General features: G+C 72.4%; 45 protein-coding genes, 1 other RNA gene and 5 pseudogenes (2 of these 51 cut by a window edge). 27 read left to right on the forward strand and 24 right to left on the reverse strand.

Annotated features, from left to right (window positions below; translation table 11 throughout):
- From ABZV42_RS15300 to ABZV42_RS15330, 7 genes are all read left to right on the forward strand, one after another.
- Positions 1-338 carry the final stretch of an ABC transporter substrate-binding protein gene (locus ABZV42_RS15300; protein WP_356052168.1) on the forward strand. The gene continues 685 nt to the left of window position 1, outside the view, so 338 of the gene's 1,023 nt are visible here — the last part of the coding sequence; its start codon lies off the left edge, out of view; its stop codon occupies positions 336-338.
- The gene (locus ABZV42_RS15305; RefSeq protein WP_355985142.1) at positions 335-1,495 is read left to right on the forward strand and encodes an iron ABC transporter permease; all 1,161 of its coding nucleotides are present in this window, start codon (positions 335-337) and stop codon (positions 1,493-1,495) included. The genes ABZV42_RS15300 and ABZV42_RS15305 overlap by 4 nt, the downstream gene beginning before the upstream one ends.
- On the forward strand, positions 1,492-2,478 hold the full coding sequence (locus ABZV42_RS15310; RefSeq protein WP_356052171.1) for a heme ABC transporter ATP-binding protein: 987 nt from the start codon (positions 1,492-1,494) through the stop codon (positions 2,476-2,478). The genes ABZV42_RS15305 and ABZV42_RS15310 overlap by 4 nt, the downstream gene beginning before the upstream one ends.
- 178 nt (positions 2,479-2,656) lie before the next feature.
- Positions 2,657-3,793: an iron uptake system protein EfeO gene (gene efeO, locus ABZV42_RS15315; RefSeq protein ID WP_355985139.1), complete on the forward strand. Its 1,137-nt coding sequence runs from the start codon at positions 2,657-2,659 to the stop codon at positions 3,791-3,793.
- Positions 3,794-3,842: 49 nt separating this feature from the next.
- Positions 3,843-5,141, forward strand: a complete 1,299-nt coding sequence (gene efeB, locus ABZV42_RS15320; RefSeq protein ID WP_355985233.1) for an iron uptake transporter deferrochelatase/peroxidase subunit — start codon at positions 3,843-3,845, stop codon at positions 5,139-5,141.
- A gap of 2 nt (positions 5,142-5,143) precedes the next feature.
- On the forward strand, positions 5,144-6,019 hold the full coding sequence (gene efeU, locus ABZV42_RS15325) for an iron uptake transporter permease EfeU (protein ID WP_355985137.1): 876 nt from the start codon (positions 5,144-5,146) through the stop codon (positions 6,017-6,019).
- Positions 5,976-6,989 (forward strand): hypothetical protein, encoded by a 1,014-nt coding sequence (locus ABZV42_RS15330; protein ID WP_356052173.1) that lies wholly within the window; start codon positions 5,976-5,978, stop codon positions 6,987-6,989. The genes efeU and ABZV42_RS15330 overlap by 44 nt, the downstream gene beginning before the upstream one ends.
- Before the next feature lie 64 nt (positions 6,990-7,053).
- Here ABZV42_RS15330 and ABZV42_RS15335 read toward each other — a convergent pair whose 3' ends face one another.
- Entirely contained in the window at positions 7,054-7,788 is a 735-nt protein-coding gene (locus ABZV42_RS15335) for a bifunctional DNA primase/polymerase (protein ID WP_355985133.1), read from the reverse strand.
- A gap of 375 nt (positions 7,789-8,163) precedes the next feature.
- Between ABZV42_RS15335 and ddaH the strand changes: the two genes are divergently transcribed.
- Positions 8,164-9,003 carry a dimethylargininase gene (ddaH, locus tag ABZV42_RS15340; protein WP_356052175.1) on the forward strand — a complete coding sequence of 280 codons (840 nt, stop codon included), beginning with the start codon at positions 8,164-8,166 and terminating at the stop codon, positions 9,001-9,003.
- A gap of 46 nt (positions 9,004-9,049) precedes the next feature.
- Here the strand turns inward: ddaH and ABZV42_RS15345 are convergent, their stop codons facing one another.
- Genes ABZV42_RS15345 through ABZV42_RS15355 form a run of 3 tightly spaced genes read right to left on the reverse strand, consistent with a single transcriptional unit; the run spans position 9,050 to position 12,594 of the window.
- Complete coding sequence (locus ABZV42_RS15345; protein WP_355985129.1) at positions 9,050-10,042, reverse strand: small ribosomal subunit Rsm22 family protein; 993 nt, start codon at positions 10,040-10,042, stop codon at positions 9,050-9,052.
- Between the two features lie 12 nt (positions 10,043-10,054).
- The gene (locus ABZV42_RS15350) at positions 10,055-11,236 is read right to left on the reverse strand and encodes a serine hydrolase domain-containing protein (RefSeq protein WP_355985127.1); all 1,182 of its coding nucleotides are present in this window, start codon (positions 11,234-11,236) and stop codon (positions 10,055-10,057) included.
- On the reverse strand, positions 11,182-12,594 hold the full coding sequence (locus ABZV42_RS15355; protein ID WP_355985126.1) for a multidrug effflux MFS transporter: 1,413 nt from the start codon (positions 12,592-12,594) through the stop codon (positions 11,182-11,184). The genes ABZV42_RS15350 and ABZV42_RS15355 overlap by 55 nt, the downstream gene beginning before the upstream one ends.
- Positions 12,595-12,674: 80 nt before the next feature.
- On the opposite strand from ABZV42_RS15355, the gene ABZV42_RS15360 reads away from it, so the two are divergent.
- Positions 12,675-13,685 carry a Gfo/Idh/MocA family oxidoreductase gene (locus ABZV42_RS15360; protein ID WP_355985124.1) on the forward strand — a complete coding sequence of 337 codons (1,011 nt, stop codon included), beginning with the start codon at positions 12,675-12,677 and terminating at the stop codon, positions 13,683-13,685.
- Between the two features lie 325 nt (positions 13,686-14,010).
- Here ABZV42_RS15360 and ABZV42_RS15365 read toward each other — a convergent pair whose 3' ends face one another.
- Complete coding sequence (locus tag ABZV42_RS15365; protein ID WP_355985122.1) at positions 14,011-15,204, reverse strand: serine hydrolase; 1,194 nt, start codon at positions 15,202-15,204, stop codon at positions 14,011-14,013.
- 356 nt (positions 15,205-15,560) lie between these two features.
- Here ABZV42_RS15365 and ABZV42_RS15370 point away from each other — a divergent pair, with 356 nt between their 5' ends.
- A complete protein-coding gene (locus ABZV42_RS15370) occupies positions 15,561-17,030 on the forward strand; it encodes an ABC transporter permease (protein WP_356052177.1) in 1,470 nt (489 codons plus the stop codon).
- Between the two features lie 91 nt (positions 17,031-17,121).
- Positions 17,122-17,793, forward strand: a pseudogene (locus tag ABZV42_RS15375) (ABC transporter ATP-binding protein); the annotation flags it as partial.
- A 325-nt stretch (positions 17,794-18,118) separates the two neighbouring features.
- On the opposite strand, the gene ABZV42_RS15380 reads toward ABZV42_RS15375, so the two are convergent.
- Positions 18,119-18,445 carry a nuclear transport factor 2 family protein gene (locus ABZV42_RS15380; protein WP_355985119.1) on the reverse strand — a complete coding sequence of 109 codons (327 nt, stop codon included), beginning with the start codon at positions 18,443-18,445 and terminating at the stop codon, positions 18,119-18,121.
- Positions 18,446-18,577: 132 nt separating this feature from the next.
- Here ABZV42_RS15380 and ABZV42_RS15385 point away from each other — a divergent pair, with 132 nt between their 5' ends.
- From ABZV42_RS15385 to ABZV42_RS15395, 3 genes and pseudogenes are all read left to right on the forward strand, one after another.
- Positions 18,578-19,123 (forward strand): DoxX family membrane protein, encoded by a 546-nt coding sequence (locus ABZV42_RS15385; protein WP_356052179.1) that lies wholly within the window; start codon positions 18,578-18,580, stop codon positions 19,121-19,123.
- 218 nt (positions 19,124-19,341) lie between these two features.
- A pseudogene (locus ABZV42_RS15390) lies at positions 19,342-19,644 on the forward strand (MazG-like family protein); the annotation flags it as partial.
- Between the two features lie 374 nt (positions 19,645-20,018).
- Positions 20,019-21,413 carry a hypothetical protein gene (locus ABZV42_RS15395; protein WP_356052181.1) on the forward strand — a complete coding sequence of 465 codons (1,395 nt, stop codon included), beginning with the start codon at positions 20,019-20,021 and terminating at the stop codon, positions 21,411-21,413.
- Positions 21,414-21,485: 72 nt separating this feature from the next.
- On the opposite strand, the gene rnpB is transcribed toward ABZV42_RS15395, so the two are convergent.
- The 4 genes and pseudogenes from rnpB to ABZV42_RS15415 all read right to left on the reverse strand — a co-directional run bounded on the left by rnpB (position 21,486) and on the right by ABZV42_RS15415 (position 25,222).
- Positions 21,486-21,899: RNase P RNA component class A (rnpB, locus tag ABZV42_RS15400), an RNA gene on the reverse strand.
- A gap of 70 nt (positions 21,900-21,969) precedes the next feature.
- Positions 21,970-22,797, reverse strand: a pseudogene (locus ABZV42_RS15405) (DMT family transporter); the annotation flags it as partial.
- A 14-nt stretch (positions 22,798-22,811) separates the two neighbouring features.
- The gene (locus ABZV42_RS15410) at positions 22,812-23,684 is read right to left on the reverse strand and encodes an AraC family transcriptional regulator (RefSeq protein WP_355985112.1); all 873 of its coding nucleotides are present in this window, start codon (positions 23,682-23,684) and stop codon (positions 22,812-22,814) included.
- A 104-nt stretch (positions 23,685-23,788) separates the two neighbouring features.
- Complete coding sequence (locus ABZV42_RS15415) at positions 23,789-25,222, reverse strand: RNB domain-containing ribonuclease (protein WP_355985110.1); 1,434 nt, start codon at positions 25,220-25,222, stop codon at positions 23,789-23,791.
- A 393-nt stretch (positions 25,223-25,615) separates the two neighbouring features.
- Between ABZV42_RS15415 and yaaA the strand changes: the two genes are divergently transcribed.
- Entirely contained in the window at positions 25,616-26,416 is an 801-nt protein-coding gene (yaaA, locus tag ABZV42_RS15420; RefSeq protein ID WP_355985108.1) for a peroxide stress protein YaaA, read from the forward strand.
- A gap of 359 nt (positions 26,417-26,775) precedes the next feature.
- On the forward strand, positions 26,776-27,420 hold the full coding sequence (gene eda / locus ABZV42_RS15425) for a bifunctional 4-hydroxy-2-oxoglutarate aldolase/2-dehydro-3-deoxy-phosphogluconate aldolase (protein ID WP_355985105.1): 645 nt from the start codon (positions 26,776-26,778) through the stop codon (positions 27,418-27,420).
- A 104-nt stretch (positions 27,421-27,524) separates the two neighbouring features.
- Here eda and ABZV42_RS15430 read toward each other — a convergent pair whose 3' ends face one another.
- Positions 27,525-28,541 carry an NAD(P)-dependent alcohol dehydrogenase gene (locus ABZV42_RS15430; RefSeq protein WP_355985102.1) on the reverse strand — a complete coding sequence of 339 codons (1,017 nt, stop codon included), beginning with the start codon at positions 28,539-28,541 and terminating at the stop codon, positions 27,525-27,527.
- 130 nt (positions 28,542-28,671) lie between these two features.
- On the opposite strand from ABZV42_RS15430, the pseudogene ABZV42_RS15435 reads away from it, so the two are divergent.
- Positions 28,672-29,472: pseudogene (locus ABZV42_RS15435) on the forward strand (helix-turn-helix transcriptional regulator).
- Positions 29,473-29,507: 35 nt separating this feature from the next.
- On the opposite strand, the gene ABZV42_RS15440 reads toward ABZV42_RS15435, so the two are convergent.
- The 3 genes from ABZV42_RS15440 to ABZV42_RS15450 are packed head-to-tail and all read right to left on the reverse strand — an operon-like array spanning position 29,508 to position 32,568.
- A complete protein-coding gene (locus tag ABZV42_RS15440) occupies positions 29,508-30,965 on the reverse strand; it encodes a bifunctional RNase H/acid phosphatase (protein WP_355985098.1) in 1,458 nt (485 codons plus the stop codon).
- Between the two features lie 11 nt (positions 30,966-30,976).
- Complete coding sequence (locus ABZV42_RS15445) at positions 30,977-31,720, reverse strand: C4-type zinc ribbon domain-containing protein (RefSeq protein ID WP_355985231.1); 744 nt, start codon at positions 31,718-31,720, stop codon at positions 30,977-30,979.
- Positions 31,717-32,568, reverse strand: a complete 852-nt coding sequence (locus ABZV42_RS15450) for a Nif3-like dinuclear metal center hexameric protein (protein ID WP_356052184.1) — start codon at positions 32,566-32,568, stop codon at positions 31,717-31,719. The genes ABZV42_RS15445 and ABZV42_RS15450 overlap by 4 nt, the downstream gene beginning before the upstream one ends.
- 301 nt (positions 32,569-32,869) lie before the next feature.
- Here ABZV42_RS15450 and ABZV42_RS15455 point away from each other — a divergent pair.
- Together ABZV42_RS15455 and ABZV42_RS15460 are read left to right on the forward strand one after the other, a co-directional pair.
- Positions 32,870-33,880, forward strand: a pseudogene (locus ABZV42_RS15455) (hypothetical protein); the annotation flags it as partial.
- Positions 33,881-35,341: 1,461 nt separating this feature from the next.
- Positions 35,342-35,512 carry a hypothetical protein gene (locus tag ABZV42_RS15460; RefSeq protein ID WP_355985094.1) on the forward strand — a complete coding sequence of 57 codons (171 nt, stop codon included), beginning with the start codon at positions 35,342-35,344 and terminating at the stop codon, positions 35,510-35,512.
- Positions 35,513-35,782: 270 nt separating this feature from the next.
- On the opposite strand, the gene ABZV42_RS15465 is transcribed toward ABZV42_RS15460, so the two are convergent.
- The 3 genes from ABZV42_RS15465 to ABZV42_RS15475 are packed head-to-tail and all read right to left on the reverse strand — an operon-like array spanning position 35,783 to position 38,751.
- Entirely contained in the window at positions 35,783-36,733 is a 951-nt protein-coding gene (locus ABZV42_RS15465) for a 3-oxoacyl-ACP reductase (protein WP_356052186.1), read from the reverse strand.
- Between the two features lie 49 nt (positions 36,734-36,782).
- On the reverse strand, positions 36,783-37,859 hold the full coding sequence (locus ABZV42_RS15470) for a Zn-dependent alcohol dehydrogenase (protein ID WP_356052188.1): 1,077 nt from the start codon (positions 37,857-37,859) through the stop codon (positions 36,783-36,785).
- Between the two features lie 34 nt (positions 37,860-37,893).
- The gene (locus ABZV42_RS15475) at positions 37,894-38,751 is read right to left on the reverse strand and encodes a MaoC/PaaZ C-terminal domain-containing protein (RefSeq protein ID WP_355985088.1); all 858 of its coding nucleotides are present in this window, start codon (positions 38,749-38,751) and stop codon (positions 37,894-37,896) included.
- Positions 38,752-39,126: 375 nt separating this feature from the next.
- On the opposite strand from ABZV42_RS15475, the gene ABZV42_RS15480 reads away from it, so the two are divergent.
- Genes ABZV42_RS15480 through ABZV42_RS15490 form a run of 3 tightly spaced genes read left to right on the forward strand, consistent with a single transcriptional unit; the run spans position 39,127 to position 41,992 of the window.
- Complete coding sequence (locus ABZV42_RS15480) at positions 39,127-40,008, forward strand: ABC transporter ATP-binding protein (protein WP_355985228.1); 882 nt, start codon at positions 39,127-39,129, stop codon at positions 40,006-40,008.
- Complete coding sequence (locus tag ABZV42_RS15485) at positions 40,008-40,727, forward strand: ABC transporter permease (RefSeq protein WP_355985086.1); 720 nt, start codon at positions 40,008-40,010, stop codon at positions 40,725-40,727. Before ABZV42_RS15480 ends, ABZV42_RS15485 begins: the two co-directional genes overlap by 1 nt.
- 14 nt (positions 40,728-40,741) lie before the next feature.
- Positions 40,742-41,992, forward strand: a complete 1,251-nt coding sequence (locus ABZV42_RS15490; RefSeq protein WP_356052190.1) for a sensor histidine kinase — start codon at positions 40,742-40,744, stop codon at positions 41,990-41,992.
- A gap of 10 nt (positions 41,993-42,002) precedes the next feature.
- On the opposite strand, the gene ABZV42_RS15495 is transcribed toward ABZV42_RS15490, so the two are convergent.
- Positions 42,003-42,800, reverse strand: coding sequence for a TetR/AcrR family transcriptional regulator (locus ABZV42_RS15495; RefSeq protein WP_356052192.1), 798 nt, complete (start codon positions 42,798-42,800; stop codon positions 42,003-42,005).
- Between the two features lie 142 nt (positions 42,801-42,942).
- Here ABZV42_RS15495 and ABZV42_RS15500 point away from each other — a divergent pair, with 142 nt between their 5' ends.
- Entirely contained in the window at positions 42,943-43,740 is a 798-nt protein-coding gene (locus tag ABZV42_RS15500) for an SDR family oxidoreductase (protein ID WP_356052194.1), read from the forward strand.
- 108 nt (positions 43,741-43,848) lie between these two features.
- Here the strand turns inward: ABZV42_RS15500 and ABZV42_RS15505 are convergent, their stop codons facing one another.
- A complete protein-coding gene (locus ABZV42_RS15505; protein ID WP_355985078.1) occupies positions 43,849-45,390 on the reverse strand; it encodes an alpha-L-arabinofuranosidase B in 1,542 nt (513 codons plus the stop codon).
- 308 nt (positions 45,391-45,698) lie between these two features.
- Between ABZV42_RS15505 and ABZV42_RS15510 the strand changes: the two genes are divergently transcribed.
- Positions 45,699-46,331 (forward strand): response regulator transcription factor, encoded by a 633-nt coding sequence (locus ABZV42_RS15510; RefSeq protein ID WP_356052241.1) that lies wholly within the window; start codon positions 45,699-45,701, stop codon positions 46,329-46,331.
- 80 nt (positions 46,332-46,411) lie between these two features.
- On the opposite strand, the gene ABZV42_RS15515 is transcribed toward ABZV42_RS15510, so the two are convergent.
- The 5 genes from ABZV42_RS15515 to ABZV42_RS15535 all read right to left on the reverse strand — a co-directional run bounded on the left by ABZV42_RS15515 (position 46,412) and on the right by ABZV42_RS15535 (position 53,292).
- Positions 46,412-47,251: a hypothetical protein gene (locus ABZV42_RS15515; protein ID WP_356052198.1), complete on the reverse strand. Its 840-nt coding sequence runs from the start codon at positions 47,249-47,251 to the stop codon at positions 46,412-46,414.
- On the reverse strand, positions 47,248-47,790 hold the full coding sequence (locus tag ABZV42_RS15520; protein WP_356052200.1) for a SigE family RNA polymerase sigma factor: 543 nt from the start codon (positions 47,788-47,790) through the stop codon (positions 47,248-47,250). The genes ABZV42_RS15515 and ABZV42_RS15520 overlap by 4 nt, the downstream gene beginning before the upstream one ends.
- Before the next feature lie 51 nt (positions 47,791-47,841).
- A complete protein-coding gene (locus ABZV42_RS15525) occupies positions 47,842-49,260 on the reverse strand; it encodes a DHA2 family efflux MFS transporter permease subunit (RefSeq protein WP_356052202.1) in 1,419 nt (472 codons plus the stop codon).
- A 402-nt stretch (positions 49,261-49,662) separates the two neighbouring features.
- Entirely contained in the window at positions 49,663-50,856 is a 1,194-nt protein-coding gene (locus tag ABZV42_RS15530; RefSeq protein ID WP_355985071.1) for a lipid-transfer protein, read from the reverse strand.
- A gap of 9 nt (positions 50,857-50,865) precedes the next feature.
- The gene (locus ABZV42_RS15535) at positions 50,866-53,292 is read right to left on the reverse strand and encodes an acyl-CoA dehydrogenase (RefSeq protein WP_356052204.1); all 2,427 of its coding nucleotides are present in this window, start codon (positions 53,290-53,292) and stop codon (positions 50,866-50,868) included.
- Between the two features lie 317 nt (positions 53,293-53,609).
- On the opposite strand from ABZV42_RS15535, the gene ABZV42_RS15540 reads away from it, so the two are divergent.
- The 3 genes from ABZV42_RS15540 to ABZV42_RS15550 form a co-directional block, all read left to right on the forward strand.
- Positions 53,610-55,355: an MFS transporter gene (locus tag ABZV42_RS15540; protein WP_355985066.1), complete on the forward strand. Its 1,746-nt coding sequence runs from the start codon at positions 53,610-53,612 to the stop codon at positions 55,353-55,355.
- 109 nt (positions 55,356-55,464) lie between these two features.
- Positions 55,465-56,115: a class I SAM-dependent methyltransferase gene (locus tag ABZV42_RS15545; RefSeq protein ID WP_355985064.1), complete on the forward strand. Its 651-nt coding sequence runs from the start codon at positions 55,465-55,467 to the stop codon at positions 56,113-56,115.
- Between the two features lie 22 nt (positions 56,116-56,137).
- On the forward strand, positions 56,138-56,642 hold the 5' portion of the coding sequence (locus ABZV42_RS15550; RefSeq protein WP_356052206.1) for an N-acetylmuramoyl-L-alanine amidase. It continues 482 nt past the right edge of the window; only the first 505 of its 987 coding nucleotides appear in the window; its start codon is at positions 56,138-56,140; the stop codon falls past the right edge of the window.

The following is a 56,642-nucleotide window of genomic DNA, read 5'->3' on the forward strand; positions in this document are numbered from 1 at the left end:
ATCTCATCGGCGGCCGCGGCTCGGACGCGACCTCGCTGCTGGAGGCGGCCGGGGCGGTCGACGCGGGCGCCGAGTCGGGTCTCGGCAAGGACTTCACCGCCATCACCACCGAGGCCCTCGTCCGGGCCGCGCCCGACGCGATCCTCGTGATGTCCAAGGGACTCGAGTCCGTCGGCGGAACGGACGGGCTCGTCGAAATCCCGGGGGTGGCGCAGACCCCGGCGGGCATGAAGCGCCGGGTGGTGTCCGTCGAGGACGGGGTGCTCCTCAGCTACGGGCCGCGCACGGACCAGGTACTGCGGTCGCTGGTGCGGCAGTTGTACGGCGCCGCCCGATGACCGCCCTCGACCGACCGGCGCCCGAAGCCACCCCGGGACCGACCGCCGAGGCGGCCTGCCGGCCGATCGCGGAAGGGGCCGCGGAACCGGTCGCCGACGAGAACTCTGTCCCCCTTTCCAGGAAGCGGACACGCGGTGCCCCCTGGCTTCTGACCGCCGGGCTGGTCGTCGCGCTGCTCGTCCTCGTCCCCGTGGCCGCCGGGCTCGGCGCGTACCCGATCCCCACCGGGGACGTACTCGCCTCCGTCGCGCACCGGGCCGGACTCGGCGGCACCGCGCTGGAGCGGATCCCGGAGTCGGTCCTGTGGGACGTGCGCTTCCCGCGGATCGTCCTCGCGCTGCTCATCGGAGCCTCGCTCGGCTGCGCGGGCGCCCTCATGCAGGGCGTGTTCGGCAATCCGCTGGCCGAACCCGGGGTCATCGGTGTCTCCTCCGGCGCGGCGGTCGGCGCGGTCGCCGCCATCGCGCTCGGTCTGGACTTCCTCGGCACCTTCACGGTCCCGGCCGTCGCCTTCGTCACGGGTCTGGCCACGGTCCTGCTCGTCTACGCGATGTCACGCTCGGGCGGCCGGACCGAGGTCGTCACGCTGATCCTCACCGGGATCGCGCTGAACGCCTTCACCGGCGCCCTGATCGGACTGTCCCTGTTCCTCGCGGACTCCGCCGCCGTCAGCCAGATCACCTTCTGGCAGCTCGGCTCGCTGGCCCAGGCGACCTGGCCGAAGGTCCTCGCGGTCCTGCCGTGCGCCGCGATCGGCCTGTCGCTCGCACCCCTGTACGCCCGCCGGCTCGACCTGCTGGCCCTCGGCGAACGGCCGGCCCGGCACCTGGGCGTCGACGTCGAACGGCTGCGGCTGATCCTCGTCCTGGTCATCGCCCTGCTCACGGCGGCGGCGGTCAGCGTCTCCGGGGTCATCGGCTTCATCGGACTCGTCGTACCGCATCTGCTGCGCATGGCGGCCGGGCCCGGACACCGCTTCCTGATCCCGGGCAGCGCGCTCGGCGGCGCCGCCGTGCTGCTCGCGGCCGACCTCGCCGCCCGGACGGTCGCACAGCCCGCCGAGCTCCCTCTCGGCGTCCTCACCGCCCTGCTGGGCAGCCCGTTCTTCCTCTGGCTGCTGCGCAGGACCCGCCGCAAGCAAGGAGGCTGGGCATGACATCCACCGGAGACGGCACCGGGCGCACGCCCCCGAACCCGCCGCGCACGGCCGCGGGCCCTCGGCTCGCGCGTACCGCCCGGGTGCCGGGACTTCCGCGCCTGGCCGGAGCGCTACGGCTCACGCGTACCGCCGGGGTGACGCGGCTCGCGCGCACGGCGCGGCCCGTACCGCCGTCCGCGCCCGCTCCCGGCGACGTACTCGCCGAGACCGAGGGCCTCCAAATCCGGCTCGGCGGCCGGGAGGTGCTGCGCGGTGTCGACCTCGCGGCCCGGGCGGGCAAGGTGCTCGCGCTGGTCGGGCCCAACGGCGCCGGAAAGTCGACCCTCCTGGCCGCGCTGGCGGCCGATCTGCATCCGTCCGAAGGAGTCGTACGTCTTCACGGGCGCCCCGCCCGTGACTGGTCCGCGGCCGAACTCGCCCTGCGCCGGGCCGTGCTCCCCCAGTCGGCGACGCTCTCCTTCCCGTTCACCGTGGAGGAGGTCGTGCGCATGGGGCGGGCGCCATGGGCCCACATCGAGCGGGACGACGACGCGGCGGTCGGCGCGGCCATGGCGGCCACCGAGGTGACCGCGTTCGCGGCCCGCCCGTTCGGGGCGCTGAGCGGCGGGGAGCGGGCGCGGGTGGCACTCGCCCGCGTGCTCGCGCAGCGTGCTCCGCTGCTGTTGCTCGACGAGCCGACGGCCGCACTCGACCTGAGACACCAGGAGTTGGTGCTGCGGGCGTGCCGGGAAAGGGCGCACGCCGGTGACGCGGTGGTCGTGGTGCTGCACGATCTGGGTCTGGCGGCGGCCTACGCGCACCGGGTCGCGATCCTGTGCGCCGGTCGTGTCGCGGCCCACGGCCGGCCGGCGGAGGTTTTCACCGGCGGGCTGCTGACCGAGGTCTACCGGCAGCCGGTCGAGGTGTTCCCGCACCCCAGGACCGGAGCCGCGCTCATCACCCCGAAACGCGGCGAGACTCACCCCTTGACCTTCCCTTGACCTTTCCATGGGGTGTGTTTTGAGTCGCCGTGATCAAGCCGTTCCTGGGGGGCTCCTGTGAGAGGTGAATCACCGCACGGGTGGGTATCAGTGAGGCAAGCCTCAGATAAGTTAGGCCAGCCTCACCATGCCGAACGGGCCCCGCCGTGCGGCTTGTCCGACTTCTCTTGGAGCCTGCATGCGAGCCGTTCGACTGTCCGTAGTCACCGCTGCCGCCACCGCGGCCGCTCTGGCCGCCGTCACGGGTTGCACCCAGAAGAGCGACGCGAAGAACGGCGACGCGATCCAGGTGACGGCCGCCGACTCCAAGTGCGACACCTCGACCAGGACCGTGCCGGCCGGCCACGTCACCCTGAAGATCGAGAACAAGGGGTCCCAGGCGACCGAGGTCGAGATCGTCTTCCCCGACGACCGCATCGTCTCCGAGAAGGAGAACATCGGCCCCGGCACCAAGTACACGCTGACCGCCGAGGTGAAGGCCGGCTCGTACGAGATCGCCTGCCGCCCGGGGATGAAGGGCCACGGCATCCGCCAGAAGCTCACCGTGACCGGCGGCAAGGTCGCCAAGCGCGACCCGCGCCTCGACAAGGCCGTCGCCGACTACCGCGCGTGGGCGCAGTCGGAGGCCGACACCACGATCCCGAAGGTGAAGACGTTCGCCGACGCGATCAAGGCCGGCGACCTCGAAGCCGCCAAGAAGGCGTACGCCCCCTCGCGTGTGGGCTGGGAGAGCACCGAGCCGATCGCCGAGTCCTTCGGTGACATCGACCCCAAGACGGACACCCGCGCCGACGGCCTGGAGAAGGGCCAGAAGTGGACCGGCTGGCACGCGCTGGAGAAGGCCCTCTGGGCGGACAAGAAGATCGGCGCCGAGCAGAAGACCCTCGCCGACCAGCTCGTCACCGACCTGACCGACTGGCAGAAGCGCATCGGCAAGGCCGAGATCACCCCGACCTCCATGGCCAACGGTGCCAAGGAGCTGCTCGACGAGGTCGCCACCGGCAAGGTCACCGGCGAGGAGGACCGCTACTCGCACACCGACCTCAGTGACTTCAAGGGCAACGTGGACGGCGCGCAGAAGGCGTACGAGCTGCTCAAGCCGGTGGCCGCGGAGAACGACGCGGCGCTGACGGCCGAGCTCGACAAGCAGTTCGCCGCGCTGAACAAGCTGCTCGACAAGTACCGGACGGACAAGACCTCGGACGGCTTCGTCTCGTACGACAAGGTCGGCAAGGCCGACCGCAAGGAGCTCTCGGACGCGGTCAACGCGCTCGCCGAGCCCCTGTCCAAGCTCGCCGCCGCCGTCGTGAAGTAGGAGCAACGCCATGACGGACCACTCGGACAGCACGGAATCCCAGGACAGCATGAACAGCACCGAGGGCACGGACGCCACGCAGGCCCCCGAGTCCACCCGCAACGGCTCAACGCCGACCCGGCGTTCGCTGATCGGCTGGGGTGGTGCCGGGCTCGCGCTCGGTGCCGCCGCGGCCGGCGGTGCCGTCGCGATGACCCGCGTCGGCAACGACGTCGATCCGGCCGGCGCCGACACCGGCGCAGCCGTGCCCTTCCACGGCGCCCACCAGGCCGGCATCGCGACAGCGGTGCAGGACCGGCTGCACTTCGCCGCGTTCGACGTGAAGACGGAGGACCGCGCCGAGTTCGTCCAGCTCCTCAAGGACTGGACGCAGGCCGCCGCCCGGATGACCGCCGGGCACACGGTCGGTGAGGGCGCGTACGGCGGTCTGGCCGAGGCCCCGCCGGACGACACCGGTGAGGCGCTGGGGCTCAAGCCCTCCCGGCTGACGCTGACGATCGGCTTCGGTCCGTCGCTGTTCGAGAAGTTCGGTCTGGCGGACCGGCGCCCGGAGGCGCTCGTCGACCTGCCCGAGTTCCCGGGCGACAACCTGGACAGGGCCCGCAGCAACGGCGACCTGTGCGTCCAGGCCTGCGCGGACGACCCGCAGGTCGCGGTGCACGCCATCCGTAACCTGGCGCGTATCGGCTTCGGCAAGGTCGCCATCCGCTGGTCGCAGCTCGGCTTCGGCAAGACGTCGTCGACGACTCCGGACGCGCAGACCCCGCGCAACCTGATGGGCTTCAAGGACGGCACCCGCAACATCGCGGGCACCGAGACCGACCGCCTGCGGAAGTTCGTGTGGGCCGAGGAGAGCGACGGCGGCAAGAACTCGGCCTGGATGACCGGTGGTTCGTACCTCGTCGCGCGGCGCATCCGGATGAACATCGAGACCTGGGACCGCACTTCGCTCCAGGAGCAGGAGGACGTCTTCGGCCGCGACAAGGGCGAGGGTGCCCCCGTCGGCAGGGCCAAGGAGCACGACAAGCCGTTCCTGAAGGCGATGAAGCCCGACGCGCACGTCCGGCTCGCGCACCCCGACTCCAACGGCGGGATCACGATCCTGCGCCGCGGCTACTCCTTCACGGACGGCACGGACGGTCTCGGCCGCCTGGAGGCGGGCCTGTTCTTCCTCGCCTACCAGCGGGACGTGCGCAAGGGGTTCATTCCGCTCCAGCGCAGCCTGTCGCGTACCGACGCGCTCAACGAGTACATCCAGCACGTGAGTTCGGCGGTCTTCGCCGTCCCGCCCGGCGTCCGGGACAAGGACGACTGGTGGGGCCGGACGCTGTTCTCCAAGGAGGCGTAGCCGTGTTCAGCAACTACCTGATCGGTCTCCGCGAGGGCCTCGAAGCCAGCCTCGTCGTCTGCATCCTCATCGCCTACCTGGTGAAGACGGGTCGCAGGGACGCGCTGAAGCCGATCTGGATCGGCATCGCCGTCGCCATCACCGTGGCCCTCGGTTTCGGCTGCGCCCTCGAATTCGGCTCCCAGGAGATGACGTTCCAGGCGCAGGAGGCGCTCGGCGGTTCGCTGTCGATCCTCGCCGTGGGCCTGGTGACCTGGATGGTCTTCTGGATGCGGCGCACGGCCCGGCACCTGAAGTCCGAACTGCACGGCAAACTGGACGCGGCCCTCGCCATGGGAACGGGCGCGCTGGTCGCGACCGCGTTCCTGGCCGTCGGCCGGGAGGGCCTGGAGACGGCCCTGTTCGTGTGGGCGTCGGTGCACGCGGCCAGCGACGGCACCCCCCGCCCGCTGATCGGCGTGGCGCTCGGCCTGGCCACCGCGGTCCTCCTCGGCTGGCTGTTCTACCGCGGCGCGCTGAAGATCAACCTCGCCAAGTTCTTCACCTGGACCGGCGGCATGCTGGTCGTCGTCGCCGCGGGCGTGCTCGCGTACGGCGTCCACGACCTCCAGGAGGCCGACTTCGTCCCCGGCCTGACGCACCTCGCCTTCGACATCAGCAACACGATCGACCCGACGAGCTGGTACGGCACCCTGCTGAAGGGCGTCTTCAACTTCCAGCCCGACCCGACCGTCCTTCAGGTCACGGTGTGGGCCCTGTACTTGGTGCCGACGCTCACGATCTTCTTCGCCCCGGTAGGGTTCGCCTCCGGGAAGAAGAAGGTGAAGGCACCTGATGAGCAGGGATCGCACGGGTCGCAGCCCTCGAAGGCCTCGTAGCCCCGGCCGTCTCGCCCTGGCGGCGACGGCGGTGAGCGCGCTGTGGGCGACGGCGAGCGGCTGCGTGGTGGTGCACGGCGAGCGGGAGGTCGTGCCGGCCACGACCCGCGCCGACGCCGCCCGCGCGCTGGCGGACTTCACCGCCGCGTACAACAAGGCGGACGCGACGTACGACCGTTCGAAGGACGCGGACCGGGTGACCGGTCCGCTCGCGGACATCGACGGCGCCAGGCTGAAGGCCGGCCACCTCGGCGCACCGGGCGGGAATCCCGCGCATTCGGCGCTGACCTTCGACGACGCCCGGTTCTCCATCCCGGCGAAGGCGGGCTGGCCGCGCTGGTTCGTGGCCGACGCGACCGCCAACAAGGGCGTACCGGGCAGCCGCTGGCTGCTCGTCTTCACCCGGGACAACGCCCGCCAGCTGTGGCAGGCCTCGTATCTGACGGTCCTCGGCGCCGGTGACGTACCGAAGTTCGCGACGGACGGCGGCGGCTGGGCCCAGCCCGTCGCCGCCGACGACACGGCGCTCGCGATCGAGCCGCGAAGGCTCGGCCGGTCCTACGCTTCCTATCTCCAGTCCGGCGGCGACACCTTCGCCGCGGGCGTCCACACCTCGCAGTGGCGGGCCCAGCGCGAGAAGTTCGCCAGCCGGCCCGGCCTCGCCCGGCAGTACATCGACCAGCCACTGACCTCGACCGGGTACGCGCCCGTGGGCCTGCGCACGGCGGACGGCGGGGCGCTGGTCTTCTTCGCCACGCAACGCTTCGAGAAGGAGACCGCCGCCGCGGGCACCGAGATCCCCGCCCCCGGCACGGACGTGCGGGCGCTGACGAGGGGCGAGATCAACCAGTCCCTGACCCTGGAGTTCGTCTCCAACCAGGTCGTCCTCGATCCGCCGAGGGGCTCGGGCCGCGGACAGGTGTCCGTCCTCGGACGGGTCGAGGGGCTGACGGGCGCCAAGGGCGAGTAACCCGGCGCGCCTTTGCCCCGGAAGGCCGTCGACCCCGGGGCGGGCCGTAACCCCGGGCGGGTCCTCAGCCCCGGTGCGGCCAGGCGGCGAGCTGCTCCGCGCCGTTCTCCCCGGCGTAACGGGCGCATTCGTCGGTCAGGGTCTCCAGGAGCGTGAGCGGGTCCGGCAGCGTGTGCTCGGGGCCGCGCACCCAGTCGACGCTCAGACCGCCGGGCAGCTGGGCCGGCGGCACGAGGACGTACGAGCCCCGGCAGTGCCAGCGGAAGCCGGGGTGTTCGTCCATCGTCTCGGGGTGGCAGTCCAGCTCGCAGGGCCACCACTCGTCCTCGTCCTCGGGCGTACCGCGGGTGAGGGTGAAGAAGAGCATGCGGCCGTCGCCGGTCTCCGCCACGGGCCCGACCTCGATGTCGGCGGCCAGCAGCCGCTCCAGCGCCGCGCGCCCGGCGTCCAGCGGCACGTCGAGGACGTCGTGCGTCATGCCGGTCGCGGTGATGAAGTTCGCCTTCGGCTGGTGCCGGGCCCAGCGCTCGATCTGCGCGCTGTCGGTCGTCGACTGCGTCTGCCAGGCGAAGGAGACGGGGTGGCGCGCCGGGGTGGGACAGCCGACACGGTCACAGGAACAGCGGTAGCCGGAGGGGTACGCGGCCTGCGCGAGCGGCAGCCCCGCGGCGGCGGCGGCGAGCAGCAGGGCCTCGCGCGTGCCGGCGGATGTCTCCGTCGGGGCTTTGGGCCGGCGTCCGCGCAGCCACTGGGAGATCCTGCCCCGCGCGCCGGAGCGGCGGCCGAACTCTGCGCTCATCTATCGCCTCGCCTCGCCGTAGTGCACTCGTTCCTTGCCCCATGGTCCCACCATCCTGCGCTCCGGGTGGCCGGAGCCGACAACCGGGGTAGGTGGGGCGATGCGCCCGCCAGGCCCCGATCAGGTGTTATTGCATGATTTGAGGCGATTTCATAGATGCCCGACGAGTGCGGGATCACGGAGCCGGATCACGGAGTCGGATCACGGGGCGGGGTCACGAGGCCGGATCCGTGTGCGGGATCACGACGCCGGACGTGTCGGCACGCGCGTCCGTGCAGTCGTACGGGACCACGGCCGCGCGCCGATCCGGCGCCGGGGCCGGGCGCACCGCACCATGAGCATCAACTGCCCCTGCGGTTGCGTAAGGAGTCTTCCTTGCATGCTCCTCGCTGCGCCACGCCCCGGCGCTACCTCATGTGCGCCCCGGTGCACTTCGACGTCACGTACGCGATCAATCCGTGGATGAACCCCGCAAAGCCGGTCGACGTGCCGCTCGCCCTCGCCCAGTGGGAGGACCTGCGCGACCGCTACCGCTCCCTCGGCCACTCGGTGGAGGAACTCGCCCCCCGTCCGGGCCTGCCGGACATGGTCTTCGCGGCCAACGGCGCGACCGTCGTGGACGGCCGGGTGCTGGGCGCCCGGTTCGCCTACCCGCAGCGTGAACCCGAGGCGCAGGCGCATGTGGAGTGGTTCCGCGCCCGCGGGTTCGGGCCGGTCCGCGAACCGGAGCACGTCAACGAGGGAGAGGGCGACTTCGTCGTCACGGGGTCGTACCTGCTCGCGGGCCGGGGCTTCCGGGCGAGCCCGCTCTCGCACGGGGAGGCGCAGGAGTTCTTCGGCCGCCCGGTGATCGGCCTGGACCTGGTCGACCCGCGCTACTACCACCTGGACACCGCCCTCGCCGTCCTCGACGACGGCACGGACGAGATCATGTACTACCCGCCCGCGTTCTCGCCCGGCAGCCGCGAGGCCCTGCGCCGGCTGTTCCCCGACGCGCTGACGGCCACGGCGGAGGACGCCGCCGCGCTGGGCCTGAACGCGGTCTCGGACGGTTTGCACGTGCTGCTGCCGCAGGAGGCGGCGGGCCTGTTCGACCCGCTCAGGGACCGCGGCTTCGTTCCCGTCGGCATCGACCTCGGCGAGCTGCTCAAGGGCGGCGGCAGCGTGAAGTGCTGCACCCAGGAACTGCGGGGCCTGCCCGGGGCCCGGGGGTGACCGTGCCCGGGCCCGGGGATGACCGTGCCCGGGACGCGAGGGTGACTCAGAGGGTGTCCTCCGGCGGCCAGGCGTCGCCCCACTCGGCGTCGCGGGCCGCCCTGTACAGCGGTCCGTGGCGCTTGGTCACCGTCTCCCGGCGCAGTGCCTCGTCCGGCTCGCACAGGTCGAGCAGCACCTGCCCCTTGCGGATCTGCGGCTTGCGCACGACGCGCGAGGGCGCCGGGTCGGGCGGGAAGCGGGTCGCGGCGACGTAGCTGAACTTCTCGTCCTCGTACGGCAGGGAGCCGCCCTTGACCTGGCGGTGCAGGGAGGAGCGGGCGACCCGGGCCGAGAAGTGGCACCAGTCCTGCCCGGGGACGACGGGACAGGCCGCGCTGTGCGGGCAGGGAGCCGCGACCTGGAAGCCGGCGCCGATCAGGCGCTCGCGGGCGGCCAGCACGCGGGTGTAGCCGTCGGGGGTGCCGGGCTCGATGATCACGACGGCCCGGGCGGCACGGGCGGCGGCGTCCACGACCGAGCCGCGGTCTTCCTCGGTGAGCTCGCCGAGGACGTACGACACCGTGACGAGATCAGTGCTCTCGATGGTGAGCGCCGCTCCGATACGAGAGCGCTGCCACGTCGCGCCTTCCAGCTCCGGGTTGGCGGCGGCGATCTCACGGCCGAGCGCGAGGGCCGGCTCGGCCCAGTCGAGCACGGTCACCGGGCGGGCACCCGCCCAGGTCGCGTTCACCGCCCAGGTGGCCGCGCCGGTGCCGCCGCCGACATCCACATGGCTCCCCGGCACCCAGCCGGGCACCGCGTCCGCGAACGCCTCCAGCGCCGAGCACACCGCCTCGAACGTCGCGGGCATCCGGTACGCGGCGTACGCGGCCACGTCCGAGCGGTCCCGCAGGATCGGGGTGTGGGTCGGGGTGGTCCCCCGGTAGTTCACGATCAGCCGCTCGACCGCCTGCGCGGCGGCCTTCGGCGGCAGACCGTCGAGAAGTCCGGCGAGGGCGCTGCGCAGGGTGTCGGTGGTTGGTACGGGGGCGTTCACGGCCCGATTCTCTCAGGTGCCGCGCACCGCCCGCCGCAGCCGTGTGGCCGCCGCCGCCCGGGGCGCGTTGTCCGCCGGCCGGCGCCGGGGGTGGACCGTGTTGGCCAGCAGGACCAGGAACGTGTCCGTCGCCGGGTCCAGGACCAGGGAGGTGCCGGTGAACCCGGTGTGGCCGGCCGCGCCGCGGCCCGCGAGGGTGCCCATGAACCAGGGCTGGTCGAGGGCGAATCCGAGGCCGGGCCGAGTGAGGAGCAGTTCGACGAAGTCGGGGCCGAGGATGCGCGCCGGGCCGTACGAACCGCCCGCGAGCAGGGTGCGGCAGAACACGGCCAGATCGCGCGCGGTGGAGAACAGCCCGGCGTGACCGGCCACCCCGCCGAGCGCCCAGGCGTTCTCGTCGTGCACCACGCCCCGCAGCATGCCCCGGTCCGCCTTGGCCCACGGCCGCCGCTGGTCCTCCGTGGCCGCCGCACCGGGGCAGGGGCCGAAAGTGGTGGAGTTCATCCCGAGCGGACGCGTGATGCCGTCCCGGACGAGGACGTCGAGCCCCCGGCCGGTGACGCGTTCCAGCACGTACTGGAGGAGGAGCAGGTTGACGTCCGAGTAGCGGTACTCGCCCGGCTGCGACGAGGGAGCCTCCGCCCGCAGCAGTGCCAGCCGGGCGGTGTCGTCCTGGCAGTCGTACAGCGGGAGTTCGGGGCGCAGCCCGGAGGTGTGGGTGAGCAGCTGCCGTACGGTGACGCCGTGCTCGCGGGCCGCGCGGAACTCCGGCAGGTAGGCGCCGACGCGCGCCTCGATGCCCAGCGTGCCGCGCTCCAGCTGCTGCACCGCGGCGACCGCCGTGAACAGCTTGGTGAGGGAGGCCAGGTCGAAGGGCGTGTGCACGGTCATCGGCACACGCGCTGCCGGCGGCAGTTCGATCCCGGTGTCCTTCACGGCGTCGTGGGCCGCGTAGCGGACCGCCCATCCCGCCGCCTCCTCGACGGCGATGACCGGGCCCCGCCCCGCGGCCACCACGACGCCCGCCGCCCAGGGGTCGGCCCCGCGGGTGAGGGCGCGGACCTCGTGGACCAGCTGCCGCAGTTCACCGGAGTCGAGTCCGGCCCGTTCCGGCGTACCGGTCCGCAGTCTTGGTGCGCTCAGCTCCCCGCCGCCTTTCCGTCCGAAGTGCGTGCCGTCCGCAGGGGACGGCACAGTCCCATGAAGCAGCCGACGGCCACCAGTGCCGCCGCCAGCTGGACGACGGCCATCGGAACGGCGGTGTGCTCTCCGGCGATGCCGACGAGCGGTGAGGCCACCGCGCCGATGAGGAAGGAGGAGGTGCCGAGCAGCGCGGAGGCGGAACCGGCCGTGTGGCGCACGCGCATGAGGGCGAGCGCCTGGGTGTTGGGCAGGGCGAGGCCCATGGCGGACATCAGCACGAACAGCGCGGCGGCGACCGGGGCGAGCCCGACCCGGCCGAGGGCGCCGGTGGACATGAGCAGCAGCGCGGCGGCGGCGAGGACGACGAGGGCGAGGCCGGTGGCGAGGACCTTCTCGAGGGCCACCCGGCCGACGAGCAGTTTGCCGTTGATCTGCCCGGCGATCACGAGGCCGACGGAGTTCGCCCCGAAGAGCAGGCTGAAGGTCTGCGGGGAGGCGCCGTACAGGTCCTGGATCACGAACGGGGAGGCCGCGATGTAGGCGAAGAGGGCCGCGAAGGTGAAGCCGCCCGCGAGCATGTACCCGGCGAAGACGCGGTCGGCGAGCAGCCCGCGCATGGCGCCCAGCGCCTCCCCGACACCGCCGCCGTGCCGGTCCGCGGGCCTGAGCGTCTCGGGCAGTCTCGCCCAGACGAGGGCCGTCAGTGCGACGCCGACGACGGTGAGGACCACGAACACGCCCCGCCAGTCGGTGAAGCGCAGGATCTGTCCGCCGATGAGCGGCGCGACGACCGGGGCGACACCGGAGATCAGCATGAGGGTGGAGAAGAAGCGGGCCATGGCCACGCCGTCGTACAGGTCGCGGACGACGGCGCGGGCGATCACTATCCCGGCCGCGCCGGCGAGTCCCTGGACGAGCCGCAGGGCGACCAGGAGGCCGACGTCGGGCGCGAGGGCGCACAGGGCGGTGGCGAGGACGTAGACGACGAGGCCGGCGAGCAGCGGCCGCCGGCGGCCGAACCTGTCGCTCATCGGCCCGACGACGAGCTGCCCGAGCGCCATGCCGGCGAGACAGGCGGTGAGGGTCAGCTGCACCGTGGAGGCGGGAGCGTGCAGGGAGCGGGTGACCGCCGGCAGCGAGGGCAGGTACATGTCCATCGCGAGCGGCGGTGTGGCGGTGAGCCCGCCGAGGACGAGGGTGACGAGGAGTCCGGTGCGGCCCGGGCCGCCGGGTCCGGCGTGCGGTCGCGGTCCGGCGGTTTCGTCGTGCGGTCGCGGTCCGGCGGTTTCGGCCCCGGCGGCCGGCGACGCCGCCTCGGCGACCGCGGGCGCGGTGCCCGCGGTATGTGCCCGCGATATGTGCCCTCGCGGGTCTTCCTGGTCCCGCCCGGTGCGGCCACGCTCGGTCATGTGCCCCCCTCTCCGAAAGATGCGGCCCCTATGCTCTCAGTTCGAACAGCGGGTTCGGACTCACGGATCAAGGGGTGGGCATGACGGGCGAGCGTGAACGCGTGCGGTGGGGGATTCTGGCGACCGGCGGGATCGCCGCGGCGTTCACGGCGGATCTGGTGGACATGCCGGACGCCGAGGTGGTGGCCGTCGCCTCGCGCTCGGACGCCCCGGCGAAGGCGTTCGCGGAGCGCTTCGGGATTCCTCGGGCCTACGGGGACTGGGCGTCGCTGGCCGCGGACGAGGAGGTCGACGTCGTGTACGTCGCCACGCCGCACTCGGCGCACCGGGTGGCCGCCGGGATGTGCCTGGAGGCGGGCCGCCATGTGCTGTGCGAGAAGGCGTTCACGCTGAACGCCCGGGAGGCCGGGGAACTGGTCGCGCTCGCCCGCGGGCGCGACCGCTTCCTGATGGAGGCCATGTGGATGTACTGCAATCCGCTGGTCGGACGGCTGAAGGCGCTGGTCGACGCCGGGGTGATCGGTGAAGTGCGCACGGTGCAGGCCGACTTCGGTCTGGCGGGGCCGTTCCCGCCCTCGCACCGGCTGCGGGACCCCGCGCAGGGCGGCGGTGCGCTGCTCGATCTCGGGGTCTATCCGGTGTCGTTCGCGCAGCTGCTGCTCGGGGAGCCCTCGGACATCGTCGCGAGAGCGGTGCTCTCGGACGAGGGCGTCGATCTCCAGACGGGTGCACTGCTCTCCTTCGAGAGCGGTGCTCTGGCTTCGGTGCACTGCTCCATCAACGGTGGCACGCCCGTCGCCGCCTCGGTCACGGGCTCCGCGGGCCGTATCGACATCCCCGGCGGCTTCTTCTTCCCGGACCACTTCGTCCTGCACCGCGACGGCCGCGAGCCGGAGACCTTCCGCGCCGATCCCGCGTCCGGCCCCCGAAACAGCCTCAAGCACGAGGCCGCCGAGGTGATGCGTGCCCTGCGCGCCGGCGAGACCGAGTCCCCGCTCGTCCCGCTCGACGGCACCCTCGCCGTGATGCGGACGCTCGACACGATCCGGGACCGCATCGGCGTCCGCTACCCGGGCGAGGCGGGCGCGTAGCTCGCCGGACGCGGCGCGGCACACGGCCTCGGCGCGGCACAGCGGACGCGGCCGGGATCCACGTACGGCGGAGCCCGGTGGTTCACCAAGAAAGGGTCAACGCCTCAACCCTCACATACGGAAGCCGAATCTCCGGACCATATAAGCCGTTGGTGCGCTTATGCTCATCATCTCCCCCATCAGAGCTTCACAGTTGGAGCACACGACTTCGGTACGACCACGGTCCACACCGATGGGGGAGGTGGCAGTCGCTCCGCGGCCCGGTTGGGGGCGGACCTCGCGCAGGACCGCGAGGTGTGCGCCGGACCGCGGGGCGACTGTCCCGTCATCGGCGCCTGCGGCGGCCTTCCGCCTCGGCCGGATCGGCCGGCTCCTCGGCGGACCGGCGCCTGCGGCTGCGCAGCGCGAGCGCGCCGCCCGCGAGGAGCGCCACCGCCGCCCCGGCCCCGCCGGTCAGTCCCCACGGCACACCGTCCGAGTGCGCGGCGGCGGCCCGGGCCGGAGCGCCCGCCGCGGCCTTCGCCGCCTTGTGGGAGGGCGCCGCGCTCGCGCCGCCCTCGCTGAGCGGATTCACCAGCGTGCCGACCGGCCCGGCGTGCGCGCCCTTGCCGAAGCCCCAGTCGAGCAGCTGGGCCGTCTCCTCGTAGACGCCGCTGCCGCCGCTCTTGGGGTGCATCACCGTCACGAGCAGGGTCCGTCCGTCGCGGGTCGCCGCTCCGGTGAAGGTGTTGCCCGCGTGGCTGGTGTAGCCGTTCTTCACCCCGATCAGCCCGTCGTACGGCCGCACGCCCCACGCGCCCGTCAGCAGACGGTCGGTGTTCTGGATCTGGAAGGTCTTCTTGCCGCCGGCCGGGAAGTCCGCGGTCTTCGTCGAGCAGTAGCCGCGGAAGTCGGCGTCCGCGAGACCGTGCCGGGCGAAGAGCGTCAGGTCGTACGCGGAGGACAGCTGGCCCTTGTGGTCGAAGCCGTCGGGGCTGACCACATGGGTGTCCAGGGCCTGAAGGTCCTTCGCGAGCGCCTGCATCTCGGCGACGGTGGCCGGGATGCCGCCGTTCATGTGGCTGAGCACGTGCACCGCGTCGTTGCCGGACCGCAGGAAGACGCCCTGCCACAGCTGCTCGACGGTGTAGGTGATGCCGGGCTTCACGCCGACGAGGCTGGAGCCCGCGGGGACGTCGGCGAGGTCGGCGTCGACGACCTTGTACGTCTCGGCGCGCTCGAACTTCTTCAGCACGGCGTCCGCGAACAGCATCTTCAGCGTGGAGGCGGGCGGGAGCCGCAGATGCGCGTTGTACGAGGCGAGCACCTCACCGGTGGTGTGGTCCGCGACCAGCCAGGAGCGGGCCGTCAGCCGCTTGGGCAGCCCCGGCGCGCCGCTCGTCTGGATCCCGGGGCGGGCCAGTCTCGCGCCGCCGACCGCCGCCGTGGCGTACGCGGTGGTGGCCGTCGCGGCGGCGAGGGGGACGGCGGCGGCGAGGCCCAGAGCGGCACGACGGGAGAGCCCGGAAGAATCACGCATCCCGGGACCGTACAAAGTCCGTCCGGCAAGCCTGACAGCGGGGTGACAAAGAGAAGGAACGCCGATTCCAAAGCGGCGGCAAAACCGGCGCGCGAGGGCCGGCCCCGCCCGCCGGAACCGGTCACCTGCCCCCCGGAGGCGCCCTCGGCAGGCCCGCACGTGCCACCGCGGGACCACTCAACAGCGGTTTCCTGGCAAAGAGCCCTCGAAAGACTGAGAATGGGCTGTCTGACCCAATATTGAATCCGGGGTCCGGATTCTCAGCCCTCACACATCTCTTACTCAGCCCGACTCAAAGGTTTCTCCATAGTTTTTGGCCGCGCCCACCGGGGCGCCAAGAACCTTTGAGGAACGGGATGTTTGGCATCTATCTCAAGCGTGAACTGAGCCGGCGCAAGAAGGCGGCGCTGGTGATCGCCCTGGGTCTGGCGCTCGGTATCGCGCTGGTGATCACCGTCAACTCGGTGTCGGCCGGCATGCAGCAGGCCCAGGACAAGGTCCTGAAGTCGCTGTACGGGCTCGGTACGGACATGACGGTCACCAAGGCCCAGACGGCACCGACGGGCAACTCCTCGGGCCGCCCGAAGTTCGACTTCAACGCCAAGTCCGACAGCAGCAAGACCCAGAGCTCGGACCGGGTGATGACCCAGGGCGGACAGTCCCTGAAGTCCTCGCTGGTGACCGAGGTCGCCGCGCAGAAGGGCGTGTCGAGCGCGGTGGGCGCGCTGAGCCTGAACGTCACCAAGGTCGACGGCTCCTTCACCCAGGGCAAGGCGAAGTCCTCGACCTCGAGCTCCTCCCAGCAGGGCGGACCCGGCGGCCAGAACGGCGGCGCCAGCACCGGCGCGCCGCAGGTGCAGGGCGGCGGCGCCTCCTTCGACGTGAACTCGTACTCCGTCGCGGGCGTCGACGTGACCCAGCAGGGTCTCGGCCCGCTGGCCACCTCGAAGATCACCACCGGCAGGACGTTCACGGCCGCGCAGACCTCCGCGAAGGTCGCGGTGGTCAGCAAGTCGTACGCCAAGGAGAACAAGTACAAGGTCGGCAAGACCTTCAAGATCTCCGGCACCAAGTACACGGTCATCGGCATCGCGACGCCCGACAGCAGCGAGTCGACCACCGACGTCTACCTGCCGCTGAAGCAGGCGCAGACGCTCGGTGACGCCAAGAACAAGGTCACCACGATCTATGTGAAGGCGACCGACTCCAAGCAGATCTCCACGGTCAAGGCGACCATCCAGAAGAACATCTCCGGGACGACGGTCACCACCTCCGCCGACCTCGCGGACACCGTCTCCGGCTCGCTGTCCACCGCCTCGAACCTCGCGACGAGCGTCGGCAAGTGGCTGTCCGTCGCGGTCCTGATCGCCGCGTTCCTGGTCGCGGCGCTGCTCACATCCTCCGCCGTCTCCCGCCGGGTGCGCGAGTTCGGCACCCTGAAGGCACTCGGCTGGCCGTCCCGCAAGGTCACCCGGCAGGTCGTCGGCGAGTCCATCGTGAACGGACTGCTCGGCGGCGCCCTCGGTATCGCCCTCGGACTCGCCGCGGCCTACACCGTGACCGCGATCAGCCCGAAGCTGACGGCGGAGCTCGGCTCCACCGGCGGCGGAGGCATGGGCGGCGGCCCCGGCGGCGGCGGTCCCGGCCAGCAGGCGGCCTCCGCGGCCAAGAACACCATCGACATAGCCCTCACCGCGCCGGTCTCGGTGACCACGATCGCGCTCGCCGCGGGCCTGGCCATCACCGGCGGTCTGATCGCCGGCGCGATGGGCGGCTGGCGCGCCTCCCGGATGCGCCCGGCGGACGCGCTCCGCAGCGTCTCCTAGCCCGCTCCCCGGCAACACCCCTTGAACGGGGGCGCCGCGACCACTCCCCCGGGCCGCGGCGCCCCCACCCCCTCATCCTCGGAGAAGCCTCATGTACAAGCTCACCGGCGTCACCAAGCGCTACACGCGGGGCAAGGAGACGGTCGAGGCGCTGCGCGGCGTCGACCTCACCATCGAGGACGGCGACCAGCTCGTCATCCAGGGCCCCACCGGCGGCGGCAAGTCGACGCTGCTCCAGATGATCGGCGGTCTCGACCGGCCGACCTCCGGCAACGTCGAGCTGGACGGCGTCGACCTCGGCTCCATCAGCGAGGCCAAGCTGACCCGGCTTCGGGCCGAGAAGATCGGCATCATCTTCCAGTCGTTCAACCTCATCCCGACGCTGAACGCGCAGGAGAACGTCGAGACCGCCCTCGTACCCCTCGGGGTCAAGCCCGCCGAGCGGCGCGAGCGGGCCGCCGAGGCACTGCGTTCGGTCGGCCTCGGCGAACGGCTCACGCATGTCCCGACCGAGCTGTCCGGCGGTCAGCAGCAGCGCGTCGCCATCGCCCGGGCGCTCGTCAAGAAGCCGAAGGTGCTCCTTGCCGACGAGCCGACCGGCAACCTCGACGAGGGCACCCGCGACGACATCATGGGGCTGCTCGAAGGGCTGTGGCACGAGTACGGGCTGACCTTCATCATGGTCACCCACGACTCCTCCATCGCCCGCCGCGCGCCGCGCCTCGCGACCATCAAGGCCGGCCAGATCACCCTGACCGAGCAAGCCGGCGCCCGCCGGACCGTCCCCGGACAGGACGGCCGGCCCCACCTGCCGGGGCAGGGCCAGTACGGCCGGCAGCAGCTCGCGCAACAGCAGTACGCGCCCGAGCAGTTCACACAGGAGCAGTACGGCGCGGCCCAGGGCTACTGAGCCCGGCGGCGGCCCCGGCCGCCCGCACCCACCCTCGCTCGGCACCCGCCCCACCCGGGACCTGCCCAGCTCGGCACCCGCCCCGCTACGCCGTCTCCTCGCGGCATCCGGGCCGCTCACCGTCCGCGCACGCCGTCGGCCTCGGTCGACCGCGCCTCGGTGAGCGGCCCTTCGGCGATCAGGCCTGGCCGGTCTCGAAGCGGCTGATCCTGCCGCCGTCGTCGACGGTGAAGCTCCACCGGGTCTTCATCTCGCCCCAGGTGTCGTTGCTGTACCGCACGAGGAGGGAACGCCCGCCGGCGGACTCGCTGTCGACGTCCATGTGGCCGCGCGAGGAGAAGATCTCCCGGTCGGTCCAGTCGCCGAGGTCACGGTCGGAGCCGTCGTCCGACATGGTGGCGTCCGGCGCGAGGAGTGTCTCGAAGGCCTCCCGGTCATGGGCGTTCACCGCGGTGACGAAGGCCCTGACTGCCGGGTCGCTGAGTCGCGTTGTCTGAATGGTCATGCGAGCCACGCTCACACCGCCTCCCCGACCCCGCCACCCGAACGGCGGCGCGGGCCCGCCGGACCCGGTCGATCGGTGCGACGGTTGAGACCCGGGAGGAAACCGCTGCCGCTGTCTGGACTGGGAGTCACCGTGACCTGTATCGACCGGCGTGATCTTGGCCTGCTGCTGCTCCGTCTGAGCACGGGCGGGGTGCTGACCGCGCACGGAGCGCAGAAGCTGTTCGGCTGGTTCGGGGGCGGCGGCATCGAGGGCACCGGACAGGCCATGGAGGCCATGGGGTACGCGCCCGGGAAGGCGAGCGCGACAGCCGCGGGTCTCGCGGAGGCCGGCGGCGGAGTCCTCCTGGCGCTGGGGCTCGCCACACCCGCGGCCGGTGCCGCGGCGGCCGGCGCGATGGCGGGCGCGGCGGCGGTGCACCTGCCGAACGGGTTCTTCGTGCAGAGCGGCGGCTACGAGTACGCGGCCTCGCTCGGCCTGTCGGCGGCGGGCCTCGCGGTGACGGGCCCCGGCCGGCTGTCCCTCGACCATCTGATGGGCCACGCGGTGAACCGTGGCTGGATGGTGCCGATCGCACTGGGTACGACGGCGGCGGTCACCGCGGTGGTCGTGGGCGTCCGGAACAACCGGGTGCGTCAGGCGCGGGAGGGCAAGCAGGAAGCCCTGTTCGAGGAGTAGGAGTCGGCCCCGCGCACCCGGGGGAGGCTCGCCCCATGGCTGATCACCCCCCGGCGGACGACACCCCGTCCCCGTACACCGGCGCCGACATGTCCGTGCGCAACCCCGACGACCCGGCCGACGATCCGGCCGGTGACCCGCCCGACGACCTGGCCGACGATCCGGCCTGTGACCCGCCCGAGGTCCGCGCCGGGCGTGCAGGGCGCGTCGGCGACGGCATGGACCCCTGGGCCACGATCGACCGGCTGCACGCCTGGCTGGAGGCCGAGCGGGCGCACGGCGGCCGGGAGGGGCTGCTGCTGCGCGTCCTGAAGCTGTCGGAGGAGGTCGGCGAGGTCGCCCAGGCGGTGATCGGCGCGACGGGCCAGAATCCGCGCAAGGGTGTGAGCCACACCTGGGACGACGTCCGCTCGGAGCTGTGCGACGTGGTGATCACGGCGATGGTGGCGCTGCGCACGCTCGCGCCGGACGCGCGCGAGGTCTTCACCGCCCACCTGTCCTCGGTCGCCGCCCGCTCACTCGACGGCCCACCGACGCCGCCGCCCGCCACCGATCACACACCCGCAGGCCCACCGACTCGGACGACCGCCACCCACCACTCGCCGGCCACCCCGCCGACCGCGGCGTCCGCCGCCGACCGCGCACCCGACAACCCGCCGACTCCGACGACCACCACCCACCACACACCCGCCGCCCCGCCAACTCCGTTTTCCACCACCGGCCATCCGCCCGACGGTCCGTCAAAATCCTGACAAGGCGCGGCCTTTCAGTGAGCCCACGCGGCAAGCGCCTGCGGTGACCTGCACTGTTCACTCCGCGGAAAGATTCACGCGGCCTGATGTTGGCGGGCGCGGCTCAGCCTTCTCGTCGACGCAGAGCCGACGAAAGGGTCCCCGTGCAGGACTACGTTTTCTCCTCAGGCCGCAGGACCGCCGCCGTGATCGGCGGTGTGCTGACCCTTACGGCCGTGGGTCTGGGAAGCCAGGCGCAGGCGGCGAGTTACGGCACTCCGAACATCGCGCTGTCCGCGTCGTATCTGTCGGGCGCGGTGGGCGCCACCGGAGATCCGGCCGTGAACGTGACCGTCGCGCAGAGCGGGGCCGACACCGCCGCGCTGGCCGTGACGGTCAGCAAGAGCAGCAAGACCGCGGTGGCGGCCACGGGCGACGCCACCGTCACCGTCACCGGCGCCACCCGGCAGCTCGTGGTCGCCGCGCGCGGCCAGGGCTACACCGACCTCACCGTGAAGGTGACCGGTGTCGACGGCCAGACGGCCACCAAGACGCTGCACTACGCCGCGTCGGCCTCCGTCCAGAACGCCGCCGACACCCGGTACTTCAGCGGCTCCAGCGACGCCTCGGCGGCCGTCGACGTGGGCGGCGGCTACGCGGTCGTCGCGGACGACGAGTCCAACACCCTGCGCCTGTACGACCGTTCGAAGTCCGGGGCTCCGGTCAAGACGTGGGACTTCACCTCCAAGATCGGCGTCTCCAAGGAGATGGACCTGGAGGCCGCCACCCGCGTCGGCGACACGATCTACTGGACGGGCTCGCTCGGCAACAACAAGGACGGCGACTACAAGTCGGACCGCAACACCGTCTTCACGACCACGGTGAGCGGTTCCGGCGCCTCGACGACCCTGACGTACGGCCGTTCGTACAAGAAGCTGCGGGACAACCTCGTCTCCTGGGACAAGGCGAACGGCAACCGCTACGGCTTCGCGGCGGGCACCGCCTCCGGCGAGGTGCCCAAGCAGATCGACGGATTCAACGTGGAGGGCCTGGAGTTCGCGCCGGGCTCGACGACCACGGCCTACGTCGGCTTCCGCGCCCCGCTCGCCCCGGCGGTGCCCGGCGGCAAGGCGTTGATCGTGCCGGTCACCAACTTCGACAAGGTGCTGAGCAGCGGCTCCGCGGCCACCTTCGGCACGCCGATCGAGCTGGACCTCGGCGGTCTGTCGATCCGCGACATCCGCAAGAACGCGGCGAACCAGTATCTGATCGTGGCCGGTTCCTGGGCCGCCGACGACAACTCCGACCCGTACGCCCTCTACTCCTGGGACGGCGACCCGGCGCACGCGCCGGTCAAGCGTCTGGACCTGCCCACCTCGGACCCCGGCGGCTGGGAGGCGATCGTCGACGTCCCCGACCTCACGGTGTCCGGCGCCCGCGCCCAGCTGATCACCGACGACGGCTCGGCCGACCTGTACGGCGACGGCACCGAGGCCAAGGACCTGACCCACGACGAGTGGAAGAAGTCCCGGGCGACCTGGTTCACGGTCACGAACTGACCTGCGGGAGCGGGGCCCGTACACGCCTCAGGGCTCGGCCCCGGTCCGTGGACCGGGGCCGAGCCCTGAGGGCAGACGAGTCGGGCTGTACGCCGGGTTCTGTCGCCCGGTCGCCTCGCGGCGGCCGGGGAGACGGCCATCCATCTAGGGCCGGCGTTGCCGCCGGCCTCGTGCGGTCTACCCGCGGACTCGGGCGGGCAGCCCTCGAACGTCCGCGCAGAGCCGCCTTCTCCTGCGAGAGGGCGGCTCCTCTTGACCTTGCTCCGGGTGGGGTTTACCTAGCCGCCTGAGTCGCCTCAGGCGCTGGTGGTCTCTTACACCACCGTTTCACCCTTACCGGGAACCGGAGTTCTCGGCGGTCTACTTTCTGTGGCACTGTCCCGCGGGTCACCCCGGGTGGCCGTTAGCCACCACCCTGCCCTGTGGAGCCCGGACGTTCCTCGGGAAGGTCCACAAGAACCTCCACGCGGCCGTCCGCCCGGCTCGTCTGCCGTGCCGACCATGGTACCGGGCGGGCGGGACGCCGGGGACCGGCGGTCGCCGTGGCCAGGACGGAGCCCGCGAGGATGAGGGCGAAGGCGGCGAGGATCCCGGGGGTCAGGTGTTCGTCCAGGAGGAGGGCGCCCGCCGCGACCGCGACGGCCGGGTTGACGTACGTGATCACCGTCGCCCGGGTCGGGCCCGCCTCCTTGATCAGTTCCAGGAAGGCCACGAAGGCGACGGCCGTGCAGATGACGCCGAGGCCCGCGAGGGCGGCCAGGACCTGACCGGAAGGTATCGCCTCCGGCCGGGTGGCGGCCGCCGCGGGTGCATAGACCAGGGCCGCCAGCGCCAGGCAGGGGGCCGTCAGGTGCAGCGAGGGCACGTCCTTGAGGCGGCGGGCCACGATGACCGGCGCGGTGGCGTAGCCGATGACCGTCAGCAGCACCTCGACGAGGGACCGGGCGTCGCCGCCGGTCAGATGCGGTGCCGTGAGGACCGCGACCCCGGCCAGGCCGAGGGCGAGGCCGGTGACGCGCCGGGCGCCGAGCCGTTCCGAGTCGCCGAAGAAGCGGGCCGCGGCGACGCCGACGATCGGCACACCGGCGATCAGCAGGCCCGCGGTGGAGCTGGACAGATGGCGTTCGGCGTCGGTGAGGGTCCACCAGGGGACCATGATCTCGATGACCGCGAAGGCCAGCATCGGGCGCCAGTGGGCCCGTACGGTCGCCGTCAGACCGCCCTGGCGGATCGCGAAGGGGAGCAGCAGTACGGCACCGACCGCACAGCGTGTGAACACCACCACCGACGGGGACACCTCGTCCACCGCCACTTTGATCATCAGATAGGGGATGCCCCAGATCACTCCCATCAGGGAGAACAGAAACCAGCCGCGTGCAGTCATACGGGCAGTCTCGGTCACCGGCCCGAGGGGCGTCTTGAACGCTGTTGCGCTCCTGGCGCGGCCGGAAGCACGCTCGTGCGGTAGGCCGCCGGGGTCACACCGAGGACCCGGCGGAACCAGCGGGTCAGATGCGCCTGGTCGGCGAAGCCCACGAGTGAGGCGACCTCGGCGGGGCGCAGTCCGGACTCCAGGAGCCGGCGGGCCCGGTTCACCCGGTGCTGGGCCAGCCATGCGTACGGCGGTATCCCCGTCGTCGTACGGAAGGCGCGCAGGAGCTGATAGCGGGACAGGCCCAGGTCCGTGGCGAGACAGACGAGGGAGGGCGGGTCCTGGAGTTCGCCGGCCAGGCGGTCCCGTACGACCGCGGCGATGTGCGCGGCGCCGGGGACCTCGTCGCGGTCCGGGCGGGCCGTGGAGTGGCGCCGGGTCAGCGCGGCGAGCAGCCACGGGAGGCGGGACTCGGCCTCCAGCGGGTCGGGGCACAGGCTCAGTTCGGTGTGCGCGGCGCGCAGCGCGGCGGCGAGCCCGGGGTCGTCGAGCAGCCCTTCCGGGAAGTGCGGGAGACCGCCGACGGCGCCCTCGGAGAGCAGGGACGGCTCCGCGTACAGGGCGCGGTAGGCGTATCCGTCGCAGGCGGCGGGTCCGCCGGTGTGCATCTCGCCGGGGGCCAGCACGACGATGGACCCCGGGCCGGTCCGCAGGTGGCCGCCGCGGTAGCCGATGAGCTCCGAGCCGCCGACGCTGACGCCGATGGTGAACTCGTCGTGGGCGTGCGGGGCGTAGCGGTGCCGGTCGAAGCGGGCGGTCAGCAGGTCAAGGGGCCGCCCGTCCCGGCCGAGGGTGGCCCGGGTCCAGCGGACCTCTTCCTTGCCGGAGCGTCCGGTCATGGCCGCCTCTCCCCCTTGCCGCCGTGGTCGAACGCGTGGCCGTGTCCGCTCTACGCGTCCAACACCGGCGGCCCCCGTTTCCATGCCGCGGACGGGCCCGCGGATCAAGCGGGTTCGAACTGCGCCTTGGCCGTTCCGGGATCCGCCCGGGTGAGCCGGACCCGCAGGCGTTCCCCCAGGGGCAGCCCGGTCGTACCGCCGGAGATCCGGGCGAAGACCGCCGGGGACTCCAGCTGCACGGTGCCGACGGTGGGGTCGTGTTCCGTCACGTCGACCACGCAGGCCTCGAAGAGCTCGCCGACCCGGTCCTTGAGGAGTGCGGCCTCCACGATGTCGACGCACTCGCGCTCGACGGTACCCGCGCGCCGGCTGCCCTCGGCCATCTCCTTGGGCAGGGCGTCGAGTGCGGCGAGGACCCACTCGGGGGTCGGCAGACCGGCGGCGGCCGCGAGGCAGATCTCCGAGGCGTAGCGGTCGACGAGCCGGCGCAGCGGGGCGGTGCAGTGGGCGTAGGGCGCGGCGACGGCGGCGTGCGCTGTGACCTCTGGGAGCGCCCCGTCGCGGAAGACGGTGTACCCGGCGCCGCGCAGCAGGGTCGTGCACTCCTGGAGGAAGGCCGCGTGGTGCGGCAGGTGCGGGTCGAGGGAGCGGACGAGCTGCGCGTACGAGACGTGGTGGGGCCAGTCGATGCGCAGGGCCCGCGCGGTGCGGCGCAGCCGTCCGACGGCCCCGTCGGGCGCGGCGGGCAGTGTCCGCAGCACGCCGGTGCCGTGGTCGAGCATCAGCTCGGCCGCCGCCATCCCGGTGAGCAGGGAGATCTGCGCGTTCCAGCCGTCGGCGGGCAGCGGGGCCCGGTAGGCGAGTTCGTACGTCCCGTCCTTCTCGACGATCTCCTGCTCGGGCACGTTGAGCGAGATGCCGCCGCGCTCGGCCTCCAGTGCCTCGCGCAGGGTGCCGATGTCCTTGAGCAGGGCGACCGGTTCCTCCGCGGTCCCGTCGTCGATCCTGCGCTGCACGGTCGCGTAGTCCAGTTTGGCCCGGCTGCGGACGAGGGCGCGGCGGACGTCGGTGATCTCGGTGCGGCCGTCCGTGCCGAGGTCGATCGTCCACAGGACGGCCGGGCAGGTCTGGCCCGGGAGGAGGCTCGCGACGCCCTCGGAGAGCCGGGGCGGGTGGAGGGGGACCTTGGCGTCGGGGAAGTAGAGGGTCGTCACGCGCCGGTGCGCCTCGGCGTCGAGGGCTCCGCCGGGTGCAACGAAGGCGGCGACGTCGGCGATGGCGTACTGGACGCGGTAGCCGCCCCGCTCGCGGCGGGAGAGGTGCATCGCCTGGTCGAGGTCCTCGGACGTCGGGGGGTCGACGGTGAAGAAGGGGATGTCGGTCGCGTCGTACGCGGGCAGGCGGGCCGGCCGCCCGGCTTCGGCGAGGACGTCGGCCGGGAAACTCCCCGGCACGCCGAGCTCGGTCCGCAGCGCGGCGAGAGCGGCTCGCAGCGGAGCCTGCGGGGCACCGGTGACGCGGACGTGACGGCGAGGCATGGGTCGAGCGTAGGCCGGGGTCATCCGTTGAGCACGCGGAGCGGGGCGCCCTCCGGGCGAGGGGACCGGTTCGCACCCGCCCTGCGCCGGTGGCCGGTACCGCGCGGCGGAGGCACGACGGGGGCCCGCAGGTCCGGCAGGCCCCGCAGGTCCGGCAGGTCCGGCAGGTGCAGCAGGCCCGGCAGGTCCTGGCCGCGCCCGCAGGATCCGGCGCGTTCGGAGGGCCCATGCCGCGGGCGCGGCAGGGGGTGGCGCGTCCGGAGGGTGGGGCCGTGCCGTGGGCGCGGCAGGGGGTGGCGCGTCCGGAGGGTGGGGCCGTGCCGGGCGGAGGGGGCGTTCGGGCGTACGCCGTAGGCTGGCGGCGGTCCGTATCCACCGTGAGGAGAACCAACCGTGCTCGTGCTGCTGCCGCCCTCCGAGGGCAAGGCACCCTCCGGCCGGGGATCCGCGCTCAAGCCGGAGTCGTTGTCCCTGCCCGGTCTCGCGGGGGCGCGTCAGGCGGTCCTCGACGAGCTGGTCGAACTGTGCGTGGCCGACGAGGAGAAGGCCCGCGAGGTCCTCGGCCTGAGCGAGGGCCTGCGGGGCGAGATCGCGAAGAACACGGAACTGAGGACCGCGGGCACGCGCCCGGCCGGGGAGATCTACACGGGGGTGCTGTACGACGCCCTGGACCTGGCCACGCTGGACACTGCCGCCAAGCGGCGCGCGGGCCGTTCGCTGCTCGTCTTCTCCGGGCTGTGGGGCGCGGTGCGGGTCACCGACCGGATCCCCTCGTACCGCTGCTCGATGGGCGTGAAGCTGCCGGGCCTCGGTGCGCTGGGCGCGCACTGGCGTACGCCGATGGCCGACGCGCTCCCCGAAGCCGCGGGCGACGGGCTCGTGCTGGACCTGCGGTCCTCCGCGTACACCGCGGCGTGGCGGCCCACGGGTGAGGTGGCGGACCGGACGGCGACCGTACGGGTGCTGCACGCGCAGCTGGTGAACGGGGTCGAGAAGCGTTCCGTCGTCAGCCACTTCAACAAGGCGACCAAGGGCAGGATCGTGCGGAGCCTGCTCACGGCGAACGCCGCGCCGAAGAACCCGGCGGAGCTGGTGGAGGCGCTGCGGGATCTCGGGCACACGGTGGAGGCGGAGGCCCCCTCCCGGGCGGGCAGGCCGTGGGCGCTCGACGTGGTGGTGAGAGAGATCCGCTGAACGGCGCCCACCGAGACCGCCGTTACAGCCGCGCCCGTCCTGAGACCGCCTTAGCCGCGTCCGTCCCGAGAATGCCGTTACAGCCGCGTCCGTCCCGAGGTCGCGGTCCCAGCCGTGCCCACCCCGCCGCCGTGGTTGCAGCCGTGCCCGTCCAGGCCGCGATGACAGCCGTACCCACCCCGAGGCAGCGGTTCCAGTCTCGTCCACCCCGAGGCAGCAGTTCCAGTCGCGTCCACCCCGAGGCAGCGGTTCCAGTCGCGTCCGCCGAGATGCCGGCCCACAGCCGCGCCCGTCAAGCTGTCGTTGCAGCATGTGCAATGACCTTTGCGCAGGGTGCGTACCCCGGGCAGGATGAGGGCATGACGTCGTCCTCGCCCTCTTCTCCGCACGCCTCCGTGCTGGATCTCGCGCCCGTCGTCCCCGTCGTCGTGGTCGCGGACGCCTCCGACGCGGTGCCGCTGGCCCGGGCGCTGGTCGCCGGCGGGCTGCCCGCGATCGAGGTGACACTGCGGACCCCGGCGGCGCTCGACGCGATCCGGGCCGTCGCGGCCGAGGTGCCGGAGGCGGTGGTGGGCGCGGGCACGGTCCTGACGCCGGAGCAGGTGGCCGAGTCGGTGGCGGCGGGCGCCCGCTTTCTCGTCAGCCCCGGCTGGACGGACCTGCTGCTGGACGCGATGAAGGCGTCCGGGGTGCCGTTCCTGCCGGGGGTGTCCACGACCTCCGAGGTGGTGGCGCTGCTGGAGCGGGGGGTGCGCGAGATGAAGTTCTTCCCGGCGCAGGCGGCGGGCGGCACGGCCTACCTGAAGTCACTGGCGGGACCGCTGCCGCAGGCCCGCTTCTGCCCGACGGGCGGCATCGGCCCCGACTGCGCACCGGACTACCTCGCGCTGCCCAACGTAGGCTGCGTGGGCGGCAGTTGGATGCTCCCGGCCGACGCGGTCGCCGCCCGGGACTGGCGCCGGGTGGAGGACCTGGCACGGGCAGCGTCGGCACTGCGTCGGTAGTCGGGGCCCGGTCCAGTCCGGCTCGACTCGCCCTCGCCCTCGCCCGGACCGTTGCCCGGCCCTCGCCAGGACCGTTGCCCGGCCGCCTCACGCGCGGCCCCGGCTCAGCTCACCCGGATGACCACCTTGCCGAAGGCCGCGCCGCTCTCGTAGTACCGGAACGCCTCCCCCACCTCGTCGAAGCCGAGGACGCGGTCCACGACCGGGCGTGTCCCATGCAGCTCCAGGGCCCTGTTCATGGACTCGAAGTGCGCGCGGCTGCCCACGAAGACCCGGCGGATCGTGGCCAGGCTCGCCGCGTACGCCGCGTTGGAGATCTCGATACCGGGCCTGCGCTCGTTCCCGGTGATCAGCAGCACGATCTGGCCGTAGAGGGCGGCGGCGCGCATCGACTGCTCGATGGTGTCGGGCCCGTTGGTCTCCACGACCAGATCGGCACCCCGGCCGCCGGTCAACTCCCTTACGACATGCCCCCATTCGGGGTTTCGGACGTAGTCGACGACGTGGTCGGCTCCGAGTGCCTTGAGGCGGTCCGCCTTGGCTTCGCTCGATGTCGTCGCGATGACCTCGGCGCCGAGCATCTTGGCGAACCGCACGACGAAGAGGGACAGCGCGCCGGTGCCGAGGGTGAGCACGGTCTGGCCGGGGGTGAGCGGCTCGCCGCCCGTCAGGGAGTGCCAGGCGGTGACCCCGGCGCAGGGCAGACAGGCCGCCTCCTCCCAGGTCAGATGGTCCGGAACGCGTACCGCGGCCTCCTCGCCGAGACAGGCGTACTCGGTCAGCATGCCGTCGAGAGTGGCACCGGGCTGGTCGAAGCGGTCCGGGGTGATCCGGCCGTCCGGCCAGTTCGGGAAGTACGTGCTCGCCACCCGGTCGCCCACCGCGAACCGGGTCACCTCCGCCCCCACCGCGACGACCTCACCCGCTCCGTCGCTCAGCGGGATCACGTCCGGCACGGCCTTCAGCGGGTAGGTCCCCCTCAGGATCAGCAGGTCGCGCTTGTTGAGGGAGACGGCACGGACGCGGACGAGGATCTCGCGGGGCCCCGGTTCCGGGCGGGCCGACTCACGCGGCACAATCCCGTCGACGGTGCCGGGTGTTTCGAGGTGGTAGGCACGCATGTCCGCTCCCTGAGTGGGCTCCCGACCGGTCCCGTCCATGCTGGCCGGACCGGATGCCCCGCTCAATTCCCGGCGAGGTATGGCGAGTACCGCCGTGCCGCCGTCACAGCCGTGACGTACAACTGGTCGCATGACGACCGGTATCTCCGCCGAGCCCCCTCCCTTCGCCCGGGAGTTGCTGCGCTGGCGGCACGCGCGCAGGGTGAGCCAGCTGGAACTCGCCTCCCGCGCGGGCACGACCCAGCGGTACGTCAGTTTCATCGAGCGCGGGCGTTCGGTGCCCGGCAGAGAGATCGTGATCAGACTCGCCGAGTCGCTTGAGCTGACCCTGCGGGAGCGCAACGCGCTGCTCCTGGCGGCCGGTTACGCTCCCGCGTTCGCCGAGTCCTCGCTCGACGCGGCCGCACTGAAGCCCGTACGCGAGGCGCTGGACGGCATCCTCGAGGGGCATCTGCCGTATCCGGCGGTGGTGACGGGGCCGCGCGGTGAACTCGTCGCCGCCAACGCGGCGTTCGACGTCCTGTCCGAGGGAGCCGCTCCCGAGCTGCTGCGGCCGCCGGTGAACGTACTGCGGCTGGCCCTGCATCCACGCGGGATGGCGGCACGGGTGATGAACCTGGACGCCTAGGGCCGGCACATCGTGGAGAACCTGCGGGCCCGCTCCCTGCGCAGCCCCGACCCTGATCTTGACGCTCTGGTCGAGGAGTTGGCACGGTATGTACCGGCGGGCGAGCCCGGCACCGACCATCTCGGCTTCGCCGTGCCGCTGCGACTGCGGTGCCCGGAGGGCGAGTTGAGGCTGCTCACCACGCTCACGTCGTTCGCGACCGCGGTGGACGTCACGCTCGCCGAACTCCATCTGGAGGCGTTCCTCCCGGCCGACACCGAGACCGCCGGGATCCTCCGCGACCGCGCGGCCCGGCGGGGATGAGACCGACGCGACCCCGGAGTCGGCGCGATCCGGGGTCAGCGCAGATGTGAGGTGTCGTTGAACAGCCGGACACTCGCGTTGCCGTCCCCGTAGTACGCCACCGCCGACAGCGACGCCGCCGACAGCTCCATCCGGAACAGGGACTCCGGCGGGGCGCCGAGGGCCAGTCGTACGAGGGTCTTGATCGGGGTGACGTGCGTGACGAGCAGGACCGTGCGGCCGGCGTGGGCGGCGATCAGCTTGTCGCGGGTGGCCGCCATGCGGTGCGCGGTCGCGGCGAAGCTCTCGCCGCCGCCGGTCGGTTCCGCCTCCGGTGAGGCGAGCCAGGCGTTCAGGTCGTCCGGGTGACGCTCGCGGACCTCGCCGAAGGTCAGCCCCTCCCAGGCGCCGAAGTCCGTCTCGCGCAGGCCGTCCTCGATGGCGACGTCGAGGCCGAGCCGGGCGGCGACGGCCCCCGCGGTCTCGCGGGTCCTGGCCAGCGGGGAGGCCACGACGGCCTGGATGGTGCCGCGCGCCGCCAGCGCCGCGGCCACGCGCTCCGCCTGCTCCCGGCCCACGTCGGACAGCGAAGGATCGCTGCCGCCGCTGCCCGAGAACCGCTTCTGCGGAGTCAGGGGCGTCTCGCCGTGCCGCAACAGCACGAAGGTGGCGGGGGCGCCCATGTCGGGGGGTGCGCTCCAGCCTGCGGCGGGCGTGGGGCTCGGGGCGGCGGCCACGTTTCTCGCGGCCCGCCGGTCGTCGCCCGACCTCGCGGCCCGCGCACCGGCCTCCGGCTCCCTGCCCGGTGCGCCGCTCGGCGTCGGCGTGCCGGCCTGAGGGTCAGCGGCTTCGCCGCCGGAGAACAGGGTGGCAGCCTCGGCCGTCGGCCGGCTGCCGCTCGGTGTCGGCTGGGCGCGGAGTTCCTCGCGTCCCTTGCGGGGCGCGTCCGATCCCGCGGCTTCGCCGCCTGTGCGATGCAGGGCCGCGCGGGCCCTCGCCGCGCCCGCCGCCGCGTCGCCGGGCGGGCCCGTCGGCTCGGGTACAGCGGACCGTGCCGCGCGCGCGTCGAGTTCCGCCGTCGACGCCGACGGCGACCACGCCTCGCCTCGCTTGCCGGCGTCCATCGCCTCGTTGGCCAGCCGGTCCGCGTGCTTGTTGCGCTCGCGGGGCATCCACTCGTACGTGACCTGGGAGGCCGGAAGGACCCGGGCCGCCCGGGCCGCCAGGGGCTTCATGTCCGGGTGCTTGATCTTCCAGCGCCCGGACATCTGCTCGACGACGAGCTTGGAGTCCATCCTGACCCTGACCCGCGCGCTCGCGTCGAGGTCGCGGGCCGCCTCGAGACCGGCGACCAGGCCCCGGTACTCGGCGACGTTGTTGGTGGCGACGCCGATGTACTCGGCGCGCTCCGCCAGCGTCTCCCCGGTGGCCGCGTCGATGACCACGGAGCCGTAGCCCGCGGGCCCCGGGTTGCCCCGGGAACCTCCGTCGGCCTCGACGATGAACTCCCGCACGGCCGGACTCCCTACAGGCCGGACTCGGACGTGCGCACCAGGATGCGCCGGCAGTTCTCGCAGCGCAGCACGGTGTCGGGGGAGGCCGCCTTCACCTCGTTGACCTCGGTGATGTTGAGCTCCAGGCGGCAGCCCTCGCAGCGGCGCTGGTAGAGCCGGGCGGCGCCGACGCCACCCTGCTGGAGGCGCAGCTTGTCGTAGAGCTTGAGGAGATCGGCGGGCACCGAGGCGGAGATGACCTCGCGCTCCTTGGTGGCCGAGGCCGCCTCGCCGTCGAACTGCTCGAAGGCCGCGTCACGGCGCCCGGTCGCGTCGTCGATCTTCGCCTGGACGGAGGAGACGCGCTCGGTCAGCTCGGAGACCCGCTCCTGGGCGGACTCGCGGCGCTCCATGACCTCGAGGACGACGTCCTCCAGGTCGCCCTGACGCTTGGCGAGGGAGACGATCTCGCGCTGGAGGTTCTCCAGGTCCTTGGGGGAGGTGACGGCGCCCGAGTCGAGGCGCTGCTGGTCGCGGACGGCGCGCTGACGCACCTGGTCCACGTCCTGCTCGGCCTTGATCTGCTCGCGGGCGCAGTCGCTCTCCTCCGTCTGCGCGGCGACGAGCAGGTCGCGCAGCTGGGTGAGGTCCTTGTTCAGCGACTCGATCTCGGCGTGCTCGGGCAGCGACCTCCGCTTGTGGGCGAGCTGCTGGAGGCGGGAGTCGAGAGACTGGACGTCGAGAAGTCGGATCTGGTCGGCGGGCGCGGCGTTCAGTTGGGGGCTCCTGAGGTTTCGTTGTGTGAGGCCGCGTGGGCGGTCCAGGGGTCGGTGACCGTCCGGGAGACGTGGACGCGCAGTCCCCATCCCTTCCGGTCGGAGATCTCGTCGAGCTGGGCGGCGGCCAGCTCGCACCAGGGCCACTCGGTGGCCCAGTGCGCCGCGTCGAGCAGCGCGAGAGGACTGTGGGCGCGGGCCTCCGACACCGGGTGGTGCCGCAGGTCCGCGGTGAGGAACGCGTCCACGCCCGCGGCGCGCACGTCGTCGAAGAGGCTGTCACCGGAGCCGCCGCTGACGGCGATGGTCCGCACCAGCGCGTCGGGGTCACCCGCGACGCGGATGCCCTGGGCGGTGGCGGGCAGCCGCTCGGCGGCCCGCGCGGCGAGTTCGCGCAGGGTCAGCGGATGGTCCAGCTCGCAGACGCGGCCGAGGCCACGGCGTCCCTCGGGGTCGGTGGTGTCCGGCACGAGGGGCCGTACGACCCTGAGGTCGAGCGCCCCGGCCAGCGCGTCGCTGACTCCCGGGTCCGCGCGGTCGGCGTTGGTGTGGGCGACGTGCAGCGCGATGTCGTTCTTGATCAGCGTGTGCACGACCCGGCCCCTGAAGGTGCCGGCCGCCACGGTCGTCGTACCGCGCAGATAGAGCGGGTGATGGGTGACGAGCAGGCCGGCTTCCAGCTTCACCGCCTCGTCGACGATGTCCTGGACCGGGTCGACGGCGAACAGAACGCGCGTGACCTCCTGGTCTGGGTCGCCGCAGACGGTGCCGACCGCGTCCCACCCCTCGGCCCGCTCCGGGGGCCACAGGGCGTCGAGCGCGGCGATGACTTCAGACAGACGGGGCACGGGGAAAGGCTACCTGCCTCACGTCCCTCTCCGGCCGGTCACGGACCACGGACCCGTGCCGGGCGGGCGGCGGACGCGCGGGACCGTCGCCTGGGCGGCGGGCGGAACACGGTTCCGGCCGTTCACCGCGTACGCATCCCGCCATCGTTCAGCACATCCGCTCCGTTCCCTCAGGCGAATCCCGACTTGGCCACCCTTATGTGTGAAGCACCAGCCCGTCGCTCCCACGCCTGTGCGTGCGAAAACTACCTTCGTCGCCGGAGGTGACCGAACGATGACGGCCGGTGCGAGAGAACCCGTGGTGCGGAGCGAGCGCGCGGACGGCGGCGAGTACGGGGACGCAGCGGGCCGGTGGGCCGCCCCTCCCGGCTGTGTGATCACCGCCGACGGCGCCTACGGGGCACGGCTCGCCCACGACGGCGAGTGCTGGTTCCCGGAGCGCTGGACCCTGGACGGCCCCGAGCCGTACGCCGTACCGCTGCCCGGTCCGCAGCCGGAGGAGCCCGGCGCCGAGGTGCTGCCGCTGTCCGACGGCAGGGTGCTGATCCACCGCGTGGACGACGGGCGCCACGCCTTCTCCCTGCTGTACCCGACCGGGCCGGGCACCGGCGAGCTGTCGCTCGGCGCGGTGGAGTGCCCCGACGCCGGTACCGTCCTGCGGCTGCTGCCGCCCGCGCCGGACGGGGAGCGCGCGTACGCCCTCGCGGTGGGCCGGGGTTCGACGGCGGTGTGGCTGGTGGCGGGCGGCGCGTTCGGCCCGGAGCATCTGGCCGAGGTGCCTGGCCACTGCTCGGGAGGGGTGTGGCTGGACTCCACGGGACGCCTGCTCGCGCTGGACCGTTTCCAGAACGGCCGCACCAAGACCGTGGTCGTCGACCTGGAACGGGGCGGAGAGGTGTCCCCGCTCCTCCAGATCGCCGAGCACAGCAACGACCGGCTGCTCCTGGCGGACGCGGACAGCGGGCTTCTGCTCATCCGGTCGGACGCGCCGTCCCCCGGCCGGGACCGGCTCGGCTGGGGCGTCCTCGGCAGCACCCTGCCCGTCCGGTTCCCGGACTGTCTGAGCGCGACGGGCTGTTCGATCAGCCCGTTCGCGATCCAGCCGGGCCAGGTGCTCACCCCTGAGTCCTGCGCGGTCGCCCTGCGCCTCGACGGACCGGGCGGCACCTGGGTGGGCGTGTGGCGCCCGTCCGAGCGCCGCATCCACCATCGCCCCGCACCCGAGGGCTGGCTGTCCGGCACCGGACTGTGGACCGCGGAGGGGGTTCTCCGGCTGCCGTACGCGACCGGGGCCGTCCCGTGCGGTGTCGCGCTGCTGGATGCGCCCGACGGGGCGGACGAGCCGGCCGCGGAGGAGCCGGCTCCCTCCGGTGTCCCCGCACCACGACCGGTCCCTCTCCAGCAGGCGCCCCTGCGGACCGGCCGCCCGGGCGGTCCGCCCCGGCACGCCCCGAGAACCGATCCGCCCCGGCCGCTCCCGGTCCAGCCGGCTCCGAGGGACGAGGCGGACGCTGCCGTCGACGGGCCCAGGCCGTCGCATGCCGGTGCGGGCCACGCGCCCGAAGGCCCGGAGCCGCTGTCGACGGTGACGAGCCTCACCCCGAGAACCTCGCCCGCCGGGGCGCGGTGGGCGGGCATGGCCTCCAGCCACGAGACGGGCGGAACGGTCCCGCTCGTCGTACGGCTCACCGACGGAAAGGCCGAACCGCTCAGGCCGGCCGTTCCGAGGACCCCCGAGGCCGCCGGACCGGTCCGGCCCAGCCGCTGGACCAGGGTTCCCCTGCCGCACGCACCCCGGACACCCGTACCCGTGACGCCGGCACCCGGGACACCCGCACCCCTGGCGCCCACACCCGGGACACCCACGACCCAGGCACCCGCGCCCCAGACACCCGCTCCCCGGCCCCCGCGTCGGACCGAGTCGGCCGGGACACCCAGCACCGAGCCGAACCTCTGGACCAAGGTCGCCGAGACACCTCCGCCCGGCATGGGACTCAGGACCAGGGCCGACGGGACACTCCCGGGCGGCATGACCGTCGTCCTCGAAACGGCCGAGCCGATTCCACCGGCCACGACGATCGGCACCGGCACCGGCACCGGCACCGGCACCGGCACCGAGGCCATGGTCGACGCCGCGGCCGAGGCCTGTGCCGATCCCGGCCCGGGTGTTGGCGCCGGCGCTTCCGCCGGTGCCTGTCCTGGCATCGGTACGGGCGACTCCGCCGGTGCCGATACGAGTGCGGGCTTCTCCGCGGGTCCCGGTACCGGCGTCGGCGTGGATGCGCGTACCGCCGCCGGTACCGCCCTCGTCGCGTACACCGGCCCCGTCGCCGGCCCGCTCCCGTCCGTCGCGGAACAGCCCCCGACCGAACCGCTCCCGCCCGTCTCGGACCACGGCGTCCGCACCGCCGAACCCCTCCCGGCCGCCGTCGGCCCCGGCCTCTGGACCAGGGTCGCCGAAACGCCCCCGCCCGGCATGAGCCTCGGCGTCAGGGCACGCTCGGCACCCTCGGACCACACCGCTCCCGGGAACGGGAACTCCGACGCGCCGCCGTCCGTCGGCGAGTTCAGGGGCCAGGTCGCTCTGAGGCAGCTCGCCGCCGTACCGCAGGCACCCGCGGAGTCCGGCGGTCCGTGTGTACTAGCCCACACGGACGAGGAGAAAAGGGACGGCACGGGCGAAGAAACGTCACCCTCCGGCTTCCGCGCGATGACGGCACGTTAGACTCCCCCGGCTGTAAAGAAGGATCTTGCATACGGGGTGAACACTTCAATGAACGACTCAAGCACCATGGAAGCGCCGGTCACCGACGTCCACGAGATGTCGGCGACCGCGTCCGAGGGCCACGGCAGACACCGCGGCCCGTTCTCCGGTCACGACGACGAGGCGACCCCTCAGGGGCGCCACCGCAAGCCGTCCGGCCAGCCGGTCACGACGGTCTGACGGTCCGCGGGACAGGCCGGGCCGACCAGCCCGGCACCCGTGACGGACACGGCAGGCACGTCAGGCACGACCGCCCGAGGACGCGACGGCCGGCACGAAGGCCCGAGGGACTCACGGCACGCCGAAACCGGCATACGGCCCCGCTCGCACCATGGCGAGCGGGGCCGTATCCGTGTGTGCTCCCCCAGGTCCCACACGCCTGGGCGCAGTCCGGCTCCCTGCCGCGGCCCGCTCGCCCTCCCCCGCTCCTGACCGGCGGCGGCCGCCCGCTCAGCGAGGAGCACCCTCCCGCTTGAGTCCCAGCACCTCCGCCGCCGCGAACGTCTCGCCGCGCGGGCGGTCCGCGTAGTACGGGGTGAGCAGCGCGTCGAGTTCGTCGTGGCTGAACGTGTCCTGCTTGCTGTCGAACTTCGCCGCCACCCGCGGCCGTTCGACGACCGCGACCATGCCGCCGTGCACCACGAGGAGCTGGCCGTTGACGTGGGCGGCCGCCGGTGAGGCCAAGTAGCCCACGAGCGGGGCGACATGCTCGGGGGCGAGCGGGTCGAGGCCGTCCTCGGGCAGTCCGAACCCGGCGAAGACGTCCTCGGTCATACGGGTGCGGGCGCGCGGGCAGATGACGTTGGCGGTGACGCCGTACTTGGCGAGTGCCAGCGCCGTCGAGGTGGTCAGGCCGACGATCCCGCCCTTCGCCGCCGCATAGTTGGGCTGCCCCGCGGAACCGGCGAGGAAGGCTTCCGACGAGGTGTTCACGATCCGTCCGTAGACGGGCCCGCCGGCCGCCTTCGCGCGGGCCCGCCAGTGGACGGAGGCGAAGTGGGTGGTGTTGAAGTGGCCTTTGAGATGCACCCTGATGACCGAGTCCCATTCGTCCTCGGTCATCGAGAAGACCATCCGGTCACGCAGGATGCCCGCGTTGTTGACGAGAATGTCCAGTTTGCCGAACGCGGTGACGGCCGACTCGACCAGTTCGCGGGCCTGTTCGTGGTCGGCGACGTCCCCGGTGTGGGCGACGGCCCGGCCGCCCCCGGCGCGGATCTCGGCGGCGACCTCCTCGGCCGGGGTGGCCGAGGCCTCGCCCGAACCGTCCCGTCCGGGCTGTCCGTAGTCGTTGACGACGACGGCCGCGCCCAGCCGGCCGAGTTCCAGCGCCTCGGCCCGGCCAAGACCGCGCCCCGCGCCGGTGACGATCGCGGCGAGCCCTTCAAGTGGCAGTGACATCAGGGTCCTTAGCGGTTGTGGTGGAGGACCGCGCCGACGGGTGCCCAGGTCAGATCTCTATGCACGTCCGGAGTGCGGTGCCCGAACGCATCTGGTCGAGCGCCTCGTTGATCCCGGCGAGCGGTACCCGGTGGGTGATCAGGCCTTCGAGGTCGATGCGGCCCGCGCGCCACAGGGCGATCGTGCGCTCGTACGACCGAAGGACGTCCCCGCCTCCGTACATGGAGGGCAGGATGCGCTTCTCGTCGAAGAACAGCTCGAACATGTTGAGCTGGAGGAAGTCGTCCATGGCGCCGGCGCCGACGACGACGAGGGTGCCGCCGCGGCGGGTGTGGTCGTAGGCGGTGCGCGCGGTGGCGGACCTGCCGACGACCTCGAAGACGTAGTCGAAGCCCTCGCCGGCGGTCACCGACTGCTTGGCGTCGGCGAGTTCGTCGGGTGCGACGGCCCTGGTGGCGCCGAAGCCGAGCGCGGCCTCCCGGCGGGAGGCGACCGGGTCGACGGCGACGATCTCGGCGGCTCCCTTGAGCCGGGCGCCCTGGATCGCGGAGATGCCGACGCCTCCGCAGCCGATGACGGCGACCGACGAACCCGCTTCCACGTCGGCGGTGTTGAGGGCCGCGCCGAGTCCGGTGGTGACGCCGCAGCCGATGAGGGCGGCTATGTCGAAGGGCACGTCGTCGGGGATGGGGACCGCGCAGCCCGCGGCGACGACGACCTCCTCGGCGAAGGTGCCGGTGCCGGCGAAGCCGAAGACGTCACCGCCGGGGCGCCTGAAGTTGGGGGTGCCCGCGTTCATGAATCCGGCCAGGCACAGTTCGGTCTGGCCCCTCTTGCAGGAGGGACAGGCCCCGCACGCGGGGAGCCAGCAGATGACGACCCGGTCCCCGGGCTTCACATGGGTGACTCCCTCGCCGACCTCGGTGATCTCGCCCGCGCCCTCGTGTCCGGGCACGAACGGCGCGGGCTGGGGCAGTACGCCGTTCATCGCGGACAGGTCCGAGTGGCACAGTCCCGTGGCCCGTACCCGGACGCGCACCTTGCCGGGCCCGAAGCCCACCGCCTCGACGTCGTCGAGGACCTCGAGTTTGTCCTGGCCTGTCTCGTGCAGTACGGCTGCGCGCATGGTGCGGCTCCCCTCGGGACGGTTCGTACGGGTGTCAGACGTGATCGACGACGGTGTCGGCGAGGACCGGCGCGTCGTCCCGTTCGACCGCGCTCACCGCCACGCGGACGGCGCCGTCGCTCCGCCACATCCGGATGCGCAGGGTCTCGCCGGGGAAGACGACTCCGGCGAAGCGGGTGGTGTACGAGCGGACCCGGGTCACATCGCCGCCGAGCAGGGTGTCGACGACGGCCTTGAGCGTCATGCCGTACGTGCACAGCCCGTGCAGGATCGGCCGGTCGAATCCGGCGAGCTTGGCGAACTCGGGGTCGGCGTGCAGCGGGTTCCAGTCGCCTGACAGCCGGTAGAGCAGGGCCTGGTCCTCACGGATCGCGCGTTCCACGGTCCTGTCGGGTGGACCGGTGGGGGCTTCCAGACGGGCGCTCGGTCCGCGGTCGCCGCCCCAGCCGCCTTCGCCGCGTACGAAGATCTGGGCGTCGTTCGTCCACAACGGGCCGTCGGCGTCCGCCACTTCGGTGCGCATGACGAGGATGGCGGCGGTGCCCTTGTCGTAGACGGCGGCGATGCGCCCGGTGGCGGTGGCGGCGCCCTCGGCGGGGATCGGGCGGTGCAGCCGGACGCTCTGGCCGCCGTGCAGGACGCGGGCGAGGTCGACGTCGACGCCGGGCATGGAGAGTCCGCCGATCACGCCGGGTGAGCCGGCGCCGGCGACGGTGGCGAAGCTCGGCAGGACGTGCAGCCTGGATTCGAGGGTGTACCGCAGCTCGTCGGGGTCGGTCGCGGGAACGCCCGCGCCGAGGCCCAGGTGGTAGAGCTGGACGTCCTTGTGGCTCCAGGCGATCTCGCCGGTCCGCGGTTCCGCTGCGACGGCCTTGGCGGCGTCAATGGGCATGGGGCTCCTGACTCGACTGCGCGAAAGACCTCGATGCGGCCGTCCGCACCGTCGGCCGCACCGAGGTCGACACTGGGCCGTGGAAGACGCTCGTTCTAGAACGCGTTCCAGTACGGCGACCCCTTGTATAGCCCAGCGTTCAGCACTTGTGAAGACTACTGACGCCATGTCAGATTCGGTCGCCGTGCCGGTTCTTACCCCGAACGCGTCGCGGCGGCCGGCCGTGACATTTGTCCCGGCCGATCGCCGACAAGTGCATCTGCCGGGTCACCGCCCCGGACCCCTAGCGTCGTAGTCATGACACAGACAACGGGGACGACGGCGGGAAAGCCGGCGGAGACGTCCGCACCACCGGCGACCGGGACGGCACCGGCGGTGCGCTTCAGGGGCGCGGTCAAGACCTTCGGTGACGTGCGCGCCGTCGCCGGTCTCGACCTCGACGTGGCCGTCGGCGAGACGGTGGCCCTGCTGGGCCGCAACGGCGCGGGCAAGTCGACGGCGATCTCCCTGCTGCTCGGCCTGAACGAGCCGGACGAGGGTTCGGTCACCCTCTTCGGCGCCCGTCCGCAGGAGTCGGTTCGGGCCGGACGGGTCGGCGCGATGCTCCAGGACACCCGGCCGGTGCCGCGGGTCACCGTGCGGGAGCTGGTCGCCTTCGTGGCGGGTCGCTATCCGGCGCCCCTGCCGGTGCCCGAGGCGCTGCGGCTCGCGGGCGTCACGGAACTGGCCGGGCGGCGCGTCGACCGGCTGTCCGGAGGGCAGGCGCAGCGGGTGCGGTTCGCGGTGGCACTCGCCGGGAACCCCGCGCTGATCGTGCTCGACGAGCCCACCGCGGCGCTCGACGTGGAGGCACGGCACGCGTTCTGGGAGTCGATGCGGGCCTACGCCCGGCGCGGTCACACCGTGCTGTTCTCCACGCACTACCTGGAGGAGGCGGACGCGCACGCCGACCGGATCGTCGTCGTCGACCGGGGACGGATCGTCGCGGACGGGACCGGGGAGGAGCTCAGGCGGTCGGCGGGCGGCAACCTGGTCTCCTTCGACCTGGCGGGCCTCGCCGCGGAGAACCTGGCGCTGCTGCCCGGCGTGGTGGCGGTGGAGGTGCGCGGGGATCGGGCCCGGCTGCGCACGGACGACTCGGACGCGACGGTGATCGCGCTGGCCGAACGGGGTGCGATCCGCGGCCTGGAGGTCGTCCCCGCGTCCCTGGACGACGCGTTCCTGGCCCTCACCTCGCACGAACGGGAGACGGTGTGATGTTCGACTATCTGCGGCTCGAAGTACGCCGGACGCTGCGCGACACCGGCTTCGTGATCGGCGGCATCGCGATGCCGGTGATGATGTATCTGCTGTTCACCAACCTCGGCGGGGGCGACGACGGTGCGTGGAGGACCGCGTCGATGGTCGGCATGGCCGCGTACGGGGCGGTCGGTTCGGCGCTGAACACCGGCGGCGGGGTCGCCGAGGACAAGGTGACCGGCTGGCTGCGGCAGCTCCGGGTGACCCCGATGACGTCACGCCAGGTGGTGCTGGGGCGGGCGCTGACCGGTTCGGTGACCGTGCTGCCCGCGATCGTCTCGGTGCTCGCGGCCGGCGGTGTGGTCAACGGCGTACGGCTGGAGGCCTGGCAGTGGGCCGCGACGGCCCTGCTGCTGTGGCTCGGCTCGGTCCCCTTCACCCTGCTCGGCCTCGGCAACGGCTACCGGATGACCGCGCAGACGACGGGTGTCGCGAACATGGTGTGCAATCTGGGGCTCGCGGTGGTCGGCGGCCTGTGGTTCCCGCTCGCCCTCTTCCCCGGCTGGCTCCGCTCGCTCTCCGCATACACGCCCACGAACCGCTTCGCCGAGCTGGGCGTGTCGGTCACCGAGGGCCGGGCGCCGGACCTCACGGCGATCGCGGTACTGATCGCCTGGCTGCTGGCGTTCGGTTCGTACGCTGTGTTCTCGTACCGTCGATCCGCACGAACCGCCTGAAGGGGGAGCTGGACATGCCCTTGATGAAGAGCATCGGCTGTCAGGTCCGCGCGTGGCGGGCCGAGCGGAGCCGCTGGAAGGCCGACATGGAGCGGTTCAAGGCCGAGCAGCGGGCCGCACGCAGGAGCGGCGGGGCGATGCCCGAGAACCCCGGCCCGCCGCCGACCGGCTTCGCGCTGCTGCCGTGGCTGCTGCTGGGGATGGGCGCGTTCTCCAACCTCTTCCAGGGCAGGACGCCGCAGCCCTGGATCGGCGGGGTGGGTCTGTTCGTCTTCAACTCGCTGTACATCTACGTGACGTTCCGCGCGTTCGTGAAGACGAAGCGCGAGGCCCGCTCCACCCGGGCCGCGCTCGTCCTGATGGGAGTGATCACCTGCGGCCTGGCCGTCGGGTACGGGGGAAGCTGGCTGTACTTCTTCCCGCTGCTCGGGCTGGCCACCGGAGCGGTGGTGCGCGGCCCCTGGCTCGGGAAGATCGGGCTCGGTCTGACGGCGCTCGCCGCTGCGGTGTCCGCCGTCCGGGCGGGCTGGGACGCGGTGAACGTCGCCTACGGCACCTTCCTGTCCACGATGGTCACGGCGGCGATCCTCTCCCTCTCCGAGGCGGTACGGGAACTGCGGGCGGCCCGCGAGGAGTTGGCGCGCCGGGCCGTCGAGAAGGAGCGGATGCGCTTCTCCCGCGACCTGCACGACCTGCTCGGGCACACGCTCTCCGTCATCGTGGTGAAGTCGGAGGCGGCCCGCAGGCTGGCTCCCCGGGACATGGACGCGGCGCTCGTGCAGGTCACGGACATCGAGTCGGTCGGCCGGCAGGCACTGACGGAGATCCGCGAGGCGGTCACCGGCTATCGCGAGGGCAGTCTCGCAACGGAGCTGGACGGCGCGCGCTCGGCGCTCTCCGCGACGGGGGTGGAACCGGTCGTCCGGCAGTCGGGCCCGCCCCTGGTCCCGCAGACGGAGGCCCTGCTCGGCTGGGTGCTCCGCGAGGCCGTCACCAACGTCGTACGCCACAGCGACGCGACGCGCTGCGAGATCACCGTCGACGGCACCGCGGACCTCGTCCGTCTGACCGTCTCGGACAACGGCTCCGACGCGTCCCCGGCGGATCCCGAACCGGGCATCGGCGGCACCGGCCTCAAGGGGCTCGCCGAACGTCTCGCGACGGCCGGCGGCTCCCTGCGGGCAGGGCGGACGCCGCGCGGCGGTTTCGAGGTGAGGGCCGAACTCCCCGTGGAGGCGGCCGACTTGACGGAGGCGTCGATCTGAGCGGCGCCGCTCAGGTGGTGCCGGGTCCGAGCAGTGAGTCGGTGAGGCGTTCCGCGGCCGTCCGGTCGAGGGGGGCGTGGCCGAGCAGGAAGCGGTACCAGAACAGGCCGTAGACCTGGTCGACCATCAGGTCCAGGTCCCGGTCGGCGGGGAGTTCGCCCCGTGCGCGGCCGCGGTCGAGGACGTCGTGCAGCAGGGCGCGCCGGGTGCCCGTGTAGGTGCGCAGCAGCTCGGCGAGGTGCGGGTCGGCCGCCGCCTCGCGGACGAGGGTGCGCAGGGCCGGGGCCCAGGGGGCGCGCTGGGCGGCGTCGAAGGTGGCGGCGACGATCGTGTTCAGGTCCTCGCGGAGCGAGCCGGTGTCCGGGGGCGGCACGTCCTGGTCCGCGCGGTCGGTGAGCGCGTCCAGGAGGACGGCGCCTTTCGAGGGCCACCAGCGGTAGAGGGTCTGCTTGCCGACGCCGGCCGCGCGCGCGACGGCCTCCACGGTGATGGGAGCGCCCTTGGACTCCACGAGCAGTCGCAGCGCCGCGTCGAGGATCGCCCGCCGCACGGCTTCGTTGCGCCGTCGCCCGGTGTGCGGCCGCACCGCGACCTCACCGGGGGCGGAATCCTCCGAAGTGCGGTCGCCGGGAGCCTGTCCGGTGGCCGCGTTCCCGGCGGTGCGGTCACCCGGGGCCGGTTCGGAGGTCGCGTTCCCGGCGGTGCGGTCGCCCGGAGCCGGTCCGGTGGCCGCGTTCCCGGCGGTGCGGGGGCCGTCGCCGTCCTTGGCGCGGGCCGGGCTCTTCCCCGGGGCGTCGTTCGCTTCCATGGCTCGATCTTCTCCCATCGTGGCGCGCCGGCTCCGCGAACCCTTGACGAGACCGCCAGTCTCGGCAACACTTTAACGAGACCGCCAGTCTCGTCAAGAGGCTCAGCAGAAGCCTCGCCGCTCCGGAAGGGGAAGCCCCGCCATGAGCACCACCCCGAGCACCACGAACACTCCGAACACCACCGACACCGAGATCGGCGCCTCCCCGAACCTCCCGCTCGCCGGACAGCGCGTCGTGGTGATGGGCGGCAGCTCCGGCATCGGCGAGGCCACTGCGGCCCTCTTCGCCGCGGACGGCGCCGAAGTGGTCGTCACCGGCCGCGACCGGCAGAAGCTGGAGGCCGCGGCCGGCCGGATCGGCGGCAAGACGACCACCTACCGTCTCGACGGCACGGACCCGGCACAGATCGACGCGTACTTCGCCCAGTCGGGCCCGGTGGACCACCTGGTCCTCGCGCTCAGCGGAGCCGCGGGCGCCGGCCCCTTCGCCGAGCTGGACCTCGCCGAGCTGGAGACCGGGTTCGCCGCGAAGTTCTGGCCGTACGTGCGGATCCTGCGGGCAGCCCTGCCCCACCTGCGGGCGGACGGCTCCGTGACGCTGGTGACCGCGGCCTCGGCACGCGCCGCGTTCCCGGGGACGGCGGGTCTCGCGGCGATCAACGGCGCCCTGGAGGCGATGGTCCCTCCGCTGGCCGTCGAACTGGCTCCGCTGCGGATCAACGCCGTCTCCCCCGGGGTGGTCGACACACCCTGGTGGGACGCCGTGCCGGCCGCACAGCGCGAGGTCCTGTTCCAGGGGATCGCCGACACGAGCCCGGTGGGCCGGGTCGGCCGCCCCGGCGACATAGCCCGCGCCCTGCACCTGCTCGCCACCAACGGCTTCGTCACCGGTGTCGTCCTCGACTGCACCGGCGGGGCCAACCTGGCCACGGGCCGCTGACCCCGATGGCCGGACGGGCGCCGTACGGCGACCGTCCGGCCACCGTCGAACCCCCGGGGAATGGGTGGACTTGACGTCCCGACGGGGGCTCGACATGTCCTCCGGCGGCTACGGCGCCCAGGGAGCCGTGACCGCCCAGCTCACGTCGTCCGTCCACGAGGTGGCGCTGTCGAAGGCGTTCGAGCCGCCGTCGCTCGCTATGTAGACGTTGTAGTTGTAGTGCCGGAGGTATCTCGTCGGGTAGTTGTACGACGCGAACGAGGTCCCCGTACCGCTCTTGCCGGTCCCGGCGCAGAACGTGGCGTCCTGTCTGAACTGCGCGGTGCCGACCATGGGTTGGCGGTAGAGCTGGTAGTTGAAGTGCCGCAGGAAGTCGCCCGGGTAGTTCCGCGACTCGAAGGAGTAGCAGGAACTGTCGGCGAGACCCCTGCGGACGATCCAGGTGGCGTCGCCCTTGTCGAGTGCCGAACTGCTCGAGGTGACGGCCGAGACGACCGCCGCGTTGTTCTGGTGGCGGATGTAGTCGCTCGTGCAGCAGGCGGTGGTCGCCCGCAGCGAGATCTCCGACCCGGCCGCCAGCGAGCCCGTGCTGCCGGTCGAGGCGCCGTAGCCGACGGAGACGATGTTCGACTGCACCAGGTTGTCCGCGGCGTCCGTCGGGATGCCCGAGGTCATGACGCCCTCGAAGAAGGAACCGATGGAGCCGTTGCTGTTGTCGCCGCCGGTGCCCAGGACGATCGCGCCCTCCTGATGCATGGGCGAGTAGCCACTGGTGGTGGGTTCACCCCCGGAATAGGTGGTCGTGAGACTGCCCGATTGGGCGTTGCCGTATTTCAGCGCGAAATGGTCCTGACCGTTGTTCTTCAGCAAAGCGGTCACGAAGGGCATCGCCCCGGTTCCGGTGTTCGACGTGTTCTTGCTGTATCCGGCGTCCGACTGGAACAGCCCGTTCTCCAGGTCGGCCTGCACCCACGGGCCCTGGCCGTAGCAGGGCGAGAACCAGCACTCGGTGCCGAAGTTGATCGCGTCCATGTGGCCGTTGCCGGTGTCCAGGTTGTTGGTCTCGGCGTTGCCGTAGTCGAAGCAGCAGCTGCCGTTCACATGGGTGCCGGAGGTCACCATGTACATCCCCTCGGCCGCCCCGTCGGTGGCCACGCCCGAGGTGGAGTTGTCGCGGTAGCCCATGCCGGCCGAGATCTCCAGACCGTAGACCTGGTGGCCGCCGGCGGTCACCGGAAGCGCGTCCGCGGGAGCCCCGACGTCGGCCGCGCCCGCTCCGCCCGCACCCTCGACCGTGAGGTCGTTGTGGCGCGATGACTGGTCGTAGATCTTCGTGATGATGCAGGTGGTGCCCGTACAGAAGGAGTCCTGCGCCGCCGCGTTCGCGTATCCGCCCGCCGCCAGGAGACCGATGTTCGCCGTGGCGCTGTCGGAGGCGCGCTGCACCTGGTAGAGCGAGCCGTTGTACGACGAGTAGAGCGCCCTGACGAGGCTGTGCGCGGCGACACAGGGGGTGCCCGCGGTGGCGTAGATGTCGCAGGGGAGCGAGCCCGCGGCGGCGGCCTGCGGCGCGCCGACAGCGAGAGCGACGACAGCCGCCAGCGCCGACAGCACGGCCAGAGCCGTGTTTCTGAGGCGCTGTAAGCGCACGAAGGATGACAACACGGTGCACCTCTTCCGTTCCTGGTAGGACAGTGCGGGTGTCCGGTCGATATACCGGACATCGTTCGATCGAAATACCGAACCAATTCCCGGTCGAAATGCCGAACGTTTGCGAAAATCGGCCCGGCTCAGGAATTACAAAGGGGAGTGCTGAATTCCGAGGCGATTATTTGCCCGCAGCCGGGGGCCGTCAAGACTCGCGGACTCGACCGAGGCCGATTTTTCGACGGCCCCCGAAGCGCGCACCACGGCCGGCCGGGGACCCGTCCCGCCTTACGCTTGGCCGCGTGAACGAGATGCCCCGGGACCACCGGCCCGCCAAGTCCATCCGTGTGCTGCTCGCCGAGGACCAGGGAATGATGCGCGGGGCGCTCGCTCTGCTGCTCGGGATGGAGCCGGACATCGAGGTGGTAGCGCAGGTGTCCGCCGGGGACGAGATCGTGGACACGGCACTGGTCAGCCGGCCCGATGTGGCCTTGCTGGACATCGAGTTGCCGGGAATGAGCGGGCTGGACGCCGCCGCCGAACTACGGGAGCAGGCACCCGACTGCCGGGTGCTGATCCTCACCACCTTCGGCCGTCCCGGATATCTGCGGCGGGCCATGGAGGCGGGGGCCGCCGGGTTCCTGGTCAAGGACGGGCCCGTGGAGGAACTGGCCGAGGCGATCCGGCGGGTGCTGACCGGGGAGACCGTCATCGACACGGCGCTCGCCGCCGCCGCGCTGAGCGCCGGGCCCAGTCCGCTCACGGCCCGTGAGTGCGACGTGCTGAAGGCCTCGGTGGACGGCGCCACCGTCGCCGACATCGCCGGCAAGCTGCACCTCTCCGAATCGACCGTCCGCAACTACCTCTCCTCCGCCATCGGCAAGACGGGCACCCGCAACCGCATGGAGGCGATGCGGGAGGCCCGCCAACAGGGGTGGCTGTAGCGCCTGTTCGTCCGACGCGGCCGTGCTCGCCACCGGGGTCCGGCGGCGGGCACAGCCTGGTCGTCGCACGTCCGCCCTCGCTACCTCGTCACCTTCGCCGTCCCCGACCCGTAGTGCTTTCCCGTCGGCGCCACGCACACGAACCAGTTCGGCTGGGAGCCGTCCACCGGTCGGATCAGGTCCTCGTAGGACTCACCGAGGCCGGTCCCCGGGGCGGCCTTACCGGCCTTGATCGTCGTACCGTCGTCCCATGTGCAGGTGACCTCCTCGGCGGTCGGGGCGACCTTGCCGATGATGAGTCGCTGAGACGACGCGGCACCACCGGGCCGGTCGGAATCCAATGGCATCGAAGCGGCCTCGATATCGTTGCCCGAGAGCGTGTCCCCGTGCTCCACCGCTCCGTTCAGCACCGTCGTCATCATGTAGCCGTCGATCAAGCGGACGAAGACCCAGCCCTTGCCGACAAGCTCCGAGGCGCCGCGGATTCCCGTCGGGGAGAAGCCGTATGCCTGCATCCGGGTCCACTGACGGCGCGCCTCCGTGTCGTTCTTCGGTGATCCCCACACCAGGACCTGCGCACCCCACTCCTTCCCGTGATCGGTCCCTCGCGCCACGGTGGTCACCTGCGGCCTCAGCACATGCCGCTCCTCGGGCGTCGACGGCCCGGTCACGGCCGGGGCGACCCGCCTGCCGTCCCCGCCCGTCCCCCCCGCCAGCGCCAGCGTCCCCGTGGAGCCGGCGATGACCAGGGCGGCCGCCACCGCCATCGCCCAGCGGCGCGCCCTGCGGCGGCGGCCGCCGCGGAGCACCGCCTGGTACGGGGCTATGCCGATCTCGACCTCGTCCGCCGCCTCGGCCAGCAGGAAGGCGATGTCCGCGTCCGTCGCCATGTCGTGATTCGTCTCCCGGTTCGTGTTCATCGTGTCTGCCCTCCGTGCGTCACCGTGTCCGCCAGGCCCGGTATGACGCGGAGTTTCGCGATCCCCTTGGCCGCGTTGCTCTTCACCGCACCCACCGAGCAGCCCATCGCCTCGGCCGCCTGGCTCTCGCTCAGGTCCTCCCAGTAGCGAAGGACCACCGCCTGGCGCTGGCGCGGAGGCAGTTGAGAGAGGGCGGTGACCAGGGCGCCGCGGTCGTCGGCGCGGGCGATCGGGTCACCGCTGTCGGGAACCTCTCGCGTCAGCCCCGAGTCGTCCTTCGGCGCGAGGAACTCCTTGAGTTTTCTGCGGTGTTTGCGAGCGTGCGCGTTGATCATCACGCGCCGCACATACGCCTCCGGTTCGTCTGCCGAACCGACCCTGCGCCAGGCCACGTACACCTGTTCCAGCGTCGTCTGGACCAGGTCCTCCGCGGCGTGCTGCTCCCCCGTCAGGAGAAATGCCGTACGCATCAGCCGCGGCCAACGGCCGATGACGAAGCTCTGGAACTCCTCGTCCCTAGCCTGTTTCCGATCCCCCATGAGCACCTCCTAGATATTTCAAGGAGTCCACGGACACCGGATTTCGTTGCCTCACCCGCGCGAGATTCTCCGCGGCAGCCAGACGAGCATCAGCAGTGCCCCGGCCAGCAGCATCACCCCGCTGACACGGAACGCCAGCGCGTACCCGGCGGTCAGTGCTTCCCCGGAGACACTTCCGCCCGTACGGGTCGCCGCGATCGTGGACATGATCGCGAGCCCCAGTGAACCGCCCATCACCCGTGAGGTGTTGACCAGGCCCGACACCAGCCCGGCGTCCTCCGGCACGGCGCCCGAGGTCGCGATCGAGGCCAGCGGGGTCGCGGCCAGCCCGGCGCCGGCCATCATCAGGATGCCGGGAAACATGATCGCCGTGAGGTACGGGCCGTCGGCCGTCATGGTCGACTGCCAGCCGAACCCGGTCGCGGCCAGGAGCGTGCCGAGGACCGCCACGTTGCGCGCCCCGACGACCGGCATCAGGCGCGGCGCCGACTTCGAGCCGACGACCACGGCGAGCGAACTCGGCACCAGGGCGAGGCCCGCGCCCAGCGGCGAGTAGCCGAGCACGTTCTGCGCGTACAGCGTCATGAAGAACCACATGCAGAACATCGCCGAGCCGGAGACGAACATGGCCGCGTTCGCCGACGACACCGACCGCAGCCGCAGCAGCTTCAGCGGCATCAGCGGCGCCCGGGTCCGCGCCTCCACGGCCAGGAAGGCCCCGATGAGCGCCGCTCCCGCGCAGAGCGGCACGAGCGTCGCCGCCGCGGACCAGCCCTCGGCCTCCGTCTGCACGATCCCGTACGCCAGGGTCGCCAGGCCCGCCGTCACCAGGAGCGCGCCGGGCAGATCGAGCCGTCGCCCGTCCCCGGCCCGGCTCTCCGTCAGCCGGCGCGCCGCGACGGCCAGCACGATCGCTCCGACGGGCACGTTGATGAGGAGCACCCAGCGCCACGACAGCCCGTCGACCAGCAGTCCGCCGACGAGTCCGCCCGCCGCGCCGCCGCCGGCGCCCACGGCGGTCCAGGTCGCGATGGCCCGGGCACGCGCGGCACCCTCGGGGACGGCCGACGTCAGGATCGTCAGGGTCGAGGGCGCGAGCACCGCGGCCCCCAAGCCCTGCGCGGCCCGCGCGAGGAGCAGTTGGGTGCCTTCCTGGGCGAGGCCGCCGGCCGCCGACGCGAGCGTGAAGAGCGCGAGACCCACCAGGAACATCCGCTTGCGCCCGTACAGGTCACCGGCCCGCCCGCCGAGAAGCATGAATCCGGCGAAGGCGATCGAGTAGGCGTTCACCACCCACTGGAGGCCGGGGGCGCTCAGCCCCAGGTCGGTCCGCATGGAGGGCAGGGCCACGTTGACGACGGACACGTCCAGCACGACCAGGAACTGTCCGGCACACGCGAGCGCGATCACCACCCAGGTGGGCGGGGCGCTACGGGTGGACGTCCGGGTGTCTTCAGCGGCTCGGAGCATGACTGTCATGCTCTCAACCCGCTTACGGTCCTTGCATCAGGATTTCGGCCGAGACCGGAGTACGGCACGAGACCTAGGCCGGGCGGGGGTAGGGGGGCGGGGTTGGACCGGGAGCGGGCCGGCAGGGGCGGGCCGAGGACGGGGGCAGGTCGAGGACAGAGTTGGGCCGGGGGCAGGTCGAGGGCGAGGGTGGTCAAGGGCGGGGTTGGGCCGGGGGCGGATCGAGGGCGACGGAAGGTCGAGGCCAAGGTTGGGCGCGGTCGCGTCAAGGGCGCGGGCAGGCCGAAGCCGGGGATTGGGCCGAGGTTGGGCCGGGGTCGGGTCTCGGTCGAGTCGGGGGGCGCGGGCAGGTCGAAGGCGGGATCTGTGCCGGGGCGGGGCGGTGGGGGGTACTCGGTCAGGTCAGGCTCCCGCTCGTAGCAGCGTGACCACCGCCGCGCCGCCCAGTCCGATGTTGTGGGCGAGTCCGACCCGCGCCCCCGGCACCTGGCGCGCCTCCGCCTGGCCCCTCAACTGCCACACCAGCTCGGCCACCTGGGCGATTCCGGTCGCTCCCAGCGGATGGCCCTTGGAGATCAGCCCGCCGGAGGGGTTCACCACCCAGCGTCCGCCGTACGTCGTCGCCCCGGACTCGACGAGTGCGCCCGACTCGCCCTCCCCGCACATGCCGAGCGCCTCGTAGGTCAGCAGTTCGTTGACGGAGAAGCAGTCGTGGAGCTCCACGACGTCCACGTCCTCGATGCCGAGCCCGGAACGCTCGTACACCCGGCGCGCGGCCTCCCGTGACATCGGCTGTCCGACGACGTCGATGCAGGAGCCGGAGGCGAAGGACTCCTCGGTGTCGGTGGTCATCGCCTGGGCGACGATCTCGACCGCCTTGTCCTCCAACCCGTGCCGCTCGGCGAACCGTTCGGACACGACGACGGCCGCGGCGGCTCCGTCCGAGGTCGGCGAGCACTGGAGCCGGGTCAGCGGCCGGTGGACGGCCTTGGCGGCGAGGACCTCGTCGACGGAGTACACGTCCTGGAACTGGGCGTACGGGTTGTTCGCCGAGTGACGGTGGTTCTTGGCGCCGACGGCGGCGAGCTGTGCCTCGGTCGTGCCGTAGCGCTCCATGTGCTCGCGGGCCGCGTCGCCGAAGATCTGCGCGGTCGGCGGTGACATCTCGAAGCCGTGCCGGGCTGCCATGACACCGTAGTGGCGGGCGACGGGCGACGTGGAGAAGTCCCCGCCGTCGGCACCCGATCCGAGCGATCCCCGCTTCATCTTCTCGAAGCCCAGCGCGAGGACGCAGTCGGAGATCCCGCCCTCCACGAACTGCCGGGCCAGCATCAACGCACTCGCTCCGGTGGCGCAGTTGTTGTTGACGTTGTAGACGGGCACGCCGGTCAGGCCGAGTTCGTAGGCGGCGCGCTGACCGGCGGTGGACGCCTGGAAGCAGTAGCCGACGGGGACCTGCTCCACTTCCGTGTAAGGGATCCCCGCGTCGGCGAGGGCGTTGGAACCGGCCTCCCGGACCATGTCCCAGTACTGCCACTCCCGGGTCTCGGGCTTCTCGAACCTGGTCATACCCACACCGACGACGTACGTCCTCATGACTCGCTCCTAGTCTCGCGGCAGGCCGAGCATGCGCTCGGCCACGACGTTGAGCTGGACCTGGGTGGTGCCGCCCGCGATGGTCAGGCACCGGGAGAGCAGGAAGCCGTGCACGGCGCGCTCGCCCGGCCCCTCGCACAACGCGCCTTCGGGGCCGAGGAGTTCGAGCGCCAGCTCGGCGACCTTCTGCTGGTGTGCCGTCTGCACGAGTTTGCGGACGGAGGCACCCGCGCCCGGATCCACGCCGGAGACCTGGCGGAGGGTGGTGCGCAGCGTGATGCAGGCCAGGGCGTGCGCCTCGGCGAGCAGCGCTCCGAGCCGGGAGCCGTCGGCCTCGGTGGCGGCCGGTATCAGCGCCTCCAGGCCGGTGTCGAAGGTCAACTGGTCGGCCATGTGGACGCGTTCGTTGCCGAGCGTGTTGCGGGCGACCCGCCAGCCGTCGTCGACCTCGCCGACGACCGCGTCCGGGGGCAGCAGCACGTCGTCGAAGTACACCTCGTTGAACAGGGAGTCCCCGGTGATCTCCTTCAGCGGGCGGATGTCGATGCCGTCCGCGTTCTTCATGTCGACGACGAAGTAGGTGAGCCCCTGGTGCTTCGGCGCGGCCGGGTTCGTCCGGGCGAGGAGGATCCCGTGGTCGGCCCACTGTGCCGCGCTCGTCCACACCTTCTGTCCGTTGATCCGCCACCACCCGTCGTCCGTGCGCTCGGCGCGGGTGCGCAGCGAGGCGAGGTCGGATCCGGCGCCGGGCTCCGAGAAGAGCTGGCACCACAGGAGGTCGCCGCGCAGGGTGGGCGGCACGTAGCGCTCCAACTGCCGGGTGGTCCCGTGCGCGATGAGGGACGGCACGACCCAGGTCGCGATGCCCAGATCGCTGATGCGCACCCCGGCTTCGGCCAACTCTTGCTGTATGGAGAGCTGTTGTACGGGGTTCGCGCCGAGGCCGTACGGCGGGGGCAGATGCGGGGCGGCATACCCGGTGGGCGCCAGGGCCCTGCGGGCGTCCGCCGGACCGAGTCCGCGCGCTTGGCCGATCACCGTACGGGCCTCGGCCCGGTGTCCGGCGGCCTCCGGCGGCAGCTCCAGGCGCAGTTCCCTTCGTACGCCGTCGCGCGCGAGCCGCACCGCCCGCCGCAGGTGTCCGCCGCCGGCCCCGAGCAACTGCCGTGCCACCAGGGCCCGGCGCAGATACAGATGGGCGTCGTGCTCCCAGGTGAACCCGATGCCGCCGAGGATCTGGACGCAGTCCTTGGCGCAGGAGCAGGCGGCTTCCAGGGCGGTCCCGGCCGCGAGCGCGGTCGTCAATTCCCGTACATCGGCGGGCTCCTCCGCGGCACGGGCCGCGTCCCAGGTGAGCGCGCGTGCCTGTTCCAATCGCAGCAGCATGTCGGCGCACAGGTGCTTGACGCCCTGGAAGTGTCCGATGGGGCGGCCGAACTGCTCGCGGACCCTGGCGTGGGCGGCAGCCGTGTCCAGCGACCAGGCGGCGGTGCCGCAGGCGTCCGCGGCGAGGACGACGGCGGCGAGGTCGCGGATCAGCGACGGGCCGACCGCGAGAACCCGGTCGGCGGGAACCCGCACTCCCCGGGCCCGGACCTCGGCGGTCGCCCGCGTCGGATCGGCACTGTCGTGCGGCCGGACGGCCAGATCGGCGGCGTCCACCACCAGCCAGAGGACGCGGCCGGAAACGACACCCGCGCCGCGGGGGCCGCCGGACTCAGCATCCCCGCCGAGGGACCCACCGGACACGGCGCCCGCGCCGAGGGAACTCTCGGAGGTGGACCCCTCACCAAGGGGGTTGCTGGACACGGCACCCCCGCCAAGGGAACCACCGGAGGCGGCACCCGCGACAAGGGAACTCCCGGACATGGACCCCATGTCCGCCGACGCCGCCAGCACGAGCACATCCGCGTCGGCGCCGGACAGTACGGGCGGCGCCGTCCCGTCCAGCACGTATCCGCCGTCCACCTCCCGCGCCGTCAGGGAGCCGGTTCCGAACGCCACGGCACCGATCCGCTCCCCGCACCCCAGCGCCCGTACGAGATCAGCGCGCCCCGGAACCCCTACGGAATCGCCCCTCGCACCCGCAGCACGCAGCTCGCCCGATTCACCCGGCTCGGCCGCCCCGCCCGCGAGCTCCGCCGCCAGCACCGCCGTCGCCAGGACGTTCGCGGCGAAGGGTCCCGGCAGTGCGGCCCGCGCGGCCTCCTCCACGACGACGGCGAGATCCACGAGGTCACCGCCACCACCGCCACAGGCTTCGGGAAGGTGTACGGCGAGCAGCCCCTGCGCGGCGAGCGCGTCCCAGAAGGGAGGCCTGCCGCCGCCCGGGGCGTCCAGGAGTTTGCGGACCTCCTCGGGCGGCACGGCGCGGGCGATCCAGCCGCGCACGGCCTCGGCCAGTTCCCGTTGCTCCGGCGTGACCGCGATGCCCATGCGTGCCTCCCGAAAGGCCGAAGGTGCGGGGATGCGCAAAGACCCAAGGTGCGGGGATCCGCGTCAGACTAGAACACGTTCCATTCTGACGATAGGTCAGATACCCATGGATCGGTCAAGAATTCGTTAGTACGCCGAAGCATCGGAATAGTTGCCCAGGCGCACCGGGTTCCTCATGCACGTACCCGCGCGGATCAGCCGACCGACGTCCCCGTGTCCCCTGGATCACCGACCGACCGTCCCGCACCCGCTCGGACCACCCCTCACCCCCCTCTCTCCCGAGAGCTCGCTTTTCTACGGCCTGGAGGCCCCCCGCAATGACGCACACGACGACCGGCAGCACCGCGCGGAGGCCGAGCGGCGCGACCGTGCCGGTGCTCGCCTTCGCGGGCATCGTTGTCGCGGTGATGCAGACCCTGCTCGTCCCGGTCATCAAGGACCTGCCGACGTTGCTGGGCACCGCGCCCAGCAACGCCACCTGGGTCCTGACCTCGACGCTGCTCGCGGGCGCCGTGGCCACGCCGATCATGGGCCGCCTCGGCGACCTCTACGGCAAGCGGCGCATGCTGCTGACCAGCCTGTCCGTGATGGTGGTCGGCGCCCTGGTCAGCGCGCTGAGCAGCACCCTGCTGCCGATGATCGTGGGCCGTTCGCTCCAGGGCTTCGCGATGGGCGCGATCCCGCTGGGCATCGGCCTGATGCGCGACATGCTGCCCCGCGAGAAGCTCGGCTCCGCGATGGCCCTGATGAGCTCCTCGATCGGCGTCGGCGGCGGACTCGCGCTGCCCGCCGCGGCCCTCGTCGCTCAGCACGCGAACTGGCACTCCCTCTTCTACGGCGCCGCCGGCCTCGGCGTCCTCTCGATCGTCCTCACCCTCCTCGTCGTGCCGGAGTCCCCGATGCGGGCCAAGGGCACCTTCGACGTGCTCGGCGCGATCGGCCTGTCCATCGGACTCGTGCTCTTCCTGCTGCCGATCACCAAGGGCAGCGACTGGGGCTGGACCGCGCCCACCACGCTCGGCCTGTTCGGCACGTCGATCGCCGTCCTCCTCCTGTGGGGCGTGATGGAGCTGCGTCTGAAGGCCCCGCTGGTCGACCTGCGCACCACGGCCCGCCCCGCGGTCCTCTTCACCAACCTCGCCTCGATCATGGTCGGCGTCTCCTTCTACGTCGTCTCCCTGGTCCTGCCGCAGCTGCTCCAGCTCCCCAAGGCCACCGGCTACGGCCTCGGCCAGTCGATGGTGAACGCGGGCCTGCTCGTGATGCCGCTCGGCCTGACGATGATGGTCACGGCGCCCGTGTACGCGCGGCTGTCGGCGAAGTACGGCCCCAAGGTCACCCTCATCCTCGGCATGGTGATCATCGGGATCGGCTACGGCGCCGGTCTCGGCCTGATGAACGCCGCCTGGCAGTCGCTGGTCATCGCGGTGATCCTGGGCGCGGGCATCGGCCTCGCCTACTCCTCGCTGCCCGCCCTGATCATCGGCTCGGTCCCGGCCTCGGAGACGGGCGCGGCCAACGGTCTGAACACCCTGATGCGTTCCATCGGGACGTCTGTGTCGAGCGCCGTCATCGGCATGGTGCTCGCCAACACGGCGCACCATGTCGGCGGGGCCGCGATCCCGACCATGCACGGCTTCCGGATGTCGTTCATGATCGCCACGGGTGCCGTCGCGGTCGGTCTGCTCATGGCCCTCTTCCTGCCGGGCCGCCGCCCGGCCACCAAGCCCTCGCTGGTCGCCAGCAGCGAGGAGGACGCGGCGCTGGAGCGGGCGCACGAGGTGCTCGGCGGATTCCACGGCCGGATTCTGAGCGCCGGGGGCACTCCGGTGGCCCGCGCCAAGGTCACCCTGATCGACCGGCGCGGCCGCCAGGCGGGCGCCACCCACTCGGCCGAGGACGGCAGCTTCGCGCTCGCCGTGCCGGCACAGGGCGCGTACGTGCTCGCCGCGCGGGCCGCGGGCCACGGCCCGCTCGCCTCGTCGGCCACGCACGCGGGCGACGACCGGCCGGTCACCCTCGACCTGTCCCTCCCGGGCGAGAACGCCGACGTCACCGCCTGACCTCCGGGGTCCCGCCCGGAGTGATCATTGACACCCCCGCCGCCCACGCGGCGGGGGTGTGGTGCACGATGCTGCGCGTACCCGTTGTTCGCACCGTTGGAGGAACCTCATGTCCGCGGCACCCAAGCCCGAGATCCTCGCCGCCTTCGAGGCCGCGAAGGGGTTCATGCCGCGCGGTGAGGGACTCGCGCTGTACGAGGCCGCCGTCGAGGCCGGCCGGCTCGGACTGCCGCTCCTGGAGGTCGGCACGTACTGCGGCCGTTCCACGATCCTGCTCGCCGACGCGGCCCGTGCGGCCGGGGTGACCGCGATCACGGTCGACCACCACCGGGGCAGCGAGGAGCAGCAGCCGGGCTGGGAGTACCACGATCCGTCGACGGTCGACCCGGAGATCGGCCTGATGGACACGCTTCCCGCCTTCCGCCGCACCCTGCACCGGGCGGGCCTCGAGGACCACGTGGTCGCGCTGGTCGGCCGCTCGCCGCAGATCGCCGCCTTCTGGGGCACGCCGCTCGGCCTCGTCTTCATCGACGGCGGCCACACCGACGAGCACGCGAGCGGCGACTACGAGGGCTGGGCGCCGCATGTCGCCGAGGGCGGCCTCCTGGTCATCCACGACGTGTTCCCCGACCCCGTCGACGAGTTCACCGGCCAGGCCCCCTACCGCGTCTGGCTCCGGGCCCTGGAATCGGGCGCGTTCACCGAGATCGCGGTGGCCGACTCGTTGCGCGTCCTGCGGCGAACCGGAGCAGGGATCTGAGCGCGCGGTTAGAGTCCTTGACGTGTCGTACGTAGGCCCTGACTTCGATCCGCCCCAGCCGCGCCGTTTCCGGCGCGGACCACTCACCGTCGCGCTCGTCGCGCTCGTACCGGGCGCGCTGGCCGGCTGGCTGGTGTACCAGGCCGTGGGAGACAACTCGGGGGGCGGCTCCGACCGGGCCGTTCCCGCGTCGTCGTCGTCCCCGCCCGGCTCCGCCCCCGCCGCCTCCTCCTCCTCTTCCTCCTCCGCGCGTCCGTCCGCCTCGGCGACGGGCGACGCCAAGCCGGGCAAGTCGTCCGCCCCGGCATCCTCCTCCTCGGCGCCCGCCGTCTCGGGCTCGCTCAAGGGCAAGGTCATCGTCATCGACCCGGGGCACAACCCGGGCAACTTCCGGCACACGTCCGAGATCAACCGCAAGGTGAACATCGGAACGAACTGGAAGGCGTGCGACACGACCGGCACGTCGACCAACGCGGGTTACACGGAAGCCAGGTTCACCCTCGACGTCGCGCACCGGGTGCGGGCCA

The organism is Streptomyces sp. NPDC005281, from assembly GCF_040607495.1.
GTDB lineage: Bacteria > Actinomycetota > Actinomycetes > Streptomycetales > Streptomycetaceae > Streptomyces.

What these genes read in the sequence shown, in the direction of transcription:
- ABZV42_RS15305 (WP_355985142.1), top strand. Translation starts at nt 335, where the DNA reads ATGACCGCCCTCGACCGACCGGCGCCCGAAGCCACCCCGGGACCGACC.
- ABZV42_RS15310 (WP_356052171.1), top strand. Translation starts at nt 1,492, where the DNA reads ATGACATCCACCGGAGACGGCACCGGGCGCACGCCCCCGAACCCGCCG.
- efeO (WP_355985139.1), top strand. Translation starts at nt 2,657, where the DNA reads ATGCGAGCCGTTCGACTGTCCGTAGTCACCGCTGCCGCCACCGCGGCC.
- efeB (WP_355985233.1), top strand. Translation starts at nt 3,843, where the DNA reads ATGAACAGCACCGAGGGCACGGACGCCACGCAGGCCCCCGAGTCCACC.
- ABZV42_RS15330 (WP_356052173.1), top strand. Translation starts at nt 5,976, where the DNA reads ATGAGCAGGGATCGCACGGGTCGCAGCCCTCGAAGGCCTCGTAGCCCC.
- ABZV42_RS15335 (WP_355985133.1), bottom strand. Translation starts at nt 7,788, where the DNA reads ATGAGCGCAGAGTTCGGCCGCCGCTCCGGCGCGCGGGGCAGGATCTCC.
- ABZV42_RS15355 (WP_355985126.1), bottom strand. Translation starts at nt 12,594, where the DNA reads ATGACCGAGCGTGGCCGCACCGGGCGGGACCAGGAAGACCCGCGAGGG.
- ABZV42_RS15360 (WP_355985124.1), top strand. Translation starts at nt 12,675, where the DNA reads ATGACGGGCGAGCGTGAACGCGTGCGGTGGGGGATTCTGGCGACCGGC.
- ABZV42_RS15365 (WP_355985122.1), bottom strand. Translation starts at nt 15,204, where the DNA reads ATGCGTGATTCTTCCGGGCTCTCCCGTCGTGCCGCTCTGGGCCTCGCC.
- ABZV42_RS15370 (WP_356052177.1), top strand. Translation starts at nt 15,561, where the DNA reads ATGTTTGGCATCTATCTCAAGCGTGAACTGAGCCGGCGCAAGAAGGCG.
- ABZV42_RS15380 (WP_355985119.1), bottom strand. Translation starts at nt 18,445, where the DNA reads ATGACCATTCAGACAACGCGACTCAGCGACCCGGCAGTCAGGGCCTTC.
- ABZV42_RS15410 (WP_355985112.1), bottom strand. Translation starts at nt 23,684, where the DNA reads ATGACCGGACGCTCCGGCAAGGAAGAGGTCCGCTGGACCCGGGCCACC.
- ABZV42_RS15415 (WP_355985110.1), bottom strand. Translation starts at nt 25,222, where the DNA reads ATGCCTCGCCGTCACGTCCGCGTCACCGGTGCCCCGCAGGCTCCGCTG.
- eda (WP_355985105.1), top strand. Translation starts at nt 26,776, where the DNA reads ATGACGTCGTCCTCGCCCTCTTCTCCGCACGCCTCCGTGCTGGATCTC.
- ABZV42_RS15430 (WP_355985102.1), bottom strand. Translation starts at nt 28,541, where the DNA reads ATGCGTGCCTACCACCTCGAAACACCCGGCACCGTCGACGGGATTGTG.
- ABZV42_RS15460 (WP_355985094.1), top strand. Translation starts at nt 35,342, where the DNA reads ATGAACGACTCAAGCACCATGGAAGCGCCGGTCACCGACGTCCACGAG.
- ABZV42_RS15465 (WP_356052186.1), bottom strand. Translation starts at nt 36,733, where the DNA reads ATGTCACTGCCACTTGAAGGGCTCGCCGCGATCGTCACCGGCGCGGGG.
- ABZV42_RS15470 (WP_356052188.1), bottom strand. Translation starts at nt 37,859, where the DNA reads ATGCGCGCAGCCGTACTGCACGAGACAGGCCAGGACAAACTCGAGGTC.
- ABZV42_RS15475 (WP_355985088.1), bottom strand. Translation starts at nt 38,751, where the DNA reads ATGCCCATTGACGCCGCCAAGGCCGTCGCAGCGGAACCGCGGACCGGC.
- ABZV42_RS15485 (WP_355985086.1), top strand. Translation starts at nt 40,008, where the DNA reads ATGTTCGACTATCTGCGGCTCGAAGTACGCCGGACGCTGCGCGACACC.
- ABZV42_RS15490 (WP_356052190.1), top strand. Translation starts at nt 40,742, where the DNA reads ATGCCCTTGATGAAGAGCATCGGCTGTCAGGTCCGCGCGTGGCGGGCC.
- ABZV42_RS15495 (WP_356052192.1), bottom strand. Translation starts at nt 42,800, where the DNA reads ATGGAAGCGAACGACGCCCCGGGGAAGAGCCCGGCCCGCGCCAAGGAC.
- ABZV42_RS15500 (WP_356052194.1), top strand. Translation starts at nt 42,943, where the DNA reads ATGAGCACCACCCCGAGCACCACGAACACTCCGAACACCACCGACACC.
- ABZV42_RS15510 (WP_356052241.1), top strand. Translation starts at nt 45,699, where the DNA reads ATGCCCCGGGACCACCGGCCCGCCAAGTCCATCCGTGTGCTGCTCGCC.
- ABZV42_RS15515 (WP_356052198.1), bottom strand. Translation starts at nt 47,251, where the DNA reads ATGAACACGAACCGGGAGACGAATCACGACATGGCGACGGACGCGGAC.
- ABZV42_RS15520 (WP_356052200.1), bottom strand. Translation starts at nt 47,790, where the DNA reads ATGGGGGATCGGAAACAGGCTAGGGACGAGGAGTTCCAGAGCTTCGTC.
- ABZV42_RS15525 (WP_356052202.1), bottom strand. Translation starts at nt 49,260, where the DNA reads ATGCTCCGAGCCGCTGAAGACACCCGGACGTCCACCCGTAGCGCCCCG.
- ABZV42_RS15530 (WP_355985071.1), bottom strand. Translation starts at nt 50,856, where the DNA reads ATGAGGACGTACGTCGTCGGTGTGGGTATGACCAGGTTCGAGAAGCCC.
- ABZV42_RS15535 (WP_356052204.1), bottom strand. Translation starts at nt 53,292, where the DNA reads ATGGGCATCGCGGTCACGCCGGAGCAACGGGAACTGGCCGAGGCCGTG.
- ABZV42_RS15540 (WP_355985066.1), top strand. Translation starts at nt 53,610, where the DNA reads ATGACGCACACGACGACCGGCAGCACCGCGCGGAGGCCGAGCGGCGCG.
- ABZV42_RS15545 (WP_355985064.1), top strand. Translation starts at nt 55,465, where the DNA reads ATGTCCGCGGCACCCAAGCCCGAGATCCTCGCCGCCTTCGAGGCCGCG.